48 protein-coding genes (1 of these 48 cut by a window edge) are annotated in these 57671 nt (G+C 71.9%); 19 read left to right on the forward strand and 29 right to left on the reverse strand.

Annotation, left to right across the window (positions count from 1 at the left end; all coding sequences use genetic code 11):
• Both ACFYPJ_RS15900 and ACFYPJ_RS15905 read left to right on the forward strand, forming a co-directional pair.
• Positions 1 to 1311, forward strand: partial view of an amino acid permease gene (locus ACFYPJ_RS15900; RefSeq protein WP_389016369.1) — the 3' portion only. 198 nt of this gene lie to the left of the window's left edge; 1311 of the gene's 1509 nt are visible here — the last part of the coding sequence; its start codon lies off the left edge, out of view; its stop codon occupies positions 1309 to 1311.
• Between the two features lie 80 nt (positions 1312 to 1391).
• Complete coding sequence (locus tag ACFYPJ_RS15905) at positions 1392 to 2840, forward strand: ArnT family glycosyltransferase (RefSeq protein WP_389016371.1); 1449 nt, start codon at positions 1392 to 1394, stop codon at positions 2838 to 2840.
• Positions 2841 to 2937: 97 nt separating this feature from the next.
• Here ACFYPJ_RS15905 and ACFYPJ_RS15910 read toward each other — a convergent pair whose 3' ends face one another.
• Complete coding sequence (locus ACFYPJ_RS15910) at positions 2938 to 3309, reverse strand: NTP pyrophosphohydrolase (protein WP_389016373.1); 372 nt, start codon at positions 3307 to 3309, stop codon at positions 2938 to 2940.
• A 73-nt stretch (positions 3310 to 3382) separates the two neighbouring features.
• On the opposite strand from ACFYPJ_RS15910, the gene ACFYPJ_RS15915 reads away from it, so the two are divergent.
• The gene (locus ACFYPJ_RS15915; protein WP_389016376.1) at positions 3383 to 4399 is read left to right on the forward strand and encodes a hypothetical protein; all 1017 of its coding nucleotides are present in this window, start codon (positions 3383 to 3385) and stop codon (positions 4397 to 4399) included.
• Between the two features lie 125 nt (positions 4400 to 4524).
• Here the strand turns inward: ACFYPJ_RS15915 and ACFYPJ_RS15920 are convergent, their stop codons facing one another.
• The 5 genes from ACFYPJ_RS15920 to ACFYPJ_RS15940 form a co-directional block, all read right to left on the reverse strand.
• Positions 4525 to 6654 (reverse strand): 3-hydroxyacyl-CoA dehydrogenase NAD-binding domain-containing protein, encoded by a 2130-nt coding sequence (locus ACFYPJ_RS15920; RefSeq protein ID WP_389016379.1) that lies wholly within the window; start codon positions 6652 to 6654, stop codon positions 4525 to 4527.
• Complete coding sequence (locus tag ACFYPJ_RS15925; RefSeq protein WP_389016382.1) at positions 6651 to 7868, reverse strand: thiolase family protein; 1218 nt, start codon at positions 7866 to 7868, stop codon at positions 6651 to 6653. The genes ACFYPJ_RS15920 and ACFYPJ_RS15925 overlap by 4 nt, the downstream gene beginning before the upstream one ends.
• A gap of 519 nt (positions 7869 to 8387) precedes the next feature.
• Complete coding sequence (locus tag ACFYPJ_RS15930) at positions 8388 to 9698, reverse strand: HRDC domain-containing protein (RefSeq protein WP_389016385.1); 1311 nt, start codon at positions 9696 to 9698, stop codon at positions 8388 to 8390.
• Positions 9699 to 9892: 194 nt separating this feature from the next.
• A complete protein-coding gene (locus tag ACFYPJ_RS15935) occupies positions 9893 to 10552 on the reverse strand; it encodes a LuxR C-terminal-related transcriptional regulator (protein WP_389016388.1) in 660 nt (219 codons plus the stop codon).
• 567 nt (positions 10553 to 11119) lie between these two features.
• Positions 11120 to 11797 (reverse strand): DUF3000 domain-containing protein, encoded by a 678-nt coding sequence (locus tag ACFYPJ_RS15940; protein ID WP_389016391.1) that lies wholly within the window; start codon positions 11795 to 11797, stop codon positions 11120 to 11122.
• A 131-nt stretch (positions 11798 to 11928) separates the two neighbouring features.
• On the opposite strand from ACFYPJ_RS15940, the gene hemE reads away from it, so the two are divergent.
• On the forward strand, positions 11929 to 12996 hold the full coding sequence (hemE, locus tag ACFYPJ_RS15945) for a uroporphyrinogen decarboxylase (protein ID WP_389016394.1): 1068 nt from the start codon (positions 11929 to 11931) through the stop codon (positions 12994 to 12996).
• Between the two features lies 1 nt (position 12997).
• Here the strand turns inward: hemE and ACFYPJ_RS15950 are convergent, their stop codons facing one another.
• From ACFYPJ_RS15950 to ACFYPJ_RS15960, 3 genes are all read right to left on the reverse strand, one after another.
• Positions 12998 to 13831 carry a rhomboid family intramembrane serine protease gene (locus ACFYPJ_RS15950; protein WP_389016397.1) on the reverse strand — a complete coding sequence of 278 codons (834 nt, stop codon included), beginning with the start codon at positions 13829 to 13831 and terminating at the stop codon, positions 12998 to 13000.
• 168 nt (positions 13832 to 13999) lie between these two features.
• Positions 14000 to 15427: an FAD-dependent oxidoreductase gene (locus ACFYPJ_RS15955; protein WP_389016786.1), complete on the reverse strand. Its 1428-nt coding sequence runs from the start codon at positions 15425 to 15427 to the stop codon at positions 14000 to 14002.
• A 145-nt stretch (positions 15428 to 15572) separates the two neighbouring features.
• Positions 15573 to 15905 carry a hypothetical protein gene (locus tag ACFYPJ_RS15960; RefSeq protein ID WP_389016400.1) on the reverse strand — a complete coding sequence of 111 codons (333 nt, stop codon included), beginning with the start codon at positions 15903 to 15905 and terminating at the stop codon, positions 15573 to 15575.
• Between the two features lie 194 nt (positions 15906 to 16099).
• On the opposite strand from ACFYPJ_RS15960, the gene hemG reads away from it, so the two are divergent.
• Both hemG and hemQ read left to right on the forward strand, forming a co-directional pair.
• Positions 16100 to 17593 (forward strand): protoporphyrinogen oxidase, encoded by a 1494-nt coding sequence (gene hemG, locus ACFYPJ_RS15965; RefSeq protein ID WP_389016402.1) that lies wholly within the window; start codon positions 16100 to 16102, stop codon positions 17591 to 17593.
• The gene (gene hemQ, locus ACFYPJ_RS15970) at positions 17590 to 18321 is read left to right on the forward strand and encodes a hydrogen peroxide-dependent heme synthase (RefSeq protein ID WP_389016405.1); all 732 of its coding nucleotides are present in this window, start codon (positions 17590 to 17592) and stop codon (positions 18319 to 18321) included. Before hemG ends, hemQ begins: the two co-directional genes overlap by 4 nt.
• 150 nt (positions 18322 to 18471) lie before the next feature.
• Here hemQ and ACFYPJ_RS15975 read toward each other — a convergent pair whose 3' ends face one another.
• The 10 genes from ACFYPJ_RS15975 to zapE form a co-directional block, all read right to left on the reverse strand.
• Positions 18472 to 20124, reverse strand: coding sequence for an alpha/beta hydrolase (locus tag ACFYPJ_RS15975; protein WP_389016407.1), 1653 nt, complete (start codon positions 20122 to 20124; stop codon positions 18472 to 18474).
• A 135-nt stretch (positions 20125 to 20259) separates the two neighbouring features.
• On the reverse strand, positions 20260 to 21045 hold the full coding sequence (locus tag ACFYPJ_RS15980) for a TIGR04222 domain-containing membrane protein (protein ID WP_389016410.1): 786 nt from the start codon (positions 21043 to 21045) through the stop codon (positions 20260 to 20262).
• Between the two features lie 252 nt (positions 21046 to 21297).
• Complete coding sequence (locus ACFYPJ_RS15985; RefSeq protein ID WP_389016412.1) at positions 21298 to 22629, reverse strand: DUF692 domain-containing protein; 1332 nt, start codon at positions 22627 to 22629, stop codon at positions 21298 to 21300.
• A gap of 395 nt (positions 22630 to 23024) precedes the next feature.
• Positions 23025 to 23759 carry a peptidyl-tRNA hydrolase gene (locus ACFYPJ_RS15990; RefSeq protein ID WP_389016415.1) on the reverse strand — a complete coding sequence of 245 codons (735 nt, stop codon included), beginning with the start codon at positions 23757 to 23759 and terminating at the stop codon, positions 23025 to 23027.
• Between the two features lie 63 nt (positions 23760 to 23822).
• Positions 23823 to 24005, reverse strand: a complete 183-nt coding sequence (locus ACFYPJ_RS15995) for a hypothetical protein (RefSeq protein ID WP_389016418.1) — start codon at positions 24003 to 24005, stop codon at positions 23823 to 23825.
• A gap of 19 nt (positions 24006 to 24024) precedes the next feature.
• Positions 24025 to 24870 (reverse strand): polysaccharide deacetylase family protein, encoded by an 846-nt coding sequence (locus tag ACFYPJ_RS16000; protein ID WP_389016421.1) that lies wholly within the window; start codon positions 24868 to 24870, stop codon positions 24025 to 24027.
• Positions 24871 to 25193: 323 nt separating this feature from the next.
• Positions 25194 to 26246, reverse strand: coding sequence for a slipin family protein (locus tag ACFYPJ_RS16005; protein ID WP_389016424.1), 1053 nt, complete (start codon positions 26244 to 26246; stop codon positions 25194 to 25196).
• 100 nt (positions 26247 to 26346) lie between these two features.
• Positions 26347 to 27807 (reverse strand): SulP family inorganic anion transporter, encoded by a 1461-nt coding sequence (locus ACFYPJ_RS16010; RefSeq protein WP_389016427.1) that lies wholly within the window; start codon positions 27805 to 27807, stop codon positions 26347 to 26349.
• Between the two features lie 8 nt (positions 27808 to 27815).
• Positions 27816 to 28394 carry a carbonic anhydrase gene (locus ACFYPJ_RS16015; protein ID WP_389016430.1) on the reverse strand — a complete coding sequence of 193 codons (579 nt, stop codon included), beginning with the start codon at positions 28392 to 28394 and terminating at the stop codon, positions 27816 to 27818.
• A gap of 761 nt (positions 28395 to 29155) precedes the next feature.
• Positions 29156 to 30256 (reverse strand): cell division protein ZapE, encoded by a 1101-nt coding sequence (gene zapE, locus ACFYPJ_RS16020; protein ID WP_389016432.1) that lies wholly within the window; start codon positions 30254 to 30256, stop codon positions 29156 to 29158.
• 37 nt (positions 30257 to 30293) lie between these two features.
• On the opposite strand from zapE, the gene ACFYPJ_RS16025 reads away from it, so the two are divergent.
• From ACFYPJ_RS16025 to ACFYPJ_RS16055, 7 genes are all read left to right on the forward strand, one after another.
• A complete protein-coding gene (locus ACFYPJ_RS16025; protein WP_389016435.1) occupies positions 30294 to 31145 on the forward strand; it encodes a pyrimidine reductase family protein in 852 nt (283 codons plus the stop codon).
• Positions 31146 to 31300: 155 nt separating this feature from the next.
• Positions 31301 to 31774 carry an indole-3-glycerol phosphate synthase gene (locus tag ACFYPJ_RS16030; RefSeq protein WP_389016438.1) on the forward strand — a complete coding sequence of 158 codons (474 nt, stop codon included), beginning with the start codon at positions 31301 to 31303 and terminating at the stop codon, positions 31772 to 31774.
• A 463-nt stretch (positions 31775 to 32237) separates the two neighbouring features.
• On the forward strand, positions 32238 to 33623 hold the full coding sequence (murC, locus tag ACFYPJ_RS16035; protein ID WP_389016440.1) for a UDP-N-acetylmuramate--L-alanine ligase: 1386 nt from the start codon (positions 32238 to 32240) through the stop codon (positions 33621 to 33623).
• Between the two features lie 20 nt (positions 33624 to 33643).
• Positions 33644 to 34051, forward strand: coding sequence for a peptide-methionine (R)-S-oxide reductase MsrB (msrB, locus tag ACFYPJ_RS16040; protein ID WP_389016443.1), 408 nt, complete (start codon positions 33644 to 33646; stop codon positions 34049 to 34051).
• 474 nt (positions 34052 to 34525) lie between these two features.
• A complete protein-coding gene (locus tag ACFYPJ_RS16045; RefSeq protein ID WP_389016446.1) occupies positions 34526 to 36742 on the forward strand; it encodes an MMPL family transporter in 2217 nt (738 codons plus the stop codon).
• 132 nt (positions 36743 to 36874) lie between these two features.
• Positions 36875 to 38191 carry a sensor histidine kinase gene (locus tag ACFYPJ_RS16050; RefSeq protein ID WP_389016789.1) on the forward strand — a complete coding sequence of 439 codons (1317 nt, stop codon included), beginning with the start codon at positions 36875 to 36877 and terminating at the stop codon, positions 38189 to 38191.
• Complete coding sequence (locus ACFYPJ_RS16055) at positions 38188 to 38844, forward strand: response regulator (protein ID WP_389016449.1); 657 nt, start codon at positions 38188 to 38190, stop codon at positions 38842 to 38844. The genes ACFYPJ_RS16050 and ACFYPJ_RS16055 overlap by 4 nt, the downstream gene beginning before the upstream one ends.
• 159 nt (positions 38845 to 39003) lie before the next feature.
• Here the strand turns inward: ACFYPJ_RS16055 and ACFYPJ_RS16060 are convergent, their stop codons facing one another.
• On the reverse strand, positions 39004 to 40161 hold the full coding sequence (locus tag ACFYPJ_RS16060; protein ID WP_389016452.1) for a Dyp-type peroxidase: 1158 nt from the start codon (positions 40159 to 40161) through the stop codon (positions 39004 to 39006).
• An 87-nt stretch (positions 40162 to 40248) separates the two neighbouring features.
• Between ACFYPJ_RS16060 and ACFYPJ_RS16065 the strand changes: the two genes are divergently transcribed.
• Positions 40249 to 41595, forward strand: coding sequence for a right-handed parallel beta-helix repeat-containing protein (locus ACFYPJ_RS16065; protein WP_389016455.1), 1347 nt, complete (start codon positions 40249 to 40251; stop codon positions 41593 to 41595).
• Between the two features lie 7 nt (positions 41596 to 41602).
• Here the strand turns inward: ACFYPJ_RS16065 and ACFYPJ_RS16070 are convergent, their stop codons facing one another.
• Positions 41603 to 42400, reverse strand: a complete 798-nt coding sequence (locus tag ACFYPJ_RS16070; protein WP_389016458.1) for a hypothetical protein — start codon at positions 42398 to 42400, stop codon at positions 41603 to 41605.
• 136 nt (positions 42401 to 42536) lie between these two features.
• On the opposite strand from ACFYPJ_RS16070, the gene ACFYPJ_RS16075 reads away from it, so the two are divergent.
• Positions 42537 to 45044, forward strand: a complete 2508-nt coding sequence (locus tag ACFYPJ_RS16075) for an SdrD B-like domain-containing protein (RefSeq protein ID WP_389016460.1) — start codon at positions 42537 to 42539, stop codon at positions 45042 to 45044.
• Between the two features lie 117 nt (positions 45045 to 45161).
• Here ACFYPJ_RS16075 and ACFYPJ_RS16080 read toward each other — a convergent pair whose 3' ends face one another.
• From ACFYPJ_RS16080 to ACFYPJ_RS16090, 3 genes are all read right to left on the reverse strand, one after another.
• Entirely contained in the window at positions 45162 to 45800 is a 639-nt protein-coding gene (locus ACFYPJ_RS16080) for a maleylpyruvate isomerase N-terminal domain-containing protein (RefSeq protein ID WP_389016463.1), read from the reverse strand.
• Positions 45801 to 45945: 145 nt separating this feature from the next.
• Positions 45946 to 47352 carry an aldehyde dehydrogenase family protein gene (locus ACFYPJ_RS16085; RefSeq protein WP_389016466.1) on the reverse strand — a complete coding sequence of 469 codons (1407 nt, stop codon included), beginning with the start codon at positions 47350 to 47352 and terminating at the stop codon, positions 45946 to 45948.
• An 8-nt stretch (positions 47353 to 47360) separates the two neighbouring features.
• A complete protein-coding gene (locus tag ACFYPJ_RS16090) occupies positions 47361 to 47933 on the reverse strand; it encodes a hypothetical protein (RefSeq protein WP_389016469.1) in 573 nt (190 codons plus the stop codon).
• 405 nt (positions 47934 to 48338) lie between these two features.
• On the opposite strand from ACFYPJ_RS16090, the gene ACFYPJ_RS16095 reads away from it, so the two are divergent.
• Genes ACFYPJ_RS16095 through ACFYPJ_RS16105 form a run of 3 tightly spaced genes read left to right on the forward strand, consistent with a single transcriptional unit; the run spans position 48339 to position 50853 of the window.
• The gene (locus ACFYPJ_RS16095; protein WP_389016472.1) at positions 48339 to 49469 is read left to right on the forward strand and encodes an ABC transporter ATP-binding protein; all 1131 of its coding nucleotides are present in this window, start codon (positions 48339 to 48341) and stop codon (positions 49467 to 49469) included.
• Positions 49466 to 50188, forward strand: a complete 723-nt coding sequence (locus tag ACFYPJ_RS16100; RefSeq protein WP_389016475.1) for an ABC transporter permease — start codon at positions 49466 to 49468, stop codon at positions 50186 to 50188. The genes ACFYPJ_RS16095 and ACFYPJ_RS16100 overlap by 4 nt, the downstream gene beginning before the upstream one ends.
• On the forward strand, positions 50185 to 50853 hold the full coding sequence (locus ACFYPJ_RS16105; protein ID WP_389016478.1) for an ABC transporter permease: 669 nt from the start codon (positions 50185 to 50187) through the stop codon (positions 50851 to 50853). The genes ACFYPJ_RS16100 and ACFYPJ_RS16105 overlap by 4 nt, the downstream gene beginning before the upstream one ends.
• A 3-nt stretch (positions 50854 to 50856) precedes the next feature.
• Here ACFYPJ_RS16105 and ACFYPJ_RS16110 read toward each other — a convergent pair whose 3' ends face one another.
• The 4 genes from ACFYPJ_RS16110 to ACFYPJ_RS16125 are packed head-to-tail and all read right to left on the reverse strand — an operon-like array spanning position 50857 to position 55166.
• Positions 50857 to 51456: an ATP/GTP-binding protein gene (locus tag ACFYPJ_RS16110; protein WP_389016481.1), complete on the reverse strand. Its 600-nt coding sequence runs from the start codon at positions 51454 to 51456 to the stop codon at positions 50857 to 50859.
• Positions 51443 to 51868 (reverse strand): DUF742 domain-containing protein, encoded by a 426-nt coding sequence (locus ACFYPJ_RS16115; protein WP_389016482.1) that lies wholly within the window; start codon positions 51866 to 51868, stop codon positions 51443 to 51445. Before ACFYPJ_RS16115 ends, ACFYPJ_RS16110 begins: the two co-directional genes overlap by 14 nt.
• A 41-nt stretch (positions 51869 to 51909) precedes the next feature.
• On the reverse strand, positions 51910 to 52386 hold the full coding sequence (locus ACFYPJ_RS16120) for a roadblock/LC7 domain-containing protein (protein ID WP_389016485.1): 477 nt from the start codon (positions 52384 to 52386) through the stop codon (positions 51910 to 51912).
• Positions 52383 to 55166 (reverse strand): ATP-binding protein, encoded by a 2784-nt coding sequence (locus tag ACFYPJ_RS16125; RefSeq protein WP_389016488.1) that lies wholly within the window; start codon positions 55164 to 55166, stop codon positions 52383 to 52385. Before ACFYPJ_RS16125 ends, ACFYPJ_RS16120 begins: the two co-directional genes overlap by 4 nt.
• Before the next feature lie 372 nt (positions 55167 to 55538).
• On the opposite strand from ACFYPJ_RS16125, the gene ACFYPJ_RS16130 reads away from it, so the two are divergent.
• Complete coding sequence (locus ACFYPJ_RS16130) at positions 55539 to 56501, forward strand: ABC transporter substrate-binding protein (protein ID WP_389016491.1); 963 nt, start codon at positions 55539 to 55541, stop codon at positions 56499 to 56501.
• A 276-nt stretch (positions 56502 to 56777) separates the two neighbouring features.
• On the opposite strand, the gene ACFYPJ_RS16135 is transcribed toward ACFYPJ_RS16130, so the two are convergent.
• Positions 56778 to 57233 carry a tellurite resistance TerB family protein gene (locus tag ACFYPJ_RS16135; protein ID WP_389016494.1) on the reverse strand — a complete coding sequence of 152 codons (456 nt, stop codon included), beginning with the start codon at positions 57231 to 57233 and terminating at the stop codon, positions 56778 to 56780.
• Between the last annotated feature and the right edge of the window lie 438 nt (positions 57234 to 57671).

Below are 57671 nucleotides of genomic sequence, written 5' to 3' on the forward strand. Positions count from 1 at the left end.
TTCGCCGCCGCCGGCATCGTCTGCGCCCTCGCCGCGCTCTGCTACGCCGAGTTCGCCTCCACCCTCCCGGTGGCGGGCTCCGCGTACACCTTCTCGTACGCCTCCCTGGGCGAACTGCCCGCCTGGATCATCGGCTGGGACCTGGTGCTTGAGTTCGCGCTCGGCACCGCGGTGGTCGCCGTCGGCTGGTCCGGGTACATCCGCTCGCTGCTGGACAACGCGGGCTGGCACCTGCCGGGTTACCTGGGCGGCCGGGACGGGGCGCACGGGTTCGGCTTCGACATCCTGGCCGCCGTACTGATCCTGGTGCTCACCTGCGTCCTCGTGCTCGGCATGAAGCTCTCCGCCCGGGTCACCTCGATCGTCGTCGCCGTCAAGGTGGCCGTCGTCCTCATCGTGATCATCGCCGGCGCCTTTTTCGTCACCGCCGGCAACTACAAGCCGTTCATCCCGCCCGCGGAGCCCGTCAAGGCGGGCGGCAGCCTGCACGCGCCCTTCGTCCAACTGCTGGTGGGCTGGGCGCCGTCCAACTTCGGCGTGATGGGCATCTTCACCGCCGCCTCCGTCGTCTTCTTCGCGTTCATCGGCTTCGACGTCGTGGCCACCGCCGCCGAGGAGACCAGGAACCCGCAGCGGGACATGCCGCGCGGCATCCTCGGCTCGCTGCTCGTGTGCACGGTGCTGTACGTGGCGGTGTCCGTCGTCGTCACCGGGATGCAGCACTACTCCCAGCTCTCCATCGACGCCCCGCTGGCGGACGCCTTCAAGGCCACCGGACACCCCTGGTTCGCCGGTGTGATCAGCTTCGGCGCCGCCGTCGGCCTGACGACCGTCTGCATGATCCTGCTGCTCGGCCAGTCCCGGGTGTTCTTCGCGATGAGCCGCGACGGGCTGCTGCCACGCTTCTTCTCCCACGTCCACCCGCGTTTTCGCACCCCGCACCGGCCGACCATCCTGCTCGGTGTGGTCATCGCGGTCGTCGCGGGCTTCACCAGCCTCAGCGAACTCGCCGAGCTGGTGAACATCGGCACGCTGTTCGCCTTCGTCGTCGTCGCCATCGGGGTGCTGATCCTCCGCCGTACCCGCCCGGACCTGCCCCGCGCCTTCCGCACCCCGTGGGTCCCGGTCGTCCCCGTGCTGTCCGTCGCCGCCACCCTGTGGCTGATGCTGAACCTGCCCGCCGAGACCTGGCTGCGGTTCGCCGGCTGGATGGTGCTCGGCTTCGTCGTCTACTTCCTGTACGGCCGCACGCACAGCCGGCTGGCCCGCGGCGGCCAGACCCCGCCCCCGTCGAAAGGTCCGCGTGGCTGAGCGGTACGACGAAGTCCGCTCCGGCGTGGCCCCGTATGTCCCCATCGGTGGAAGCTCCGGGTCCGGATAGCGTGCTCACCATGCTCGCCGCGCCGCTCGCCCCACCACGGTCCGTTGTCGTACGGACGGCGTACTGGGCGCGGCTGCTGCCGCTGCTGGCGGTACTGGCCTGCGTCACCCGGCTGCCGTCCTTCGCCCGGCCGCTGTGGAACCCGGACGAGGGCTACCTCGCCGTACAGGCGCGGATGCTGGCCGGCGGCGGCCGGCTGTACGAGACGGTCGTGGACCGCAAGCCGCCGCTCGTGCCCTGGCTGTACGAGGGCGCGTTCGCGGTGTTCGGATCGGGCTCGCTCACCTCGGTGCGGGTGCTGGCGGTCCTCGCGCACCTGTGCACCGCGCTGCTGCTGGCCTCCCTGGCCCGGCGCCGCTGGGGCGACACCGCGGGCCGCACGGCCGGCGTGCTCTACCTGCTGGTGTCCGTCGGACTCAACCCCGAGGACGCACAGGCCGCCACCTTCGAGGTGTTCATACTGCCCTGCACGGCCGCCGCGATGTGGTGCGCCGACCGGCGCCGCTGGGGTGCCGCCGGTGCCGCCGTCGCCTGCGCCTTCCTCGCCAAACAGACCGGCGGAGCGGTGCTGCTGCCGGTCGCCTGGCTGTTGCACCGGCACGGCGCACCGCCGGGCGGGGCACTGCGGCTGGCGGCGGGGACGGTCCTGCCGGTGCTGTGCGCGGCCCTGGTCACGGACCCGGCGGGCTTCGTCTTCTGGACCGTCACCGGATCCGGCGCGTACGCCTCCTTCACCGGCTCCGAACTGCACGTCCTGGTCCGGGCCCTGGCCAACACGGCGATCCTCGCGGCGGCCTCGGCCGGCCTGATCCCGCCGGTGCTCCGGGCGCTGCGCCTGGCCCGCACGGGCGTGCCGGACCTGTGGCTGTGGCTGGGCGCCTCGGCCGTCGCCGTCGCCGTCGGCTTCCACTTCTTCGGCCACTACTATCTGCAACTCACCCCCGCGATCGCCCTGTTGGCAACGGCCGCGACACAGGTCCTGCCCCGGGACCGGCTCACGGCCGCGGTCCGCACCACGGCCTGCTGCTGCGCCCTGTTCCTGGCCTGGGGGCTGCTGGCGCCCCGCACCGACCTGGGGCACGTCCAGCGGCTCGCCGCCGCGGTCGGCGACCGCACGGCGCCCGACGACCGCGTCCTCGTCTGGGGCATGCACCCGGAGACGTACTGGCTCGCCACGCGCACCCCCGCAAGCCGCTACCTCACCGCCGGCCTGCTCACCAACTACAGCGGCGGACGCAGCGGGCCCCAGGTGGGGGAGAAGTACGCGGTACAGGGCGCCTGGCCGGTCTTCCGCGCGGAACTGGCCGCGCACGCCCCGGCCCTGGTGGTCGACGACTCCCGCGGCAAACCGTACGCGCCCGACCGGGTACCGAGCCTGCGGCGGCTGCTGACGGCCGGGTACCAGGAGGTCGGGGAGGTGGACGGGGCGGTGCTGTACGCGCGGGTTGCGGGGGAGTAGCCGTGCCTGGGGGTCGTGGGGGAGTGGCCGTGGGTCCGCTCGCTCCGCCACGCCCCGGGACAGGATTTGCGGACCGGCTCCGGCGGCGCCCGTCCGCTCACCGCAGCGCGGCGCGTGGTCCGGTGACCTCCGCTCCCAACTCCATTACCCTGCAGCGCAGTTCACGGTCGGCCGTGACGACCAGCCGACGCCGGTCCGGATGCCCGGCGACCAGTTCGACGACACGGTCGTCGCCGCTGCCCGGCGCCGACTCCACCCGCACACCGGGCACGGACGTCACCCCACGCGCGCCGCCCTCGACGACGAGCACGATCTCGGCGGGCGCGGCAAGGCCGGGCAGTCCGTCGGCGGCGAGCCGGTCGCGCAGCCGCTCGGCGGCACCCTTCCGGTCCCGCCACCACCCGTCGGGCACCGACCCGACCACGTTGGCGGCGTCGACGACCACGAGCAGCGGAGATTCCACGTCCATGCCGCCAGGGTCGCACGGCGCCGCGCACCGGGGCGCTCCGACCGCCGCACGGCGCGCGGCTTAGAGTGAGGTGGTGAACGGCGATTGGCTCATACGCGGCCGAGACGGCCGGCTCAGTGTGTACCTGCTGTCGGACGACGCCGTCCTGTGCCGGGCGGAGCGCGGACCGGACGGTACCTGGGGCGCCCCGCGCAAGGTGGGCGGCGAGCAGCGGCTGCACCCCGTCCTCGCCGTCGGACAGGGCGCCGACGGCTACGCCCACCTGGTGTCCTGGCGGCCCACCGTCTCCGGCGAGGCCGGTCTTGTGCACTCCGCCCACTTCCGCCCGAGGCTCGCCGCGCTCGACTGGGCCGCGATCGGGCACCCCAACAAGAAGGGCGCGCGCACCGGTACACCGGCCGTCGCGGTCGACGCCCAGGGCCGCGCTCACGTCTTCGTCCGCAACGGCGGCGGCGGTGTGAGCATGGTCGCCCAGAAGGTGAAGGGCGGCTGGGAACCCTGGCGCGACCTCAAGGGACGTGACGTACAGGAGGAACTGGCGGCCGTGACGGGAGAATCGGGGCGGGTGGAGCTCTACGCCGCCGTCCCCGACGGCATCCGGTACTGGCGGCAGGAGAAACCGGGCGCGCAGCCGGCCCTGGAAGAGGAGCTCAAGACACCGGTCCGCCCGGGCACCCTCCACGCCCTCGCCACCTCGCCCGACCGCACGACCCTCTTCTTCACCGACCAGGCCGGCCGGCTGTGCGCCTGGCGTTCCGGCGGCCCGCCGGTCCCCCTGCTGCCCGCCGCGGGGCCCGGCCCGGTGTCCGCCGTGCGCTGTGAACTCGGCGGCCACGACTGCACGCTGCTCGCCCAGCGCTCCGCGAGCGGCCGGGTCGCCTTCGCGGCCTACCCCACCGAGCAGGAGTCGGCGGGCGCCTGGTGGACCGAGTCGGGTCCGGTGCTGCCCGCGGACGCCGGGGTCTCGCTGGCCGTCGACGCGGACGGCGAGGTGGTGGCGGCGACCTCGTCGCCGTCCACCGGCACGCTGCTGCTCACCCGCCGCAAGGACGAACCCGGGCTGGCGCTGGTGGCGTGGCGGGAGGTCTGAGAGTCCCGGCCGGCCGGCGGCGCCCGTCCGCGATCCGCGGCCGAGGGGCCGGGCGGGACCGAGAACCGCCCGGACCTGACCGTGGGCCTCCGCCACCCGGCGAAGGCCCACGGTGAGATGCCTAGTTACGCCGGGACGCTCGCCACGCCCGGAGCCAGGAACCGCTTGCCGTTCACGCGCTCGGAGACGCCCTCACGGTCCAGGTACGGTGTGACGCCGCCCAGGTGGAAGGGCCAGCCGGCACCGGTGATGAGGCAGAGGTCGATGTCCTGGGCCTCGGCGACGACCCCCTCGTCGAGCATGAGCCCGATCTCCTGCGCCACCGCGTCCAGCACCCGCGCCCGCACCTGCTCCTCGGTCAGCACGACGTCGCCCTGTTTCAGGAGCCCGGCGACCTCCGGGTCCAGTTCCGGCTTGCCGCTGTCGTACACGTAGAAGCCGCGCTTGCCCGCCCCGACGACCGCCTTGAGGTTGGCGGAGACCGTGAAGCGGTCCGGGAAGGCCCGGTTCAGGGTCTCCGAGACGTGCAGGCCGATGGCCGGGCCGACCAACTCCAGCAGGACCAGCGGCGACATCGGCAGCCCCAGCGGCTCCACCGCCTTCTCCGCGACCTCGACGGGCGTGCCCTCGTCGATGACGTTCTGCACCTCGCCCATGAAGCGGGTGAGGACGCGGTTCACGACGAACGCCGGGGCGTCCTTGACCAGGACCGCGGTCTTCTTCAGCTTCTTGGCCACGGCGAACGCGGTCGCCAGCGAGGCGTCGTCCGTCTGCTCGCCGCGCACGATCTCAAGGAGCGGCAGCACCGCGACCGGATTGAAGAAGTGGAAGCCCACCACCCGCTCCGGGTTCTTGAGCTTCGACGCCATCTCCGTCACCGACAGGGAGGAGGTGTTGGTGGCGAGGATCGCGTGCGCCGGGGCGACCGCCTCGACCTCCGCGAACACCTGCTGCTTGACACCGATCTCCTCGAACACCGCCTCGATGACGAAGTCGGCGTCCGCGAAGCCCTCGGCCTTGTCCAGGACGCCCGTCACCAGCGCTTTGAGGCGATTGGCCTTGTCCTGGTTGATCCGGCCCTTGCCGAGCAGTTTGTCGATCTCGCCGTGGACGTAGCCCACGCCCTTGTCGACGCGCTCCTGGTCGATGTCGGTGAGGACGACGGGCACTTCGAGCCGGCGCAGGAAGAGAAGCGCGAGCTGCGAGGCCATCAGACCGGCGCCGACCACGCCGACCTTGGTGACCGGACGGGCCAGGTTCTTGTCCGGGGCGCCCGCGGGGCGCTTGCCGCGCTTCTGGACCAGGTTGAACGCATAGATGCCGGCGCGCAGTTCGCCGCCCATGATCAGGTCGGCGAGCGCCGTGTCCTCGGCGTCGTAGCCCTGCTGGAGGTCGCCGTTCTTGGCGGCGGCGATGATGTCGAGGGCGCGGTAGGCGGCCGGTGCCGCGCCGTGCACCTTGCCGTCCGCGAGGAAGCGGCCCTTGGCGACGGCCTGGTCCCACGCCTCGCCGCGGTCGATCACGGGGCGCTCGACCTCGATGCCGCCCTTGAGTACCTGAGCGGTCCAGACGAGCGACTGCTCCAGGAAGTCGGCGCCGTCGAAGGCCGCGTCGGCGATGCCCAGGTCGAAGACCTGCTCCCCCTTGAGCTGCTTGTTCTGGTTCAGGCTGTTCTCGATGATGACCGAGACCGCCTTGTCGGCGCCGATCAGGTTCGGCAGCAGGGTGCAGCCGCCCCAGCCCGGCACCAGGCCGAGGAACACCTCGGGCAACGAGAACGCGGGGACGGCCCGGGACACCGTGCGGTAGGAGCAGTGCAGGCCGACCTCGACACCGCCGCCCATGGCGGCGCCGTTGTAGTAGGCGAAGGTCGGGACGGCGAGACCGGCGAGACGCTTGAACACCTCGTGGCCGCCCTTGCCGATGGCCAGCGCGTCCTCGTGCCTGGTCAGCAGCTCGACGCCCTTGAGGTCGGCGCCGACCGCGAAGACGAACGGCTTGCCGGTGATGCCGACGCCGACGATCTCACCGGCCTCCGCCTCCGCCTCGACCTGGTCGATCGCGGTGTTCAGGTTCGCCAGCGAGGCCGGTCCGAAGGTGGTCGGCCTGGTGTGGTCGAAGCCGTTGTCGAGGGTGACGAGCGCGAACCGGCCCGCGTCGAACGGCAGGTCGAGGTGGCGTACGTGCGCCTGCGTGACGACCTCGTCGGGAAACAACTCGGCCGCGCCCTTCAACAGTTCCGCGGTGGTGCTCACTTGTCCCCCTCGAAGTGCGGGTTCTCCCAGATGACCGTCGCGCCCATGCCGAAGCCGACGCACATGGTGGTCACGCCGTAGCGGACCTCGGGCTGCTCCTCGAACTGGCGGGCCAGCTGCGTCATCAGCCGGACGCCGGAGGAGGCCAGCGGGTGCCCGAAGGCGATGGCGCCGCCGTACTGGTTGACGCGCTCGTCGTCGTCCGCGATGCCGTAGTGGTCGAGGAAGGCGAGGACCTGGACGGCGAACGCCTCGTTGATCTCGAACAGGCCGATGTCGGAGATGGACAGGCCCGCCTTGGCGAGGGCCTTCTCGGTGGCCGGGATCGGGCCGTAGCCCATGACCTCCGGCTCGACGCCCGCGAAGGCGTACGAGACCAGGCGCATCTTGACCGGCAGGCCGTTCGCGCGGGCGAACTCCTCGCCGGCGATGATCGAGGCGGTGGCGCCGTCGTTCAGACCGGCCGCATTGCCCGCAGTGACCCGGCCGTGCACCCGGAACGGCGTCTTCAGGCTCGCCAGGTTCTCCAGCGTGGTGCCCGGGCGCATCGGCTCGTCGGCGGTGACCAGGCCCCAGCCGGTCTCGCCGGCCTCCGGGCTGGTACGGCGCACCGAGATCGGCACCAGGTCCTGCTGGATCTTGCCGTTGGCGTACGCCTTGGCGGCCCGCTCCTGCGAGCGCACCGCGAACTCGTCGGCGCGCAGCTTGGTGAGGTGCGGGTAGCGGTCGTGCAGGTTCTCCGCGGTCATGCCCATGAACAGGGCGGACTCGTCGACCAGCTTCTCGCTCACGAACCGTGGGTTCGGGTCCACGCCCTCGCCCATCGGGTGGCGGCCCATGTGCTCGACGCCACCGGCGATGACGGCGTCGTACGCGCCGAAGGCGATCGAACCGGCGGTGGTCGTGACGGCGGTCAGCGCGCCCGCGCACATCCGGTCGATCGAGTAGCCCGGTACGGACTGGGGGAGACCGGCGAGGATGCCCGCTGTGCGGCCGAGGGTCAGGCCCTGGTCGCCGATCTGCGTGGTCGCGGCGATGGCGACCTCGTCGATCTGCTTCGGGTCCAGACCGGGATTGCGGCGCAGCAGTTCCCGGATCGCCTTGACGACGAGATCGTCGGCACGGGTCTCGTGGTAAATGCCCTTCGGGCCCGCCTTGCCGAACGGGGTACGGACGCCGTCCACGAAAACGACGTCCCTGACGGTACGAGGCACGATGGCTCTCCTCCACGGTGCGGGATGGCACTGCCGCGCTGCGCTGAGCGCGCGCTCAGACTCTATGCTACTTATCGGTAACGTAGCTGCCCACCCCCCGGGGTGGGAGCGGCGAACGTCACATCTTCGGCGGCGCCGCGAATTGGATCGTTCGGTGCGGTGTGCGGCTTATGGAGTGGCTGCGCGGTCTGCGGGTTGCGGCGCATTGAGTGGCTGTGGCTGTGGGTGGGGGTCGCTGACTGCGGCGCGAGGGCGGCCGTCCGTGGTCTGCCGGCCGTCCCAGGATCTTGGCGTGATTTCGACGTCCGTTTTCGGCTTCCGCGGGCCTGCGACGTCGACCGGGAAGACCATCTTCGGGTGCTTTGGGCGCTTCGGCGGGTTGGCGACGCCGAGCTGATGTCGCCCGCCCACCGCTTGCCGTATTCCAGCGCCTGCCGCGGGCAACACCGCGGCCACGTCCCGGGAAGCGGACGCGTTGATCCGCGGACACCAAGACGCGTCGGGCCTGCCCGGCGACGGCTACGAGGGTTCCTGGTCCGCCTTGGCCTTCGCCGTCGCCGACAGCGCGGCGACGAGCGCGGGGGCGACCTGTTCGATCTGCCACGGTCTCGCTCCGTACCCGGCGAGGGCGGCGGTCACCGCGTCGGTGTCGGCCGGCTGCGGCGGTTCCCAGCACAGTCGGCGCACGGTGTCGGGTGCGATCAGGTTCTCCTGGGGCAGGGCCAGCTCGTCGGCCAGTGCCGAGACGGCGGCCCGGGCCGCCGACAGCCGGGCGGCGGCGGTCGGGTCCTTGTCGGCCCAGGCGCGCGGCGGGGGCGGCCCGGTGACCGGCTGGCCGGGCTGCGGCAGCGCGGAATCGGGCAGCGCCTTGGCCCGGTCCACCGCGGCCTGCCACTGCTCCAACTGCCGCCGTCCGGTCCGGTGGCCGAATCCGTTCAGCGCGGCGAGCGCGTGCACGGTGCCCGGAAGGGCGAGCGCCGCCTCGACGATGGCCGTGTCGCTGAGCACCTTGCCCGGCGACACGTCCCGCCGCTGGGCGACCCGGTCCCGGGTCTGCCACAGTTCGCGGACCACGGCGAGCTGGCGCCGCCGACGCACCTTGTGCATGCCGGACGTGCGCCGCCAGGGGTCCTTGCGGGGCTCGGGCGGCGGAGCCGCGGCGATGGCGGCGAACTCCTGCAGCGCCCAGTCCAGTTTGCCCTGCCGGTCCAGCTCCTTCTCCAGCGCGTCGCGCAGGTCGACGAGGAGTTCCACGTCCAGGGCGGCGTACCGCAGCCAGGGGTCGGGCAGTGGCCGGGTCGACCAGTCGACGGCCGAGTGGCCCTTCTCCAGGACGAAGCCGAGGACGCCCTCGACCATCGCGCCGAGGCCGACCCGCGGGAACCCGGCGATCCGGCCCGCCAGTTCCGTGTCGAACAGCCGGCTGGGCACCATGCCTATGTCGCGCAGGCACGGCAGGTCCTGGGTGGCCGCGTGCAGCACCCACTCGACCCCGGACAGCGCCTCGCCGAGGCCGGACAGGTCGGGGCAGGCGACCGGGTCGATCAGTGCGGTCCCCGCGCCCTCGCGGCGCAGTTGCACCAGGTACGCGCGCTGGCCGTAGCGGTAGCCGGAGGCGCGTTCGGCGTCGACGGCGACGGGGCCGGTGCCCGCGGCGAAGGCCGCGACCGTCTCGGCCAGCGCGACCTCGTCGGCGATCACGGGCGGAATGCCCTCACGTGGTTCGAGCAAAGGGACCGGCGTCCCCACAGAAGATCCGCCGTCGTCCGGAGGGGTACCCCCGGTGGTGCGCAGTGGCATGTCTGCTGCGGTCTCTTGGGCGTCGGTCACCTGTCAAGGGTATCCGTGGATGGACAGCACCCGTCGACGGAACGTTCCGTCGACGGGCGCCGAGGGGGCGTAATCCAGTCAGGTCGGTGAAACGTCGGGGACACGGCCGGCGGGGAAGGCGGCCGGGAACCGCCCGGCCGGTCCGGTTCACGTCAGTGAACGGCCGGAGTGAAAAACCGGGCGCCGCCGTGGGCTCAGTGGATGATTCCGGTACGCAGGGCCACGGCGACCATGCCGGCCCGGTCACCGGTGCCCAGCTTGCGGGCGATGCGGGCGAGGTGGCTCTTGACGGTCAGCGCGGACAGGCCCATGGACACGCCGATCGCCTTGTTCGACTGGCCCTCGGCGACCAGGCGCAGCACCTCGACCTCGCGGCCGGACAGTTCGCGGTAGCCACCCGGGTGACTCGGGGCACCCGGGGGGCGGCGGTGCATACGGGAGGCGGCGCCGAGGGGAGCGGCGCCCGGCCGGGTGGGGAGCCCGATGTTGGTCCGGGTGCCGGTGACGACGTAGCCCTTGACCCCGCCGGCCAGGGCGTTGCGCACGGCGCCGATGTCGTCGGCGGCGGACAGCGCCAGACCGTTGGGCCAGCCCGCGGCCCGGGTCTCGGACAGCAGGGTCAGGCCGGAACCGTCGGGCAGGTGGACGTCGGCCACGCAGATGTCGCGGGGGTTGCCGATGCGGGGACGAGCCTCCGCGACGGACGAGGCCTCGATGACATCGCGCACGCCGAGCGCCCACAGGTGACGGGTGACGGTGGAGCGGACACGCGGGTCGGCCACGACCACCATGGCGGTTGGCTTGTTCGGGCGGTAGGCGACCAGGCTTGCGGGTTGCTCAAGGAGAACGGACACCAGGCCTCCTGGGGTGCGGGACTGAACCGGCTCGTGGGGGGTGAAGCCGGGACGAACCGTGCTTTCAAGGTCACAGTCGTCTTCGGCATCAAACCCGTTCGCCTTTAGAGAATGATCACGATCTGGTGAGAACAATCCGTGCAATTCGGACACGCGATCGATCACCCGAAGATCGAGTCGGTTCGACCGGATTCGCTTCCGCGACTGAAAGTGGCCGTATCGACAAAGAGATGGTCAACGAGATGATGATCGACCGGTGGGCGGGACGACGGGGTGGATCGGGGGTGCCGAGTGCCCTGGAGACCGGGGCGTGCGCGCAGTGCGCCGGTGCGATGCCGGGTGCCGCCACGCCGGCCGGGGCCGGGGGCCGGGTGCGGGGTGTGAGGTGTGCGGACGATACGAGACCGCGCGTGGCTGTGAGGTGTTCCGAGGCGTGCGGTACGCGGGGCGTTGGTGTGCGGGTGCGGGTGGTTCGTTGTCGACCGGACCGTCGGCCGGACCGTCGGCCGGACCGTCGGCCGGACCGTCGGCCGGGCTCGCCGCGGCCCGTTCGTCGCGCAGTGGCCGTCAGCGGGACTGCGGGTCCCTGCGCTGGGGCAGGGTCACCACCGACGGGTCGCCCGGTGCGGCCGGCGGCAGGCCCGCGACCTGGGCCAGCAGATCGCACCAGGAGGACAGATGGGCCGCCGTGTCCGGCACGCCGCCCATGCCCTCCCGGGGTGTCCAGGAGGCCCGGATCTCGATCTGTGAGGCAGGGGGCCGCGCGGACAGCCCGCCGAAATAGTGCGAACCCGCGCGGGTGACGGTGCCGCTCGGCTCGCCGTACGACAGCCCGCGCGCCTGGAGCGCACCGGTCAGCCAGGACCAGCACACCTCCGGCAGCAGCGGATCGGCCGCCATCTCCGGTTCCAGTTCCGCGCGTACCAGCGTCACCAGCCGGAAGGTGCCCTGCCAGGCGTCGTGCCCGGCGGGATCGTGCAGCAGGATCAGGCGGCCGTCGGCCAGATCCTGGTCGCCGTCGACGACCGCGGCCTCCAGGGCATGCGCGAAGGGAGCGAGCCGCTGCGGGGCCGGCGTCGGATCCACTTCGATCTGCGGCCGCAGCCGCGCCGTGCGCAGTGCCTCGACCGCGGCCCGGAAAGCGGGCGGTGCCGAACTGTCCGAGTGCCGGTCCGCCTCCCTGGCACTCTTCGCATCGTCCATCCCACCAGCGCCGTCCGACAGTCGTCCCTGAGCCGCAGCCATGCGGGGAAGAGTAAGGGGAACGGGCGCTTCGTGCAGGGAGAGACACCACCTAAAGGGAACCTAAAGATCCCGGCCGCCTGCGGCCGAGGGCATGGCCATGCCGGGTCCGGGGCCGTGGGAGACTTGCCGTCGTGAGTGCCAACGCAAGCCCCACGGGCCAGCCGCCGACCGCCACGTACGACAGCGCCTTCCTCAGGGCGTGCAGGCGCGAACCCGTGCCGCACACCCCCGTGTGGTTCATGCGTCAGGCGGGCCGCTCGCTGCCCGAGTACCGCAAGGTGCGCGAGGGCATTCCGATGCTGGAGTCCTGCACACGCCCCGAACTCGTCGCCGAGATCACGCTCCAGCCGGTGCGCAGGCACGACGTGGACGCGGCGATCTACTTCAGCGACATCGTCGTACCGCTGAAGGCCATCGGCGTCGACCTCGACATCAAGCCCGGTGTCGGGCCGGTCGTCGAGCGTCCGATCCGTTCCCGGGCCGACCTCGCCCAGCTGCGCGACCTCACCCCGGACGACGTCTCCTACGTCACCGAGGCCATCGGACTGCTCACCCGCGAACTCGGTCCGACCCCCCTCATCGGCTTCGCCGGCGCCCCGTTCACCCTGGCGAGCTATCTCGTCGAGGGCGGCCCGTCCCGGACGTACCAGAACGCGAAGGCGATGATGTACGGCGACCCCGAGCTGTGGGCCGACCTGCTCGACCGCCTCGCCGACATCACGACGGCCTTCCTGAAGGTGCAGATCGAGGCCGGTGCCTCGGCGGTCCAGCTGTTCGACTCCTGGGCCGGCGCGCTCGCCCCGGTCGACTACCGGCGCTCCGTGCTGCCCGCCTCCGCCAAGGTCCTCCGCGCGGTCGCCGGGTACGGCGTGCCGCGCATCCACTTCGGGGTCGGCACCGGCGAGCTGCTCCCGCTCATGGGCGAGGCCGGCGCCGATGTCGTCGGTGTCGACTGGCGGATCCCGCTCGACGAGGCGGCCCGCCGCGTCGGCCCCGGCAAGGCGCTCCAGGGCAACCTCGACCCGGTGGTCCTCTTCGCCCCGCAGGAGGCGGTCGAGGCCAAGACCCGCGAGGTGCTCGACGCAGCCGCCGGTCTGGAGGGCCATGTCTTCAACCTCGGCCACGGCGTGGTGCCCGACACCGACCCGGACGCCCTGACCCGGCTCACGGAGTACGTGCACACGCATACCGCCCGCTGACTCACCACGTCTGCCAGGTCTGCCGGGGCCGGGCCTGTCTGCCGAACAGCAGCCGGGGCGGCTCGGGCGGGGGCACGGTGCCCGGCCGCAGCGGCAGGGCGAGCAGCATGCCCACGACGAAGCCGACGACGTGCGCCGCGTACGCCACCGAGCCGGCGTCGGAGACGCCCTGCCCGGACGAGTACACGGCCTGGAGCACGAACCAGAAGCCCAGCACCAGCCAGGCCGGCAGCCGCAACGGCAGGAAGACCAGGAACGGGACGAGGACCCAGACCCTGGCTTTCGGGTACAGCACCAGATAGGCGCCGAGGACTCCGGCGATCGCCCCGGACGCGCCGATCAGCGGCTCGCCGGAGGACGCGTTGAACAGTGCGAAGCCGTACCCGGCCGCGTAGCCGCAGACCACGTAGAAGAGGAAGTAGCGGATGTGGCCCATCCGGTCCTCGACGTTGTTGCCGAAGATCAGCAGGAACAGCATGTTGCCCAGCAGGTGCAGCCAGCTGCCGTGCAGGAACATCGCGGTGAGGACCGACAGCGGCGGGTACTTGTCGTACGACGGCGGGCCCACCACGCAGCCCGGCCCCTGCGGGCCGACGCCCACGGCGCCGGTCGGGACGAGCTGCGGCAGCTGATGGTGGATCAGCTCCCTGGGTACCGCCGCGTAATGGTCGAGGAACGCCTGTAGATGGCACAGCTGTGCCAGATCGCTGCCGCCGGCCACGGAACCCGCCATGCCGGGCGTACGCAGGAAGACCAGCACGCACGCGGCGATCAGCGCGTACGTCACCCAAGGGGTGCGGCGCACCGGATTCACGTCGTGGACGGGGATCACCACACAGGAGTAGTGCCCGCGCCACGGGCAAGGGAATCCGTGCCGGGCGGCCGGCGGCGGGTGCTGTGCCCTCCGACGCCCCTGTCCGCCGCCCCGTCCGCCGCCCCCGATCGGCGCGCAGGGGCGTTGCCCGCGCCTGTTCAGCGTGCGGGGGGCGTCGTCCGCGTTCGGTCAGCGGGCCGTGGCGTCGTCCGCGCCGGTTCTCGTCGCCTGCGCCACCTTCGCCGCGGCCTTGCGCGCCGCCACCAGGACCGGGTCCCAGACCGGGGAGAACGGCGGCGCGTAGCCCAGATCGAGGGCCGTCATCTCCTCGACGGTCATCCGCGCGGTCAGCGCCACCGCGGCGATGTCGACCCGCTTGGCCGCGCCCTCCCCGCCGACGATCTGCACGCCGAGCAGGCGGCCGGTGCCGCGTTCGGCGAGCATCTTCACCGTCATGGGGGCGGCGCCGGGGTAGTAGCCGGCGCGGCTGGTCGACTCGATGGTCACCGTCTCGAACTGCAGGCCCACTCGGCGCGCGTCTTTCTCGCGCAGTCCGGTGCGGGCGATCTCCAGGTCGCAGACCTTGCTCACCGCCGTGCCGACCACGCCCGGGAAGGTGGCGTAACCCCCGCCGACGTTGCTGCCGATGATCTGTCCGTGCTTGTTGGCGTGGGTGCCGAGGGCGATGTGCCGTTCCTGGCCGGAGACCAGATCCAGCACCTCGACGCAGTCGCCGCCCGCCCAGATGTTCCGGTGGCCCCGGACGCGCATCGCGAGGTCGGTGAGCAGCCCGCCGTGGCGGCCCAGGGGGAGCCCGGCGGCGCGCGCGAGCGTCGTCTGCGGGCGTACGCCGATCCCGAGGACGACCACGTCGGCCGGGAACTCCGCGTCCTCCGTCGCCACCGCCCGCACCCGGCCGTCGTCCCCGGTGAGCAGCTTGGTGACGGGCGCGTCGTCGACCATGGTGATGCCCAGGCCCGTCATGGCCCGGTGCACCAGCCGGCCCATGTCGGGGTCGAGCGTGGACATGGGCTCCGCGCCCCGGTTGACGACGGTCACCTCATAGCCGCGTTTGATCAGCGCCTCCGCCATCTCCACGCCGATGTAGCCCGCGCCCACCACGACCGCGCGGCGTCCCCGGGTGTGCGCCAGGGTGTCCAGCAGAGCCTGGCCGTCATCGAGGGTCTGGACGCCGTGCACCCCGGGGGCGTCGACGCCCGGCAGGTCCGGGCGGAGCGGCGTCGCACCGGTCGCGATCACCAGTTTGTCGTACGAGGTCCACGACTCGGCGCCGGAATCGACGTCACGCGCGCGTACCCGCTGCCGGTCCACGTCGATCTCCGTGACCTCGGTGCACATGCGCAGGTCGATGTGGCGCGCGCGGTGCTCCTCGGGCATGCGGGCGATCAACTGGTCCCGCTCGGGCACGTCACCGCCCACCCAGTACGGGATGCCGCACGCGGAGAACGACGAGAAATGACCGCGTTCGAACGCCACGATCTCCAGTTCGTCCGGCCCCCGCAGGCGGCGTGCCTGCGACGCCGCGGACATCCCCGCGGCGTCGCCGCCGATCACGACCAGCCGTTCCGTCCCGCCTCGCGCACCGCTGCTGCTCATGCTCATGCGAACACGCTACGGGGCACGGGGTATTTCGGGCCCGCGGGCACAGGGCCGGTACGGGCCGCTCAGCCCTTGTCGCCCGCTCTGCCTCCCGGCTGCGCCCGTTCTGCCCCGCGTCATGGGCTCGACCCTCGTCGTCGGCTCAGTCCTTGTCGTCGGCTCGGCCCTCGTCGCCGGGCGTCCGGCCGGCCGTGTCCCCGGACACCGGGGGCGCGGTCGGCAGCGGGGCCAGGGCGGTCGTGACCGGCGCCTGGGCGGCGCGGCAGCCGCGGGCGGACCGCCCGCAGCCACCCGAGGACGAGCAGCGCCGCAACGGCCGCGAACGGCAGCGCCGCGCCCAGGGCCAGGGCGATCCAGCGCTGTCGGCGCTGCTGCTCGCGGTGTCGGAGGCGCCGCATCCGGTCAGCGCGAGGGCGGCCGGCAGCAGGACCCCGAGCAGGACGGACAGCGGGCGTACGGGGTGTGGTGTGCGCATGGGCGATTCCCCCCAGGGGTGGTGACGACGGATGTTCCTTCGACGCCGCACCCGGCCGGAACGTTTGGCCGCAACGGTTCCGGTGCGGTCACGGTCAGGACGCGCGCGGGACGCGTGGCACCGGCCTACGGCCGGCTCGGCGGCGAGGCCCGGCCCCGGGCCGGACCGTCGGTGGTGTCTGAGAGGCTGGAGCCATGAGCGGATCGGGTACGGGCACGGGGCATGTCGTCGTCATCGGAGCGGGGATCGCGGGGCTGGCGGCGGCCCACCGGCTGCTGGACCGCGGGGCGCGGGTGACGGTGCTGGAGGCGGCGGACCGGGTCGGCGGCAAGCTGCTGCCCGGCGAGATCGCGGGCGTACGCGTCGACCTCGGCGCCGAGTCGATCCTGGCCCGCCGGCCGGAGGCGGTGGCGCTCGCGCGCGAGGTCGGCCTGTCCGGCCTGCTGCGCGCCCCGGCCACCACGACCGCCTCGATCTGGACCCGCGGTGCGCTGCGCCCCATGCCCAAGGGACACGTGATGGGCGTTCCCGGCACGGCGTCCGCGCTGGCCGGTGTGCTGTCCGAGGAAGGCGTCGCCCGCGTCGGGCGCGAGGCCGGACTGCCGCGCACCGAGGTCGGCGACGACGTGGCGGTCGGCGCGTACGTGGCCGCCCGGCTCGGCCGCGAGGTCGTCGACCGCATGGTCGAACCCCTGCTGGGCGGGGTGTACGCGGGCGACGCGTACCGCATCTCGATGCGCTCGGCCGTCCCCCAGCTGTTCCAGGCCGCGCAGACCCACGACTCGCTCACCGAGGCGGTCCGCGGCATCCAGGCGAAAGCCGCCGCGCACCAGCAGACCGGCCCGGTCTTCCAGGGCGTCGAGGGCGGCGTGGGCCGGCTGCCGCTCGCCGTCGCCGAGGACGTGCGGGCCCGCGGCGGCGCGGTGCTGACCTCGACACCGGTGACGGAGCTGCGCCGGGAGGCGGCGGGCGGCTGGCGCGTCGTCGCCGGTGACCGGGTGCTGCGCGCCGACGCCGTGGTGGTCGCCGTGCCCGCGCCCGCCGCCGCCCGCCTGCTGGCCGCCGAGTCCCCCGGCGCCGCCGCCGAACTGAAGGCCATCGAGTACGCCTCCATGGCCCTGGTCACCCTCGCCTACCGCCGGGACTCCGTCGCCCTCCCCGAGGGCAGCGGCTTCCTCGTGCCCCCGGTCGACGGGCACACCATCAAGGCGTCCACCTTCGCCTCCCAGAAGTGGGGCTGGATCGCCGAGCAGGACCCGGACGTCGTGGTGGTGCGCACCTCCGTCGGGCGGTACGGCGAGACGGAGATCCTGGGCCGCGCGGACGCCGACCTGGTCGCCCTCTCCCGGCAGGACCTGCGGCAGGCCGGCGGCCTGACCGCCGAACCCCTGGAGACCCGGGTGACCCGCTGGACCGACGGCCTGCCCCAGTACCCGGTCGGCCACCACGCGCGCGTGGCCCGCATCCGTGAGCACGTCGCCAAGCTCCCGGGCCTGGCCGTGTGCGGTGCCCAGTACGACGGGGTGGGCATCCCTGCCTGCGTCGCGAGCGCAGCCGCGGCCGTGGACCGGCTGGCCGGCGACCTGCGTACCCTCGCGGACGCCGGGGCGGAGCCGATCGGACCCGGGTCGGAGCCAGCCGGACCCGGTGCGGCCGTGGCGGGGCGGAGCGGGAGAATGGACGCATGAGTGACGACGCCTCCACCACCGAGTCCGGCAGGATCCCGAACAAGGGCAAGCTGGCCAAGGACCTCAACGAGGTCATCCGCTACACACTGTGGTCCGTCTTCCGCCTGAAGGACGTGCTGCCCGCCGACCGCACGGGCTACGCGGACGAGGTCCAGGAGCTGTTCGACCAGCTCGCCGCCAAGGACGTGACGATCCGCGGCACCTACGATGTCTCCGGGCTGCGCGCCGACGCCGACCTCATGATCTGGTGGCACGCCGAGACCAGCGAGCAGCTCCAGGAGGCGTACAACCTCTTCCGTCGCACCAGGCTGGGCCGCGCGCTCGACCCGGTGTGGTCGAACATGGCGCTGCACCGCCCGGCGGAGTTCAACCGCTCGCACATCCCGGCGTTCCTCGCCGACGAGACGCCCCGCAACTACGTCAGCGTCTACCCGTTCGTGCGCTCCTACGACTGGTATCTGCTGCCCGACGAGGACCGCCGCCGGATGCTCGCCGACCACGGCAAGATGGCCCGCGGCTACCCGGACGTGCGCGCCAACACGGTCGCCTCGTTCTCTCTCGGCGACTACGAGTGGATCCTGGCCTTCGAGGCCGACGAACTGCACCGCATCGTCGACCTCATGCGCCATCTGCGCGGCTCCGAGGCCCGGCGGTACGTGCGTGAGGAGATCCCCTTCTTCACCGGGCGCCGCAAGGAGATCGGCGAACTGGTCGAGGGACTGGCGTAGCCCGCGCGGACGCACCGCACCGTCAGGGACACCGCGGTGCGTCCAGCAGGGCCCGGACGCACCGTCAGGGTCGCCCGCCCCGCCTTGCGTTCGGCGTCCACGCCGGGCCTCAGACGTGCTGGGCCCTGCCTTCGGTGTCCGCGCCGGCCCTCAGGGGCGTTCGGCCTTGCCCTTCAGCGCGTCACGCAGCGACTGCTGCTGTCCGGTGCGGTCGGCGGGGCTCCGCGGCTCCGGCTCGGGGCGCGGCGCGCACGCCGCGCGCCGCCCCGGCACCCGGCCCTGAAGCAGGTACGCCTCCAGATGGGCGTTCACGCACGGGTTCGGCCCGCCGGCGATCCCGTGCGTGCCCGCGTCCTGCTCGGTCACCAGGACCGAGCCCGCCAGCCGCCGGTTCATCTCCAGCGCCCCGCCGTAGGGCGTGGCCGCGTCCCGCTCGCCCGCCAGGATCAGCGTCGGCGGCAGCTCGCCCGGCCCGGTCCGCACGTCGACGGGCCGCTGCCGGGGCGCCGTCCAGTACGCGCACGGCAGGTTGGTCCACACGTTGTCCCAGGTCTCGAAGGGCGCCACGCGCGCGAGCCGGGTGTTGTCGCGGTCCCACACCGCCCAGTCGGTCGGCCAGGGCGCGTCGTTGCACTCGACAGCCGTGTAGACGGCGCTCGCGTTCTCCGCTTCGGCAGCCGCAGCGTCGGCCGGCGCGGCAATCCCGACCAGCGGCTTCGGGTCGCCCTTGAGGTACGCCGACAGCGCCGCGGCCCGGCTCGGCCAGTAGTCGTCGTAGTAGCCGGCCGTCAGGAACGCGCTCTGCAACTGGCCCGGCCCGACCTTGCCCTCCGCGGGCTCGGCGGACAGCCCGGCCCGAGCCTTCTCGTAGCTGATCCGCACCTGTTCGGCCGTGGTGCCGAGCCCGTACACGTCGTCGTGCCGGGCGATCCACTCACGGAAGTCGGTCCAGCGGCTCTCGAAGGCGGCCGACTGCTCCAGGTTCGAGTGGTACCAGATCTGCGCCGGGTCCGGGTTCACCGCCGAGTCCAGCACCATCCGCCGTACGTGCGCGGGGAACAGTGTCGCGTACAGGGCGCCGAAGTAGGTGCCGTACGAGGCGCCCATGAACGTCAGTTTCTGCTCGCCCAGCGCGGCCCGCAGCACGTCCAGGTCACGGGCGTTGTTCAGCGAGTTGTAGTGCCGCAGGGCGCTGCCGGACCGTTCGGCGCAGCCGCGCGCGTACGCCTTCGCCTGGGCGATGCGTTCCTGCTTGTACGACTTCGAAGGGTGCGTCGGTGACGCCGTCGGCCCCTTGCGGAAGCGCTCGGGTGCCTGGCAGGACAGCGGCGCCGAGTGGCCCACCCCGCGCGGGGCGTAGCCGATGAGGTCGTACGCGGCGGCGATCCGGCGCCACTCGGGCAGCACCCCGATCACCGGGAAGTACAGTCCGGAGGCGCCCGGTCCGCCGGGGTTGTAGACGAGGGCGCCCTGCTTGCGCACCTTCAGCTTGCTGTTGCGCGGGTCCTTCTGGGTGGCCCGCACCCGGCTGACGGTCAGTTCGATCTTTTTGCCGTCGGGGTGCGCGTAGTCGAGCGGAACGGTGACCGTGCCGCACCGCAGGTTCGCCGGGGCGTCCTGCTCGGCGGTGCATTTCCCGAAGTCGATGCCCGCGGCCCGGGCCCGGGCCGCGGCCACCGAGGCACCGCGTGCCTCGGCCGCTGCCGGAGCGCCGGCGGCACCCGGAGCGCTGCCCGCGGGGGCGGCGGCGAGGGTGGTCAGGAGCAAGGATCCGGCGGCCGAGTAGAGGGCGGCAGCTTTCATCGGGTATCCCTTCGGAGCGCGGCAGCACCGTCGCTGCGGCGACAAAAGGGAAGTTTCGTTCGTGGTACGGCGAAGGCAAGCACCGCCCGGCGGTGTCGTCGCCAATGCCCCCCGTGCGCCCCCGGAGGGCTCGCTTCACTCCCGCCGCGGCCGGTCGCGGTGGGCGAAGGCGGCCCGCAGCTCGGGCTCGCCGATCGCACGGATACCGCGTACGGCGACGGAGGCCAGGTAGGTGTGCTCGTCGCCCGCTCCGCCGTACGGCCGGGCCAGCGTGCCCAGCATCCGCTGCCCGGCGGGGGAGGCCCACCGGGAATAGGGGGGCGCCTCGAACCGGGCGAGGGCCAGACAGCTCAGTGTCACGGTGAGCGGCAGGGCGAACCACAGGGCGATCAGGTGACGAGAGGTCCCGGCCGGTACGGGCGGCAGCAGCGCGACCGTACCCAGCGCCGGCACGGCCACGGCGGCGGCCCGCACCCGGCGGATCCCGGCGGCCACCGTCGTACGGGCCCCGTCGGGCACCGCGAGCCCCGCGCGGACGAGTCCGTCGGCCAGGCTTCGCACGGCGTCGGTGCCCGCGGCGGCGGCACGCACCGGCGCGATGCGGGACTGTCCGTCCGGGCCGATGGCGCCTATCACCGACCGCTCCATGTCGTCCCGGCCCCGCGGGTCGACGACGGTCGCCCAGCCGGTGTGCGCGAGCAGCAGCCGTCGCTGCCGTGCCATGGCGACCAAAGTGAGTTCGGCGACCCGGGCGGGACCGCCGGACAGGAACGCGGCCTCGTACAGCGTCAGGCCGCGCTCGCGGCCCACGGTCACGGTGTGCGCGCCGGAGCCGGCGGCACGTACGGCGGCCAGGCTCAGCCGGGTACACGCCGTGCCGGCCGTGGCCCAGGCCAACAGCAGGAGAAGCACCCAGAACATGACGTGTTTCTATGCCAGGGGTCTGCGGAACACCATGGCCCCGTCGTCAACGGCACGCAGCGTTGCATGTCCGCGACGGTCCATTCCGCGCAGGTCAGGGAAGGCCAGGGAGGGGCAGGGCAGGCCAGCTCAGGCCATGCCGGGCCAGTTCAGGTCCGGGGTTGTCGGGCGGCGGGACGGAGACGGCGGGCGGGAGCGTGGCGGAGGCCGCGGCGGACGGCGTGACCGGGATCGCCGAAGCGACGGCCACCGTCAGCCGCTGCGTCGCGTCAGCACCCTCCGCGCCGCCCGCCCGACCCGGGCGACCCGCGCGACAGGCCGCCTCGACGGCGGCACCGGGCCCGACCGTTCCCGCCACCACCCGCGCAACTCCCGCCGCACCGCCGCGTCCGCGGGCCGCCGTTCGCGCAGCAGGTGCGCCACGAAGTCCAGCGCGTCCCGCCGGTACCCGCCGGTCATCGGCTGTCCGTGCGCATAGCCGAGGAACTCCGGGCGGTAGCGAGCCCCCAGGATCCGCGGCAATTCGGGCGCCACCTTGGCCACCACGTCCGCCCGCTTCGCGGCGAGCGCCCGTGCCTGCACCCCCATCCGCTCCCGGTCGAACCCCTCGGGCAGCGGAGTCCCCGCGACCAGCGCGGACAGCACCGCCGCCTGGGCGAGCGCGACCCGCTCCCGGGGCGGCTCGCCCGCCGCCTCCGCGCCTGCCCGCGCCGCCTCCGCGCCCGCCCCCGTCGGCGGCCCGGTGCAGGCCAGGTCGGCGTGGCCCTCGTCCACCGCCGCCCTGATGGCGGTCAACTCCCCTTCCAGTTCCGCTGGTTCGGGGAAGTTCTCGTCCCGCTCCAGCAGTACCCCGGGCGGCCGGACGCGGGAGGCGAGGTCGGTGAGGATGTCGAGAACCTCACGCGGGACCGGGTGCGCGTGGCTGTCGTGCCACACCCCGTCGCGCGCGAAGCCGCCCGCGACGTGCACGTACGCGATGGCCTCCAGCGGCAGTTCGGCGAGTGCCTTCGCCGGGTCCTCGCCGCGGTTGACGTGGTTGGTGTGCAGGTTCGCCACGTCGATGAGCAGCCGTACGCCGGTCCGGTCGGCCAGTTCGTACAGGAACTGCCCCTCGGTCAGCTCCTCGCCCGGCCAGGAGATCAGCGCCGCTATGTTCTCCACGGCGAGCGGCACGGGCAGCGCCTGCTGCGCGCGGCGCACGTTGGCGCACAGCACGTCCAGGGCGTCCCGGGTGCGCGGCACGGGCAGCAGGTGGCCCGCCTCCAGGCGCGGGGAGGCGGTCAGCGGTCCGCCCGCCCGGACGAACGCGATGTGCTCGGTGACCAGCGGCGCGTCCAGCCCCGTGGCGCGCTCGGCGAGTGCGGTGAGCCGGTCCTCGTCGGGCCGGTCCGCGTCGCCGAGACCGAGCGAGACACCGTGCGGGACCACGGTCACCCCGCGCTCGCGCAACCGCCGCAGCGAGGCGGGCAGATGCCCGGGGCACACGTTCTCCGCCACGACCTCGACCCAGTCGATGCCCGGCATGCGTTCGACGGCGTCCGCGATCTCCGGCCGCCAGCCGATCCCCGTACCCAGTTGCCGCATCGCCGGTCCCCCTCCGTGCCGCCCCGCTGCCGCGGTGGCGTGACGGAGGTATGGCCTGGCCGGCCAGGCACGAATCCCCCTCCCGGCTTCTTCAGAGCAACATTTGAGGTTGCGGCGGGACGGGTGCCGGCACCGGAGCCGTCGGGCCGGGCCGGACGCGCTCGAACCGGCAAGGGAACGTCGAACGGCGGACGGTGACGCCGGGCCCCGGGCCGCTGGAGGGGGCAGCGGTATGACGATCCGGGTTTGCACCGTGAACCGGCACGGCGCGGTCACCCAGGTGCGCGGCACGGTGACCGTCGTGCCGGGCGACGCCCCCCTGCCGTTCGGTTCGGATTTTCCTCCGTGCGACTGTCCCGGCTGCCGGGGGACCCGGGAGCCGGCCAGGTGAGCGTTCACCGTCTGCGCAGCCGTGGCGCGAAGCGGGTGCCGCCCTCCGCCGCGACGGTCAGCCCGGGGGCGATCTCCGTGAACCCCGCGTCCCGTACCAACGGCAGTTCGCTGACCGTCAGTTCGCGCCAGTCGGCCGGGTCCGCGGTGCGCACGGACAGCGGGAAGCCCGCGTCCCGCCAGTCGGCCCGCTCCGCGTCGGACAGCTCCCACCATGCGAGCTGGGCACCGTGCCCGGCCTGGGCCATCGACTTGCCGGCCGACATGTCGACACCCGGATTCAGCCACAGCACCGGGTACGCCGGGTCCGGGCCGGCCGGCGGCTCCGGCTCGTCGAGTTCGGTGCCGGACACCTGGAGCCGGGCCAGGTCCTTGGGCCAGCCGTCCAGCGGAACGGGCGGGAAGACCCGTACCTCGGCGGACTTCCCGGTGACGGTGATGCCCGGCAGCGCCTCGGCCCGCCGCCACTCGGCGCCCCGGGCCCGCCGCACCACCTTCCGGATCCGCGCGTCCTGCCAGTCCCGTACCGCCTGCGCCCACGCGCCGTCGGCCTGTGCCCGCTCGTCCGCGAGCAGCACGAGCACCGCCCGGGCAGCCGTCTCCAGGGCGTCGGTGCGCGCGGGCGGTGCTCCTCGCTCGATCCGGACGACGAGCGGCAGCACGAACTGCGGGGCCTCGTCGCGCGGGGTGCGCTCGGTACGGAAGGGGTGGGCACCGGGGGAGTCAGGAACTTCGCTCACGACAGCCCACCCTACGGCGCCGTGCGGCGGTGCTGCCGCGGGCCGGTGCCCGCCGCCCGCCGGTCAGCCCGAGCAGGCGGTCCGCTGTGCCTCCTGCCACTCGCAGACGGGGCACAGCGTGATGCCCGGGTGCGACCGCGGGTACTCGGTCGGCTCGCGGCACAGCACGCATTCCGCGTACGGCGGACCGGCGGTGGGGGCGGGCCGGCCGGGGCCGGCGGTCGGGCGGGGTTCCTCGTCGCTCATGCCCTCCAGCGTAGGCCGGTCAGCGGCGCGGCCCGGTCGCCGAGATCAGCGCGGAGACCTTCACGAACTGGAAGCCCCGCTTACGCAGTTCCGGCACGATCGTCCGTACGACCTGCTCGGTGGTCGGCGCGGCGCTGCGGGTGCAGTGCATGACCACCACCGACCCCGGCTGCACCCCGTCCAGCACCTGCTTGGCGACCGCGTCGGCGTCCGTCGCGAACGCGTCCCCGCTCACCACGTCCCACTGCACCGCGGTGACCCCGAGCCCGCTCAGGGCGCGCAGCGCCTGCTGGTCGTAGCAGCCTCCGGGGAAGCGGAAGTACGGCATCGGGTGCGGCACGCCCGCCTTGCTCAGGGCGGTGTACGCCTGCTCGACGTCCGCTCGCATCCGGTCGGCGGAGACGGTGGGCAGGCCGTAGCAGTCGGCGGTGAAGGCGTAGTGGCTGTAGGAGTGGTTGGCGACCTCGAACAGCGGGTCGCTGCCGACGGACCGGGCCTCGGCCGGGTACTGCTCGGCCCATCGGCCGGTCATGAACACGGTCGCCGGGACCTTCAGCGTCCGCAGCGTGGCGATGAGCTGCGGGTTGTCGAAGTGTTCGCCCGCCGCGGCGCGCGGCCCCTGGTCGGCGGTCATGTCGGCGTCGAAGGTGAGGGCGACGGTCTTGCCCTGGGTGCGCGGGCCGTTCATGAAGACCGGGGTGAGTCCGCCGGGACCCGGGGTGAGCGTGGGCGGACGCGAGGCTGAGGAGGGGGCGGACGGCGTGGTGGCCGGGCCGGCGGTGTGCGGGGTCTCGGCGGTGCCGCACGCGGCGAGGACTGCGCTCAGGGCGCAGAGGGCGGCGACTCGGCGTACAGGAGTGAACACGGTAAGAAGATATGACTTAAGAAGGTATGTATCAGGTTGCTTGGCGCGTGAAGTGCCTATATGTCACCCGCCCGGCCTTGCGTGCGTGATCGCCCGCCCGCCCGCAGGGTTCTGGCGCGCGAGAGGCCGGGCTGCCCTGGCTCGCGCGTCCGTCCGGTCCGCAAGGGGCCGTCCGGTCCGGCGGGCCCCGTCCGGCCCGCCGGGTCCGACAGGACCGTTCCGGCGGCCAGGAACCGTCCGGCCCTCGGGCCCGTCAAGCCCGTTCAGCCCACCGCCTCGTCAGGCCCACCCGCCCCGTCCGGCTCAGAGGCCGTATCCGCCGGTCAGGAGGCCGGTGGGGTGGGTGTGGACACCGGGGGCGTTCCCGAGGCCGGCTGGGGCAGCGGGGGAGTCGGGGGCCGGTCGCCGCCGGTCGGCGGGGGTGGCGCCGCCTGCGGAGGTGCGGTCGCCGGGGTGCCGGCCGAGCGGGTGCGGCCGGCCGCGGCGCCGTCCCCCGTGCGAGCCGCCCCCGTGGTCGGTCCGGTCTGCGTCGGTCCATCGTGTGCCGGTCGGGCGGGCGCGGGCTTGGCGGGCGGGGGCTCGGCGTCGTGCGGGGCGGCTTCGCCGATCGCGGGCTGCTGCTGGGCCTTCTCAAGGAAGCGCAGCAGTTCCACGGGGAAGGGCAGCACCAGCGTGGAGTTCTTCTCGGCCGCCACCGCCACGATGGTCTGCAACAGCCGCAACTGCAGCGCCGCGGGCGTGTCCGCCATCTGCTGGGCCGCTTCCGCGAGCTTCTTCGACGCCTGGAATTCGGCATCGGCGTTGATGATACGGGCCCGGCGCTCACGGTCCGCCTCGGCCTGCCGCGCCATGGAACGCTTCATCGTGTCGGGCAGGGACACGTCCTTGATCTCGACCCGGTCGATCTGCACGCCCCAGCCCACGGCCGGGCTGTCGATCATCAGCTCAAGGCCCTGGTTGAGTTTTTCGCGATTGGACAGCAAGTCGTCGAGGTCGCTCTTGCCGATGATCGAACGGAGCGAGGTCTGTGCCATCTGGGAGACGGCGAACCGGTAGTCCTCGACGTTGATCACTGCCGCCGTCGCGTCCATGACCTTGAAGTACACGACCGCGTCGACCCGCACGGTCACGTTGTCCCGGGTGATGCCCTCCTGCGCGGGGATCGGCATCGTCACGATCTGCATGTTGACCTTGCGCAGCCGGTCGACCCCCGGGATCACCATGGTGAAGCCCGGCGTACGGGCCGGGTCCAGGACCCGCCCGAGCCGGAAGACCACGCCGCGTTCGTACTGCTTGACCACTCGGGCCGCCGCGGCCAGGTAGACCACGCCGACGGCACCGAGTCCCACGAGGGCTCCCACCAGTTCCTGGAGCATGACGACCTCCCTCGGTCAGAGGTCTGTTCGTCCACTCCTGCAACGATATGCCCGGTGTCTGGTCCGGGGCCACGCCCCTGCCCCGGACCAGACGGGCGCGTTACCGCGCCGCCGTGAGCCGTACCGGCTCGGTCCCGGAGGCGCTGTGCCGCTCGGCCCAGGTCTCCAGCGCCGTACGGCAGGCATGGTCCAGGTGGTGCAGGCCGGACAGGTCGAGCCGGACCGGCCGGTCCTTGGGCAGCGCCTCCAGGCTGTCGAGGATCTTCGGCAGCCGCAGGAAGGTCGCGTTGCCCGACAGATACGCCTCGACCGGGCCCGCCCCCTTGTCGACGAACTCCAGCTTGACGTGCGAGGCCACCCATGCCGTCTTGACGATCGCCAGCGCCAGGCCGATCAGTACGCCCTCGAACATGCTGACCGCGACGATCGCCACGGCCGTGACGGCCAGGATCAGTGCCTCGCCCCGGGACTCACGCCACAGCGCCGCCAGCGCCCGCACCGGGATGAGCTTGGCGCCCGAGTACACCAGGATGCCCGCGAGCGCCGGGATCGGGATGTAGTTCAGCACACCCGGCAGCAGGGCCGCGAACAGCAGCAGCCAGCCGCCGTGCAGGACCCGCGACGCCTTCGTACGGGCACCCGCCTGCACGTTCGCCGCGCTGCGCACGATCACCGCGGTCATCGGCAGTGCGCCGAGCAGCCCGCAGATCGTGTTGCCCGCGCCCTGGGCGACCAGTTCCTTGTCGTACTGGGTGCGCGGCCCGTCGTGCAGCCGGTCCACGGCCGCCGCGCTGAACAGCGACTCGGCGGACGCGATCAGGGTGAACGCGACGACCGTGCCCAGCACGCCGAGGCCGGCGAGTTCGCCGAAGGCGCTCAGCGGCGGTGGCTGGACGGAGTCCAGCAGCCCCTTCACCTCGACGGTGGCCACCGGCAGGTCGAGGAGCAGTGCCGCCAGCGCGGCGAGACCGACCGCGGCGAGCGGGCCGGGCACCGCGCGCATCTTCGCGGGGACGAGCTTCCACAGGACGAGGACCGCGACGGTGCCCGAGCCCACGGCGAGAGAGGCCAGCGAGCCCGAGTCGCCGAAGGCGTCCAAAAGCGCCCCCGGGAGCCCGGCTATCTTGCCGGGACCCGAGGCCGGGGCCTGAGCTGCCAGCACCGGATACAACTGCCCGGCGATGAGCACCAGACCGATACCGGCCAGCATGCCTTCCACGACCGAGACCGAGATGGCCCGGAACCAGCGCCCGAGCCGCAGGGCGCCCATCGCCATCTGGAGCACCCCGGTGACGAGCACGATGACGCCGAGCACGGGCAGCCCGAACTGGTGCACCGCCTCGAAGACCAGCACGGTCAGGCCGGCGGCCGGACCGGAGACCTGGAGGCTGCTGCCGCGCATCAGCCCGGTGACAAGACCTCCGACGATGCCGGTGACCAGGCCCAGTTCGGCCGGTACGCCGGAGGCGACGGCCACGCCCACGCACAGCGGGAGCGCGACCAGGAAGACGACGAGGGAAGCGGTGAAGTCCTGCTTGAGATGGGGGAATTTCTTGGTCACGGCGCCGCTCACAGTGCCTCGAAGGTGTCGGTCCGGGCGACGTGCGCCCGGACCGCGCCGGTGTGCACCTCGTAGTACCAGGCGTGCAGGGCGAGCCGCCCCTGGGCCAGCTTCTCGGCCACGCACGGGTACGAGCGCAGCCGCAGCACCTGGGTCAGGACGTGGCTCTGCACGCCCTCGGCGACCGTGGGGTCGGCGACCGCTCCGGCCGGGCGCGGGGTCGCGTGCGCCAGCCAGTCGCGCACCGCGGGTACGGCGGTCAGGTCGTCGCCGCGTACGAGCGCGCCGACGGCACCGCAGTGGGAGTGGCCGCAGACGACGACGTCGCGGACGCCGAGCACCTCGATGGCGTACTCGATGGTGGCCGCCTCGGCGGTGGGGGTCGATGAGACATACGGCGGGACGATGTTTCCGGCGGTGCGCAGTTCGAACAGCTCACCGGGGCGGGCGCCCGTGATCAGGGCCGGGACGACCCGGGAGTCGGAGCAGGTGATGAACAGGACCTGCGGTGACTGGCCTTCGGCGAGTTCGGCGAACTCCTCAGGGCGCTGTCCGAAGGCACGGGCGTTGTCGATGAGGGGTTGCATGGTGTCTTGGTTCCTCCTGGCGCGTCATGACGACGCGTCGGACTTGCACGACGGTTGTGGGGGTGGGTGGGACTGCCGGTCTCTCAGCAGAGGAAGACCTGAAGTGCCGCCGGAGTATGGGCTCTCAAGGCTCTTGGGAGGTGCTGCCGCGGCGCTTCGGACGCGCTCTGCGGGCGCGCGATCGTCGTGTGACGGGCGGGAACGGGGCGTTCCTGCGCCCATCCCGGGGTGGTGGTTCGCCGGTGGTCACGGGCGTGTGGCGGAGTGCCTGGTTCCGCGGTGTGCCCGGTGATGCGGTACGTCACCGGGCTGAGGGGCGCCTGCTGCCCGGAAAACTCAAGTCCCCGATCAGCCTTGGCCTTTACGTGACTGAATGTGTGCGCGGATGCGAACGCATCTGCGCACACGAAGAACTGCAGGGCGAGCAGTGCTGCGGTGAGGAGCCTCAGGGCACCCCTGGCCGCCTTACCTCGGAACATGCGCCCCCTCTCGACAGTTCACGTCTCTAGTACATACCAAGGCTTGGTCAATGGATGGTCAAGAAACACATTAACCCTGCAAAGTTGCTTGCAGGGTTAACTCTGCGTTTCGTGTCCAGGAGAGCGTGAAAAATGCGGGTCGCTGGCGTGAACCCGGTACTTGACCCACGGGCCTTGATCGTCTAAAGGGCCGCGCCGCGAATGTCCACATAGCCGACTGCCCCGAGGCGCCCGGTCTCAGGGGTGAGGTCGAGGTGCCGGAGCTGCCCCGAGGCCCGTGTGTCAGGCCGCCACGAGGGGTTTCGCGTCCCGGGTCAGCGCGGTGAGCCGGGATATCGCGCGGAAGTACTTCTTGCGGTACCCGCCGTTCAGCATCTCGTCGCTGAACAGCGCGTCGAAGGGCAGCCCCGAGGCGAGGACCGGCACTTCACGGTCGTAGAGCCGGTCCGCGAGGACCACGAGACGCAGCGCCGTGGCCTGGTCGGGCACCGCTCGCACACCGGTGAGGCACACCGCCCGCAGGCCGTCGGTCAGCGCGCCGTAGCGGCTCGGGTGCACCTTCGCGAGATGGTCGAGCAGCCGCGGGAAGTCGTCGAGCGAGGCACCCTCGGTGGCGTACGCCGTCTGGGTCACCTGCTCGTCGGTGAACGGCGCCGGCGCCTCGGGCAGACCGCGGTGGCGGTAGTCCTCGCCGTCGATCCGTTGCGTGCGGAAGCGGGCGGACAGGCCCTGGATCTCCCGCAGGAAGTCGGCGGCCGCGAACCGGCCCTCGCCCAGCTTGCCCGGCAGCGTGTTCGAGGTGGCGGCGAGCGCGACGCCCGCGTCGACCAGCCTGCCCAGCAGCGTCGACACCAGGACCGTGTCACCGGGATCGTCCAGCTCGAACTCGTCGATGCACAGCAGCCGGTGGCCGCTGAGGGTGCGCACGGTCTCCTGGAAGCCGAGGGCGCCGACCAGATTGGTCAGCTCGACGAAGGTGCCGAACGCCTTGAGCGCGGGCTCGGCCGGTGCGGCATGCCAGAGGGAGGCGAGCAGGTGGGTCTTGCCGACGCCGTACCCGCCGTCGAGGTAGACGCCACGCGGTCCGGCCGGGACCTTGGCCGCCCTGGACCTCCCGAAGCCGAGGAACCCCCGCCTGCCGCCGCCCGAGGGTGCCCGGCCGAGACCGGCGGCGAAGCCCTCAAGGACCCGTACGGCCTCGGCCTGGCCGGGCTGGTTCGGGTCCGGCAGATAGGTGGCGAAGCGGACCGAGTCGAAGCGGGGCGGCGGCACCATCTCGGCGACCAGCCGGTCCGCGGGGACGCGCGGCTCGCGGGCACACAGGGACAGCGGGGTCGCTCCGGCGGCGGAGCCGGGTCGGGAGGCGGCGGTGAAGGACGACACGGTTACTCATGTTAATCGCCGTGCCACACTGCACCGCATGCGACGCCTGTTCCCTGTGACCGAAGAAACAGCAGCCCAGGCCATGGCCGCGGACGCCGGCCGAGAGGGGGAGGAGGGGACCGGCGGCCCCGCTTCCGGCGGCGCGGGCGATCTTGCGGAGCGGGAGTGGAGCCTGGCCGAACTGGCCGCCGCCTATGCCTACCCCGAGCCTGCCCGGCGCGGGCACACGGCCTGGCTGCGGGCCAACATGGTGTCCACACTGGACGGCGCCGCCCAGTACGAAGGACGCTCCCAGCCCATCTCCGGACCGGCCGACATGCGGATCTTCGGTACGCTCCGGGCGCTGGCGGACGTCGTCGTCGTCGGTGCGGAAACGGTACGCCAGGAGGGGTACCGGCCGGCACGCGCGCGTGCCGAGTTCGCGGCGGCCCGGGAAGCGGCGGGGCAGGGCCCGGCCCCGGCGATCGCAGTCGTCAGCGCACGACTGGAGCTGGACTTCACGCTCCCGCTGTTCACCGCGCCCCTGGTCCCCACCCTGGTCCTGACCGGTGCCGCGGCGGCCCCGGACCGGATCGCCGCCGCCGAGCGCGCGGGCGCCCGGGTGATGATCGCGGGCGACGGCGCCGAGGTCGATCCGGCCCGCGCGGTACGGGCCCTCGCCGGCCTCGGTCACACCCGGCTGCTCACCGAGGGCGGCCCCCGGCTGCTCGGCCGGTTCATCGCCGCCGGGGCCCTGGACGAGCTGTGCCTGACGCTCGCGCCGATGCTCACGGCGGGTGATGCACAGCGCATCGCCGGGGGTCCCCCGGTGGCTGTGCCCCGACGCTTCGAACTGGTGTCCCTGCTGGAAGAGACCGGATATCTGTTCGCCCGCTACCAGCGGTCCTGAAAACAGCGGAATGTGCCGTTCCGTTTAGCCCCCGCCGGGCACACTACATCCGGCAGGACCCGTGCGAACACGGGGCAGGATGGTTTCCGCAGGGCCTGGCACGGCCCACGGAGGAGAGAGGGCCAGAAGGGTCCTCGAAGGAGAATGGGGCGCTGGTGTTCACAAGCGTATTGATGATCGAGAAGGCCCTGACGTCCGCCGACGTGGAGTTCGTCACCACCTTGCACGGTGATGAAGCGGTCTCCTTCCACGTGCTGCTCCAGCCGCGCGGCGACCAGGCCGACCGGCTGCTGCGGGCCATCGACGACATCGCCCTCGGCGAACTCGACGACGCCGCCCGCGAACGGGAGACCCCGGAGGGCGACGCGGCGAAGGAGCCCGCCGAGCAGGCGCTGGAGGTGTCCCTCGCCGCGCTGCGGTCGGTCGGCGGCCGGGCCGAGGGCCGGCTGGTCGAGGACCATCCGCTGGACGCCCTGAAGTCCCTCGTCGACGAGGTGGGGGCCGACGAGGTGATCGTCCTCACCGATCCGCACTACGTGGAGGAGTTCTTCCATCGCGACTGGGCCTCGCGGGCCCGGCACAAGGTGGGAGTGCCGGTGCTGAAGCTGTTCTCGCACAGCAAGGCGTAGCGCTGCCGCTCGGGCATGCGGAAGCCGACTGGCTCGTGCTGCTTCGTTCCTGTTCACCCCGGCTCGCCCCGGTTTCGCTCCCGGCTCGGCATGCCCGGGGGCGAAGCCGGTCCGCTCCGCCTGCCGGCATCCGGGTGTGGGCTCGGGTTCGGCTACGGCTAAGTAGGGCTTCGGTGTCCGGCTCCGGGTCCGGGCCTCCGGGGCCGGCCACGAGCAGGGCTTCTGGGCGCGGTGGCGTGGGGCGTGAGCGCGCCTGGGCGCGAGGGCGCAAGGTGGTTGTAGGGCACCGACCACGTCTGCCGCGTACCACGGCCGTGTACCACCATCCGGCGGATCCGCGGACCGATGCGCCCCGCGCCCCTGGAGGGCCTGGAGGGCACGGTCCGCGCCAAGCAATAGGCTGGGAGCGCGTTCCCGGTGGGGCGCGCTCCGTCGACGTATCGCACCTGGGGAGAACACGCGCATGGCAGCCGGCCTTCGTACCGCCATGGACCGACCGCACTTCATCGGCATCGGCGGCGCCGGAATGTCGGGGATCGCGAAGATCCTCGCGCAGCGTGGGGCCAAGGTCGCGGGGAGCGACGCCAAGGAGTCGGCGACCGCCGAGGCCCTGCGGGCGCTCGGGGCGACCGTGCACATCGGGCACGCGGCCGAACATCTCGCGGACGACGCCGACTGCGTCGTCGTGTCCTCGGCGATCCGCCCGGACAACCCGGAGCTGGTCCGCGCCGCCGAACTGGGCATCCCGGTGGTCCACCGCTCCGACGCCCTCGCCGCCCTGATGGACGGCCGGCGGGCGATCGCCGTCGCCGGCACCCACGGCAAGACGACCACCACGTCGATGCTGGCGGTGGCGCTGACACAGCTCGGCCTGAACCCCTCGTACGCCATCGGCGGCGACCTGGACGCCCCCGGCTCCAACGCGCTGCACGGCACCGGCGACATCTTCGTGGCCGAGGCGGACGAATCGGACCGCAGCTTCCACAAGTACACGCCCGAGGTCGCGATCGTCCTCAACGTCGAACTCGACCACCACGCGAACTACGCCTCGATCGACGAGATCCACGAGTCCTTCGAGACCTTCGCCGGCCGGATCGTGCCCGGCGGCACCCTGGTGATCGCCGCGGACCACGAGGGCGCCCGGGAACTGACCCGGCGGCTGGCCGGTTCGGTACGGACGGTGACGTACGGTGAGCGCACGGACGCCGACGTGCGGATCCTGTCCGTCGTCCCGCAGGGACTGACCAGCGAGGTCACCGTGGAGCTGGACGGCACGCCGCTGACCTTCACGGTCTCCGTGCCCGGCCGGCACTACGCGCACAACGCGGTGGCCGCGCTCGCGGCGGGCGTCGCCCTGGGCGTCCCGGCGCGCGAGCTGGCGGCGGCGCTGGCCGCCTACACCGGGGTGAAACGCCGCCTGCAGCCGCTGGGCGAGGCGGCCGGTGTGCGGCTCATCGACTCGTACGCGCACCACCCGACCGAGATGACGGCCGACCTGGAGGCGATGCGGGCGGCTGCCGGGGACGGCCGGATCCTGGTCCTCTTCCAGCCGCACCTGTTCTCCCGCACACAGGAGCTGGGTACGGAGATGGGCCGCGCCCTGGCCCTCGCGGACGCCTCGGCCGTCCTCGACATCTACCCGGCCCGTGAGGACCCGATCCCCGGCGTGACCAGCGAGCTGATCATCGAGGCGGCACGCACGTCCGGCGCGGACGTCACCGCCGTCCACGACCAGGCCGGGGCCGTCTCCGCGATCGCGGGAATGGCGAGGCCCGGTGATCTCGTTCTGACCATGGGCGCGGGTGACGTGACCGACCTGGGCCCACGGATTCTGGAGCACCTGTCGTAGTAGTGAAGGGGCTGACGCTCATGTCGTACGACATCGATAAGCCGGACGAGCAGTGGCGCGCGGAGCTGACCCCGGCGGAGTACGCCGTGCTGCGCCAGGCCGGCACCGAGCCGGCGTTCACGGGTGAGTACACGGACACCAAGACCACCGGTGTCTACTCCTGCCGCGCCTGCGGCGCCGAACTTTTCACCTCGAACACCAAGTTCGAGTCCCACTGCGGCTGGCCGAGCTTCTACGACCCGCGGGACTCGGACGCGGTGGAACTCCTGGAGGACCGCTCGCACGGGATGGTGCGGACGGAGGCGCGGTGCGCTCGGTGCGGGTCGCATCTTGGGCACGTGTTCGAGGGGGAGGGATATCCCACGCCCACGGACCAGCGGTACTGCATCAACTCGATCTCGTTGCGGTTGGTGCCGGACGAGGGCTGAGCGCAGTCGGCTGACGGCGCCTGACTGATGCCCGCACATGGATTCTGTGCGGGCATCACGTGTTTCGCTCCCGCTCGTGTCAGACGGTCTGGAAGAACGGCGCCGGCGTCGGTGCCACCGCCGCGGACCGCAGACAGAGGGCCGCGCTGCGGAAGTCGAACGGGGCACTGCTCTCCGGCAGGTCGAGATCCAATGACGGGAACGCTGCTTGAGGGGACGTGAGCGGGGGACGCGGCCGCAGGCTGATTCCGTTCGCAGCCAGGAGAGTGGAAACGCCGAGGCGCATCTGCGGCCTGGGCCTTGCGGATCAGGCGTACTCCTCGCGGATGAGGGGCGGATGGCACCGTGGTACCGCTGCCCGGGCCTCATTCACCTCCCCGGACTCACGGTTGGGTGCTCAGGCGTTCGTAGCGTGATGCATGGGCCGGAACACGGCCCGCCATCGTCTGCAGCCTGCCCTTCCGGGAGTACTCCGTGGCAACGTTTCTCTACCGGCTGGGCCGGTTCTCGTTCCGGCGACGACGGCTCGTCCTCGCACTGTGGATCGCCGTACTGGCGGTCGTCGGCCTGGGTGCGGCCACCGTGTCGAACAGTACGACGGACAGCTTCAGCATCCCCGGCACCCAGTCCCAGCAGGCGACGGACCTGCTGAAGAAGGAGTTCCCGCAGGCGTCGGCCGACGCGGCCACGGCTGAAGTGGTCTTCAAGACGGCGAACGGACAGAAGCTGACGTCCGGTGCCCACAAGTCCGAGATCGAGTCCCTCGTCGCCGACCTCGGCGCGGCGCACCAGGTGGCCCAGGTCGCCGACCCGTACACCAGCGGCGCCGTCAGCAAGGACGGCACGATCGCCTATGCGCAGGTGACGTACGACGTCCCGCAGGCCGACGTCACCGAACGGGCCCGCGACGACCTGGCGGACATCGCCGCCAAAGGCGGGCACGCGGGCCTCGAAGTCAGCATGCGCGGATCAGCCGTCGCCGAGGAGAACCACCAGAGCGCGTCCGAGCTGATCGGCATCCTGATCGCCGCCGTCGTCATGGTCATCACCTTCGGCTCGCTGATCGCGGCCGGACTGCCGCTGCTGACCGCGCTGTTCGGGGTCGGGATGGCGGTCTGCGGGATCACCGTCGCGACCTCCTTCATCGACCTCAGCTCCAACACGAGCACCCTGGCGCTGATGCTGGGCCTGGCCGTGGCCATCGACTACGCCCTGTTCATCGTCTCCCGTTACCGCAGCGAGCTGAAGGCGGGCCGGGCACCGGAGGAGGCCGCCGGGCGGGCGCTCGGCACCGCCGGTTCGGCGGTGGTGTTCGCGGGGATGACCGTGGTCATCGCTCTGGTCGGACTCAGCGTCATCGGCATCAAGGTCCTGACCGACATCGGGCTCGGCGCCGCGTTCGCGGTGGTCGTCGCCGTCGTCATCGCACTGACCCTGCTGCCCGCGATGCTCGGCTTCGCGGGGCCGCGGATCTCGGCCGGAAAGTACCGGACCCGAAGGATGCGGGCCGTCGAGCGCGGCGAACGCGAGCCGATGGGCGTGCGCTGGGCGACGTTCGTCCTGCGCAACCCGGTCAAGGTCCTCGGCGCCTCGGTGGCCGGTCTGCTCCTGCTCGCCGCTCCCGCCCTGTCGCTCCGACTCGGCATGCCCGACGACTCGACGGCCGCCCCTGGCAGCACCCAGCGCATCGCCTACGACACCGTCAGCGAGGGGTTCGGCGCCGGCTTCAACGGTCCGCTGACGGTCGTGCTCGACGCCCGCCACAGCGACGACCCCAAGGCCGCCGCGAAGGACGCGTCCAGGCTGCTCGAAGACCTGCCCGACATCGCCTCCGTGAGCCCGGCCGCCTTCAACCAGACCGGCGACGTGGCCCTGCTCCGCGCCGTCCCGGGCTCCTCCCCGAGCAGTCAGAAGACGGTCGACCTCGTCTCCGGGATCCGCGACCGGAGTGCGGCCCTCCATGACGACACCGGCGCCGAACTGATGGTCACCGGCACCACCGCCCTCAACATCGACATCTCCGGCAAACTGAGCGCGGCCCTGGTCCCGTACCTGTGCGTGGTCGTCGGCCTGGCGCTGATCCTGCTGATGCTGGTGTTCCGTTCGCTCCTGGTCCCGCTCAAGGCCGCCGTCGGCTTCCTGCTGAGCATCCTCGCGACCCTCGGTGTCGTCGTCGCCGTCTTCCAGAAAGGCTGGTTCGCGGACGTCTTCGGCGTCGACCAGACCGCCCCGATCGTCAGCATCCTGCCGATCTTCATGGTCGGCGTGGTGTTCGGACTCGCGATGGACTACGAGGTCTTCCTGGTGACCCGGATGCGGGAGGAGTACGTCCATGGGGCCGGGCCGCGGGAGGCGGTCGTCGCCGGCTTCCGGCACGGGGCCCGGGTGGTCACGGCCGCCGCGGTCATCATGATCTCCGTGTTCGCCGGGTTCGTCTTCAGCGACGCGGCGATCATCAAGTCGATGGGCCTGGGCCTCGCCGCCGCGATTCTCCTCGACGCCTTCGTGGTGCGGATGACCGTCGTACCGGCGGTGATGGCCCTGCTCGGCGACCGCGCCTGGTCGTTGCCCGGCAGGCTGGACCGGCTGCTGCCCCGCGTGGACGTGGAGGGCGAGGAACTGCGGCACCTGCTCGACGACCACCCCGAGCCCACCGTCCCGCGCACACCCGTGCCCACCGGAAAGAGCTGAACGGCCGGCCGTACGATCCGCAGCGGGGCGTACCGCCGCCCCTGGCTGTTCCACCGGCGCCGCCCGCAGACCCCTCCTCCTCCCGGGGCCGCGGGCGGCACCTGCATCGAGAAGGTGTACGACGTGACCGCAATGACCGCAGCCCGCCCCTCGGCGTCGTCCGTCACGCCCGAGACGCTGCTGGGCGGGGCAGAGCGACGCTCGGACGTCGCGGTCCTGCGCTGGCTCATGCGCATGAGACAGGCGGACCTGGACCATCCGTGGATCCGACGCTGGACCGCGCCGTTGATGTGCGGGCTGTTCGGGATCCCGGCCCTGCAGGACGCGGCCGACGGCGCCAAGCCCGGCCTGCCGGGAATGCTGGTGCTGACGGTCGCCTTCTGCCTCCCGCTGCTGTGGCGGCAGCAGCGGCCCCTCCTGACCTTCGCCATCACCTCCGTGGTCTCGGTGGTCGCCCTGGCCCTGGACACCTCCACGGGGGCCGAAACCGCGCGGGTGGCGGCGCTGCTCAATGCGGGCCGCGCGGTCCGGCCCGTTCAACTGGCGGTCTGCGTGACGGTGGCCATCACGCAGACGTCGCTCATCAGCATCGCCCAGAGCGACGGCCGGACGACCGGACTGCAGACTCCGGTGGTGGCGACCGTCCAGGCGCTCCTGGTGGCGGCGGTCGCCGCGGCGGGCGTGGTCGGCCGAGTGGTGAACGCCTACATCGTCGCCCTGCAAGAACGTGCCGTCCGCCTGGAGATCGAGCGCGACCAGCGCGCCCGCCTCGCCGCCGCCGCCGAACGCTCCCGCGTCGCCCGCGAGATGCACGACATCCTCGGCCACACCCTCGCCGTCATCGTCGGCCTCGCGAACGGCGCCGCCGGACTGACCGAGGCGAAACCCGAACGGGGTGCCCAGACGCTGCGCATCATCGCCGACAGCGGCCGTGGCGCCCTGGCCGAACTGCGCCGTCTCCTCTCCGTCATCGGCGACGACGAGAAGACCGCCGCCGAGGACACCCCGCTCGCCCCTCAGCCGGGCTTCAACGACCTGAACGCGCTGCTGGAACGGGTCCGCGCCGCCGGCCCCGCCGTCACCCTGCACACCGAGGGCCGCCCGGCCGGCCTGCCGCCCGGTCTCCAACTCGCCGTCTACCGCGTCGTCCAGGAGGCGATGACGAACACCCTCAAGTACGCGGCGCCCGATACGACCGTCCAGGTCACGATCGCCGTCGACGGCACGGCCGTGGACCTCACGGTCGAGGACACCGGGCCGTCCCTCTCCCCACAGGTCGACACCGCACAGGTCGACACCGACGGCCGCGGCCTGGTCGGCATGCGCGAACGGGCCGCGCTGTACGGCGGAAGCGTCACCGCCGGCTCCAACGACCGCGGCGGCTGGACCGTGCACGCCCGACTTCTGATCGCCAACACCTCGGCACCCACGGAGAACAGACCCGTATGACCACCGTCCTCATCGTCGACGACCAGGCCCTGCAACGGCTCGGCTTCAGCATGCTCATGGAGCAGCACGCCGACCTGAGCGTGGTCGGCGAGGCCACCCACGGCGCCGAGGCGGTCCGGATGACCGCTGAACTCCGCCCCGATGTCGTGCTGATGGACGTCCGTATGCCCGGCATGGACGGCATCGAGGCGACCCGCCGCATCGTCCACTCCGGCGGACGCTCCCGGGTCCTCGTGCTGACCACCTTCGACCTGGACGAGTACGCGTACGACGCGCTGCGCGCCGGTGCCAGCGGCTTCCTCCTGAAGGACGCTCTGCCCGATGAACTAGTCGCCGGCATCCGGGCGGTGGCCGCCGGGGACGCCGTCATCGCGCCCGGCCTGACCCGCAAGCTCATCGACGCGTTCACCGAACGCATGCCGGGCCGGACCCCCGGACAGGAACACCGCCTCACCGCTCTCACGGAACGCGAACGTGAGGTCCTCATCGCGATGGCCACCGGCTGGAGCAACACCGAGATCGCCGAACGGCTGTGTCTCGCCGAGTCCACGGTCAAGTCCCATGTGAGCCGGGTGCTGGCGAAGATCGGCGCCCGGGACCGGGTACAGGCGGTGATCTTCGCCTACGACACGGGACTGGTGAAACCCGCCTGATCCCCGAACGGGGCAGCAGGAGGCGCTCGATCCCGCCGCCTGTTCGACCTCCCGCCCACCCGCGCAGGCGCCCGCGACCTGGGCGGCACCCGGTGTGCCGAGTGTGCCGAGTGTGCCGAGCAGCCGCCCGATCACGCCGGAGCCACGGCCACCCGGCGATCAGCCGAACAACTGGGAACCGAGCGGGCGCTTCCGGTCGAAGCCGGGGAGGATCAGGAAGGTCCCGCTGGCGGTCGTCGTGGTGTACGGCAGCAGTGCGTCGGAGGTGTCCATGCGGGTGAGGGTGGCGGTGAAGGTCCGCAAGTCGTTCTGGAAGCTGATGAAGAGCAGGCCGGGAGCGGGCTCGTCGGTGCTGTAGGAACGGCGGAGCATGAGGCCGGCGCCCACCATGGCGGAGTGCGCCCGGCGCACATGGGCGTCCACAGGGACGAGATAGCGCCCGTCGGGCGTCTTGGCGCCGAGTTCCGGGCCCGAGGAGACGGAACCGCCGGAGAGCGGTGCGCCGCTGGCCCTGCGCCGCCCGAAGACCGCCTCCTGCTCGGCGACGGACAGGGCGGCGAACCGTGGCAGGTCGAGTTCCATGCGCCGCAGTACGGCAATGGTGCCGCCGGCGACCGCGGGGGGCCCCGCCAGCCACAGGTCGCGTTGCTGTTCGGCGCTCGTGTGCGGGCCGACGATGCCGTCGATGAAACCGAGCAGGTTGCGCGGCGCGGTGAGGCCCTTGCCGATGGGCACGTTCGTACCGCGGTGCCCGGACTGCCGCCAGCGTTCGCGGATGCGGTCACGGGTCTGGTCCAGGAGCGCGGCGGCGGCGACCGGTACGAGCAGCGCGTCGCTGGCGCAGATCTGGAGCAGCAGGTCACCGCCGCGTGCCTGCGGGGTGATCCGCTCGCGGGAGAACCGCGGGAGGTCGGTGGCGCCGGGCAGCGAGGCACCGGCCGCGCGCACCAGCCGCGGGCCCACGCCCACGGTCACGGTCAGGTCGCCCGGCGGCAGGCCCAGCAGCCGCGGGTCGTTCCCCGCGGTGAGGGTGCGGATGGCCTGGCCGAGTTCGGCCAGGAGCGGACCGGGCGCCACGGCGGCATCGAGGTCGGCCACCACGGCCAGCAGGTTGCGCTGGGCCGTATGGGGGAGCGTGACGCCCGCCTGGTGCCGGCCCGTCGCCGGAACCTGCGTCGGCGTGTCCGCCGCGGAAGGCGCGGGCCGGCCCGGCCGGGCGGAGTCCGAGGTGCACCCGGCGGTGAGACCGGCGGCCACCACGACGCCGGTGACATCGAGTAACGCGCGGCGTGACAGGGGGTGATCGGCTCGGTGCATGGTGTGCAGAGTGCCACACCCGAATCGCGGCCGACGCCCAACCCCCCTATTCCGGCGGGGAATTCGTCGTCATGCCAGACTGGGATCATGTCTCGATCCTCTCTGCGCGTGATGGCGGCGGTACTGGGCGTACTGACGCTCGTGGTCGGCTGCGGCGGTGGCGGCGGCGATGACGGATCGGACGAGGGCCGGCGGCCCGCCGGTGCGCATGTGACGATCCGGGTGCCTGCCGACGCCCCCACGATCTCGGCCGCGGTGTCCCTGGCCCGGGCCGGTGACCTGGTACTGGTCGCGCCGGGTGTGTACCACGAGTCGGTGAAGATCGACACGGCCGGTGTCACTCTGCGCGGCGCCTCCCGGGACAAGGTCGTCATCGACGGGCGGTTGCAGCAGCCGAACGGCGTCGTCGTCGCGGCGCCCTGGGTGGCCGTGCAGAACCTGACGGTGCGGAACAACACGCAGAACGGGGTGCTGGTCACCGGTTCGGCGGCGGCGGTCGCCGGTCTGCCGGGGCACAGCGGCGGCTACGACACCGGCGACGAGCCCGTCACCCTGCTGAAGTCGTTCCAGGTCTCGTACGTGACCGCGACCCGCAACGGCCTGTACGGCATCTACGCGTTCTCCGCGCAGAACGGCGTCATCGAGCACTCCTACACATCGGGCGGGGCCGACTCGGGGATCTACGTCGGACAGTGCAAGCCGTGCCGCGTCGTGGTGCGGGACAACGTCTCCGAACTCAACGCGGTCGGCTACGAAGGCACCAACGCCAGTGGCGACATGTACGTGGTCGGCAACCGTTTCGTCGGCAACCGCGTCGGACTGACCACCAACTCCGACCACCAGGAGAAACTGCTCCCGCAGCGCGATGCCGTCATCGCCGGCAACCTGATCGCGGACAACCAGCAGAAGCAGACCCCCGAACAGGCCGACGGAGGCTGGGGCATCGGCGTCGGCGTCGACGGCGGCAGCGACAACCGGTTCCTCCGCAACCGGATCACCGGCAACACCAACGCCGGGCTCGTGATCACCGCGACCGCCGACATCCCGGCGAACGGCAACCGGATCACGGACAACACCTTCACCGCCAACGGCGTCGACATCGGCTGGACGTTCCCCACCGCCACCCGCGGGCGGGGCAACTGCGTGCAGGGCAACGCGCTTCGGACGACCGTGCCCGCACGGCTCGCGGCGACCGCGGCCTGCCCGGTCCCCGGCACCTCGGCCACGCCGTCCGGCACCTGGTCGAACCCGGCGGCGCCCGCGGGCATCCCGTTCACCGACGTGGCCGAACCCGCCGCGCAGCCGCAGTTCCCGCATGCCACCACCACTGGCGCCACCGCGGTGCCGGCCGTTCCGGAGCTGCCGGACACCGCGGACATCCCGCTGCCCCCGCCGTCACTGCTCGCCGCCGGTGCCCGGGTGCGCACCTCGTGAGCGGCGGCTACCGCGCCGGTGTGACCTCGGGGACCGGAGTGACGGGGACGTACTTCTGGGTGTCGAAATCGATGACCACCGGCTGCGCCTCGGATGCCACGTTGGCCCGCACCCGGTACATGGTGCCGTCCGAGCCGATCCAGTAGCGCACGGTCCCCGTCGTACCTGCCTTGGTACGCGCCTCCGGCCCGTTCATGACATCCGTCCGACGGCCGTGCACCTGCTCGCGTCCGACCCATGCGGCGCCGTTCTGCGGGAGCAGTTCGGCGTTGTCCGGCCGGTCGCTGCCCAGGCCGAGCGTGATGCCGAGCGCACTGTCCAGGGCGATGCCGGACGTCTGCATCGGACGGTTGTACCAACCGGACGCGGGTGGCGATGTCGGTGCGGTCGCCGGGGGGTTCGTCATGGGGTGGACGCGGACGGCGGTGGCCGTCCACTCGATCAGCCCGTCGCTGGACGTGTCGCGACCGGTCCCGCGCACCACCCCGTAACCGGTCTTGGCGCGGTAGTCGACGGAGCCGGTGACGACCAGCCCGCCGGCGGCGCTCGGCACGGTGATCGTCACCGCGCGGCCGCCCGCCTGGTAGTTGCGGAACCGCGTGATCGCCAGCCGGTTCACCTCGTCCGAGGTCAAGGCACGCCGGTCGGTGGGGCCGTCACCGGTGCCGACGAGGGCGAACGCGGCCGTCGCGACGGCCGCGACGCCTATGATCCCGACTGCAATCCACCGTAACCGTGGCCACCGGCGGTGGCGCTGGTCTGCCGCGCGACGCGGGAGACCTCGCTTGAAGTTGATGTTCTGCACGCGCCGCGATGCTAACAGGTCTCCAACGAAGCCCCCCGAAACTCCCTGTTTCGCACCCATGACGCTCTGTCAACTTGTAGGCTGATCAGTGAGTTTGCAGAATTGGCGATAGTGCAGGACGAGATGAAGGAAGGCCATGCCATTACGAAGACTGGTGTGGGTGGGGCTGTCCGGTCTGTTACTGGTGGGCGGCGCCACAGGCACGATCGTGACAGGCGCCGGGCAAGCCGGCGCATCGACCTCTGACGGCACACTGACCGTCGAGGTGCTGCGGGACTTCTTCGGCACCGGCGTGATCAACACGACCATGGACGTGCCGCAGCGGGGGATGAAGGTCGACGTCGCCGACCTTGCGGGCCATCACGTCACCGGCGTGACGGACGCCACCGGCAAGGTCATCGTGCCGCCGTCGAGCGAGTTGACCGGCGGCCGGTACCGCGTCGACGTCACCGTCCCGGCCCCCTACAACAACTATCTGCGGGCGGCGCCCGCCTCGACCGCGCAGAACCACTTCGACAGCTTCACCACGTTCGTCGACGTCTCGGGCGGCAAGGACGCCTCGGTGGTCACCGGGGTCTGGGACGCGGCGGACTACACGCTGCCGGACTCCCGCTATTTCGTGCCGGTCCAGAGCGGCGCCGGCGGGACGGAGGACCGCGCACTGGTGGCGTTCGGGACGGACGCCCGCGGCAACTGTCCCACCGACCGGGCCTGCCCGGACGTGCTCAACACCCAAGCTCAGGTGGGCACGACGTTCGGGCTGGCCTACGACAAGTACCGCAAGCAGTTGTTCCAGTCGGAGTTCGCCCGGCGGTACACCGAGTACGGGCCGGACGGCGGCGACGCGATCTACACCGTGCCGACCGACGGCGGGGGTGCGCCGAAGCTGTTCGCGAAGGTGCCGGGCGCCTCGGTGACGCCGCACGACACCGCCAACCTGATCAAGGACGGCGGGTTCGTCGACGTACCGGGCAAGGAGAGCATCGGCGGCCTGACCCTGTCGGAGGACGGTTCGACGCTCTACGCGGTGAACCTGCGCAACCGCACCCTGGTCAGTTTCGACGCGACCGGCCCCGAGGCGTCAGCGCCCGAGGCGACCGTGCCGATTCCCGACCCGGGCTGTGCGGCGTCGTCCGACTGGCGGCCGTTCGGCCTGTCCACCCACAACAACACTCTGTACGTCGGGGGTGTGTGCAGCGCGGAGAGCACACAGAAGCGCGCGGACCTGAAGGCCGTCGTCGCCACCTACGACGGCAAGAAGTTCACCACGGTGCTGAGCCAGCCGCTGACCGCCGAGCGCGGCGAAGTGTGGAACGCCAAGGCCAATTACGACCAGAACAACCACTGGAACCCGTGGAACAGCAGCCTGGAGACCTGGGACGACCGGGACCTGGGCGGCGTGATGATCGATCCGCAGCCGGAGCTGGCCAGCATGGCGTTCGCCCGAGACGGCTCGATGGTCCTCGGCTTCCGCGACCGGTTCATGGACACCGTGAGCTGGGGCGGGCTGGACCCGAGGCCGGGCAAGGACAACCCGCAGAACGCCATGTCCGGTGGCGACATCAGCATGGCCTGCGCCAAGCCTGACGGCGGGTACGAGTGGGAAGGCACCGGAAGCTGCCCGAACCACTCCACGGACCCCACCAAGAACGGTGCGCAGTCCGGCAACGTCGTCGAGTACTTCCCGGGTGACTTCTTCCCGAACGGCGGCTCCGCGACCCAGCCCGGGCCGCACCAGGAGTCCTCGCTGGGATCGGTCGCCTACATTCCGCAGCAGCAATGGGTCGTCAGCACGCAGATGGACCCGACGGGCCAGGTCATCACCAACGGGACGGGCTACTACGACATCGCCACCGGTGCCGGCCCCGGCAACGACCCGGCCGCCAACGCGTACCAGTTCGTCGGCCCGAACCAGAACGGGTTCGGCAAGGCCGGCGGCCTCGGCGACATCGCGTACGCCGCGGCGAACGCACCGATCCAGATCGGCAACGTGGTCTGGTACGACGGCGACCACAACGGCATCCAGGACCCCGGTCAGGTGCTGCTGCCGGACGCCACGATCAACCTGCTGGACGCCGACGGCAAGAAGGTCGCCACGACCAAGACCGATGCCGCCGGTGAGTACTACTTCGGTGGTGTCGGCGCCGAGTACGAGCTGACGCCGGGCGCGAAGTACACGGTGCAGTTCGACATGTGCACCGCGGACACCAGCAACGTGCCGGGCCAGCCGCCGGCCACCAAACTGCGGTTCACACTGCCGCGGGCCGGTGACAACCGGGCACATGACTCCAACGTGACCCCGCCGACCACCGGCCGACTGTGCAACGGATACGCCCCGGTCACAGCACCGAAGAAACCAGGAGGGGTCGACCACACGATCGACGCCGGCGTGTACATCCCGAAGAAGGCATCGCCGACACCCACGCCGTCGGCATCCACGCCGTCGGCATCCACGCCGCCGGCCTCGGTGCCGCCGACGCACGGGACGCCCAACACTCCGGCGCCGGCAGGCTCCGGACCGGGTTCGCTCGCCAACACCGGTATGTCCGGCATGAGGGACATGCTCTTGCTGGTCGTGGTGCTGCTCGGTGCGGGTGCGGCCATCGCCTTCGCAGGCCGTAAGCGCCTCGCCAGGCACCGCTGACACCCAGAAATCTCCGTACGATCCGACGGGCCGGTGCGATGCACCGGCCCGTCGGCATGTCCGGTCAGCCTGGGCCGCGGGCCCCCGGTCCGCGACCCGTCAGATCCGCAAGGTGGGTCAGATCGCGTTGATCGCCGCGGGTGCGCGCTCGACCCGGGTCAACGCCCTCAGCAATGCGGTTTGGCCGTGCCGTCGGGCGGCGAGCCGTGCCAACAGTACGAGCACCGGGTCGAAGGCGGCATCCGGGAGTGGCAGGACGGTCCGGCCCACGCTGACGGCGAGATCGTCCAGGTGGACGGCGATCTCCAGCATCCGGGTGACCAGGAAGTCGTCGAGGTGCAGGGCCCAGCCCGTCTGCGGCATGAACACAACCTGGTCGCCGGAACATGTCGCGAGGGCGGCCCGCTGCTCCGTGTACGAGGCGCGGGCGAGCCCCGTCAGCCGCGACGCCCCCTGGGACGCGAGGTCTTCGCCCCGGGCCCGAATGCCCGCGTTGACCTCGCCGTCGAGTGGCGCGTCGATCCAGGCGGCTCGGCCGTAATGGTCGAGCAGGGGGATCGGCGGTGCATCGGGCCGCGCAGGCTCCTGGAGGGCGGAGTCGACACTGAAGATCTGAGAGGCGAGGTGACCGGCCAGGCCGCCGACCGTCAGCTCGGGCAATGCGCTGGGCCGTACCCACGACGCGGCCACTTCCGGGGTCTCCAGCAGTAATACGGCTTGTTCTGCGGCGCCCAGGTAGGCGTCGGTGACGCTCATCAAGTCCTCCATGATCGAAGATTCCCGGCAGTATGGCCCTTGGGACGCGGCTGCGTGTCGCCCCTTGTCGGACGTGGCCCGATTGACGTGGTGGCCCCCTGTTCTCCGGACGACGGCCCCGCGCGCGGAGCTGACGGTGAGGTGGTCAGGAATGTGCGGGGCGGGTGAGGACCTGGAGGTCGGTGAAGCCGTAGAGGCCCCAAGGACCGTTCTCGACGCCCAGGCCGCTCCATTTGTGGCCGCCGAAGGGCAGGTCGGGCCGGACGCCGAGGCCGTGGACGTTGACCGAGACCTGACCCGCGTCCAGTTCGGCCGCGACCTGGGTGGCGCGGTCCATATCGGGTGACCAGACGGATGCGGTCAGTCCGTACGGGCCGGCGTTGGCCCGTTCCACGGCGTCGTCCAGGTCCCGGTAGGCGAGCACGGGCAGCGCGGGGCCGAACTGTTCCTCGTCCACGATGCGTGTTCCGTCGGTGAGGCGGGTGAGGATGGTGGGCCGGTAGAAGTAACCGGGCCGGTCGAGGGGTGCGCCGCCGGCGGCGGCGACCGCGCCCTGGCGCAGCGCGTCGTTCACCAGGTCGGTCACCCGGTCGAACTGGGGGCGGTTGTTGAGCGGGCCGAGCTGGGCGCCTTCGGTGGTTCCCCCGTCCACCCGGACCGACCTGGCTCGTGCGGCGAGCGCCTCGACCAGGTCGTCGTGGAGGTGCTCGGGTACGTAGACGCGTTTGACGGCCAGACAGACCTGGCCGTTGTTGCGGAACGCGGCCCAGAACAGGCGGTCGGCGATCTGCTCCGGGTCGGCGTCGTCGAGGACGATGGCCGGGTCGTTGCCGCCGAGTTCCAGGGTGACGCGCTTGAGATCGTCGGCGGCAGCGGCGGCGACGCGTCTGCCGGTGGCGGTCGATCCGGTGAAGCTGATCTTCCGGGGCACCGGATGGGAGGTCATCAGGGCACCGAGCGGGTCGCGTCCGCTGATCACGTTCAGCACGCCGGGCGGCAGCACCTCCTGAAGGAGTTCCCCGATGGCGAGTGTGGTCAGCGGTGTGTAGGGGGAGGGCTTGACGACCACGGTGTTGCCCGCCCGCAGTGCGGGCGCGATCTTCCACATGGCCAGGGTGACGGGGAAGTTCCACGGCGTGATGGCGGCCACGACGCCGAGCGGGCGCCGGATGATCTCCGCGTAGCCGCGGCCGTCGTTCTGGACGATTTCGCGAGGCAGTTCGAGGTCGGCGTAGTAGCGCAGCCAGACGACGGCGCCGGCGATTTCGGAGCGGGCGTCCTTGAGGGGTTTGCCCTGCTCGGCGGTGAGGAGGGGGGCCAGTCGGCCGATGGCTGCTTCCAGTGCGTCGGCGGCCCTGCGCAGCGTCCCGCGGCGGGTGTGATCGTCGCGTCGCCAGGTCCGGAACGCCTCGGCGGCGGCGTTCATGGCCTGGTCGAGCTGGTCGGGTGTGCAGTCGGGGGCCTGGGCGAAGGGTTCGCCGGTGGCGGGGTCGGTCACGTCGAACGTGTCCGCGGCGGGGACCGTTTTGCCGCCGATGGTCATCTGGTGCATGGCTTTCCTCACGGATGGTGCGGCAGGAGGACGGGTTTGACGGTGGTGCCGTCGGCGGCGGCGCGTTCGGCCGAGGCGATGTCGTCGAGCGGGTAGGTGCGGATCAGCCGCTCGAACGGGAAGCGGCCCTGCCGCCACAGTTCGATCAACCGGGGAATGAACTGCTGCGGCACCGCGTCGCCCTCGATCACGAACCGGAGGCTGCGGCCCGCCAGGGCCGACGGCCGCACGGTGAGTTCGTCGCCGCCCGAGCCGACCAGTGCGCAGCTTCCGCCCGGCCGCAGGACGGTCACGGCTGTGGCCATCACGGAGCCCGCCGCGGTGGTCTCGAAGGAGTGGTCGACCGGTCCGATCGCGGCGGCCAGGTCGGCAGAGGCGAGGTGGCCCGAGCCTGCCGGCCGGGTCGGCAGGGGTGAAAAGGCGCCGGGGCGGCGCGGTCCGGCAAGGTGAACGGTGCCTCGGCCGCCGTCAGGTGCGTGCGGCGGCGTCCTCCCGAGCCAGGCCGGGTCGGCGCGGGGGCGATCGGCGCGGGTGCGGGCGACCGTGAAGAACGCTTCGGGGGAGGTTTTCCTGGGTGTCACGTGTCCTGGCTCCTTTCGGGAACACTGGACCGGTTCCGGCACGCTGAAACATGGCCTCCGGCCGTACTCGTCACGTCCTCCGGGCAAGGCCGGGTTCCGGCTTCCTGTCGTGCTCGTCACGCCTCCGGTCACGGTCCGGTCACGGCTTTGCGTCGTCGTTCGGGCCCCGATCACGATCCGGTCACGGCTTCCGGTCGCGGTTCGGGCCTCCGATCGCTGCCCGGTCGCGCCTTCCGGCCGCGGTCCAGGGCTCTGACCACGGGCCGGTGCCGACCTCGTGGCGGCCCTTCGCCCGCCCAAGTGCTGAAACAGTCGCGGTCTAAACTCTCCACGCAACGGGCTGCGCACCGACGACCGTGGCCGGAAATGGCCAGTTTCTGCCAAACCCGAAGGGTATTCGGCGCTTTGATACGGATAGATTCAGTTACCAAGCGATACCCCGATGGCACCGTGGCGGTCGACCGGCTGTCGCTGGAGATACCGGACCGCTCGATCACCGTGTTCGTCGGGCCCTCCGGCTGTGGCAAGACGACCACCCTGCGGATGATCAACCGGATGGTGGACCCCTCCGAAGGGCGCATCCTTCTCGACGGCGTCGACATCCAGGAGCAGCCGGTCAACACGCTGCGCCGGTCGATGGGGTACGTCATCCAGAACGCGGGTCTCTTCCAGCACCGCACCATCGTCGACAACATCGCGACGGTGCCCCGGCTGCTCGGCTGGAGCAAGCAGAAGGCCCGGGCGCGGGCCGAGGAGCTGATGGCCCGCGTGGGGCTCGACGCCTCGCTCGCCAAGCGGTACCCCTACCAGCTGTCCGGCGGCCAGCAGCAGCGCGTCGGCGTCGCCCGCGCCCTCGCCGCCGACCCGCCGGTGCTGCTGATGGACGAGCCGTTCTCGGCCGTCGACCCCGTGGTGCGCAAGGGACTCCAGGACGAGCTGCTGCGCATCCAGGAGGAGCTGGGCAAGACGATCGTCTTCGTCACCCACGACATCGACGAGGCCATCAAGCTGGGCACGATGGTCGCCGTGATGCGCACCGGCGGCCGACTGGCCCAGTTCGCCCCGCCCGCCGAGCTGCTGAGCGCGCCCGCGGACGCCTTCGTCGAGGACTTCCTCGGCGCCGACCGGGGCATCCGCCGCCTCTCCTTCTTCCCGTCCGGCGACCTGGAACTGTGTACCTCCCCGGTCGTCGCGATCGACGCCGACGCCACGCTGATCGCCGCCCGCGCCGCCGACGACGTGCCGTACCTGCTGGTCACCGGCGTCGACGGCAAGCCGCTCGGCTGGAGCGCACCCGGCGACCTCACCCCGGGGCAGATCGACCCGGAGCGGCTGCTGGCGTACGGGCGGCCCTTCGTGCCCGGCACCGACTCGCTGCGCGCCGCCCTCGACGGCGCCGTGCTGTCGCCGACCGGCTGGGCCGTGGGCGTGGACGCCGACGGCCGCGTCGTCGGCGTCGTGTCGCAGCAGGTCGTCAGCGAGGCGATCCGCGCCGCGCACGCGAGCGGACGCAGTGAGGCGAAGGTCGGCGGATGAGCAGCTTCTTCGACATCCCCAGTGACCTCCAGCACAGCTACTTCGGTCTGGTCGGGCTGCATCTGCGCGAGGCGCTGCTGCCGGTCGTGGCCGGACTGCTCATCGCGCTGCCGGTCGCCCAGCTGTGCGTGCGCTACCGGCGGCTCTACCCGCCCGTACTGGGCGTGACCACCGTGCTGTACGCGATCCCGTCGCTCGCCTTCTTCGTCGTCCTCATCGACTACACCGGCCAGAGCGAGCTCACCGTGATGATCCCGCTGGCCGTCTACAGCCTGGTGGTGTTCGTCCCGGCGATCGTGGACGGGGTCCGCTCGGTGCCGCAGGAGACCCTCGACGCGGCGACCGCGATGGGCCTCGGGCCGGTGCGCCGGTACTTCCAGGTCCAGCTGCCGATCGCGGTGCCCGCGATCATGGCCGGGCTGCGGGTGGCCACGGTGTCCAGCATCTCCCTGGTCAGCGTCGGCATGCTGATCGGCAACCAGGGCGGGCTCGGCAACCTGCTCAACGACGGCATGATCTACCACGAACCCCGCCTGGTGTGGATGTCCGTCGTCGGTACGGCCGTGCTCGCGATCCTCGCGGACGCCGTACTGATCGGCGTGCGACTGCTGCTGACAGCCTGGATGCCGCGCGGTACCCGCAAGGCCCGCGCCGCCACGGCCACCCCCCAGACCCGGCCCGATGCGACCGCGGTCGCCCTGGAGGACGCAGTCCGGTGAACGTACTCCACTTCATCAATGCCTTCTTCAGCGACGGCGCCCACTGGCACGGCTACGACGGCATCCCCACCCGGGTGTTCCAGCACATCCAGTACTCGCTGCTGGCCCTCGCCGTCGCCGCCGCCATCGGCCTGCCGCTCGGCCTGCTCACCGGGCACACCGGACGCGGCGGCAACGTCCTCGCGTCCATCGCCACCGCCGCCCGCGCGCTGCCCAGCTTCGGTCTGCTGGTGCTGATGTTCGTGCTGCTCGGCTTCGGCCTGCTCCCGGTGATGATCCCGCTGGTCGTGCTCGCCATCCCGCCGATCCTGGTGACGACGTACGAGGCGGTGCGCTCCGTCGACCCGTCCCCGGTGGACGCCGCCCGGGGCATGGGCATGCCGGAGTCGCGGATCCTGTTCCAGGTCGAGGTGCCCGTCGCGCTCCCGCTGATCCTCAGCGGCCTGCGCTCGGCGGCCATCCAGATCGTGTCCACCGCCACCATCGCCGCCTACGTCAGCTTCGGCGGTGTCGGCCGCTACATCATCGACGGCCTCTACCAGTACAACTACGAGAAGGTCGTGGGCGGCGCCACGCTGGTGGCCGTCATGGCGCTGGCGACGCTCGCGGTGTTCTGGGCCGTGGCCCGGATCGCGGTGTCGCCCGGCGTACGCAGGCGCGGCTGAGGCTCAGCCTCCGGTACGGGCCAGCGCCAGCTCCAGTACGACGAGCAGCGCGTCCCGCACCGAGCCGCGTTCCCGGGCGTCGAAGACCACCAGCGGAACGCCGTCGGTGACGTCCAGCGCCCAGCGGACCTCGTCCAGGGTGTGCTCTACCCGGCCGTCGAAGGCGTTGACCGCCACGGCGAACGGGATGCCCTTGTGCTCGAAGTAGTCGACGGCCGCGTAGCAGTCGTCCAGGCGCCGGGTGTCGACGATGACCAGCCCGCCGACGGCGCCCTGGACGATGTCGTCCCACATGAACCCGAACCGGTCCTGCCCGGGCGTGCCGAACAGGTACAGCTTGAGCGTCGGGTCGATGGTGATGCAGCCGAAGTCCATCGCCACCGTGGTCGTCGTCTTGCGCGGGGTGTGCGTGAGGTCGTCGACGCCCGCCGCCACCTCAGTGATCGCGGCCTCGGTGGTCAGCGGCTCGATCTCGGAGATGGCGCCGACGGTCGTCGTCTTGCCCACGCCGAAACCCCCCGCGATGACCATCTTCACCGGCAGGGGTGGTCGTACGGCGGGGTGCGCGGCAGAGCCGTGGACCAGTGGTTCAGTCGGTGTCACGGAGTACCCCTCGGGAGTCGGGGATGGCCCGCAGGCCATCGATAACCCTGCGCAGGACGGATGGGTCATGAGTGCTTTCGAAGTCGGGCACGTACACCGCCAGCAGACCGGCGTCGCGCAGATCGTCGGCCAGCACACGGACCACGTTGAGGTGGAGGTGCAGCCGGGCCGCCAGCTCCGCCAGCGACTGCGGCAGCCGGCAGGCGGCGACGATGTCGTGCTGTTCGAAGGAGAGCCGGTCGAGTGCGTCCAGACCCGCGGCGGTGGCCACCACCTGGGTCTCGACGGGCATCGTCCGGCCGGAGGCGGTGTCCGCCACCCGGCCGGCGGTGACCAGGAACGGCCGTACGGCGGGCGCCGGGCCGACCGGCTCGGAGCCCGGGTACCCCGAGGACGAGGCGCCGTCCGCCATGGGTTCCTTTGCCCTCTCTCTCGGTCTCGGCAGGCGGCCGGTCAGCCCGCCGACGCGGCGCCGACGCTGTTCTTCAGTTCGAGCACCAGCTGCGGGCTGAGCGCGGCCCCGGCCCGGTTGGCGAACAGCGTCATCTCGTAGGCGACGTTGCCCAGCTTGGCCTCCTTGTCGGTGACCACACCGAGGACGGCGCCGCTGCCGATCGCGGAGACGATCACGTGACCGCCCTCCAGATCGATGATGACCTTGTTGAGATCGCCGAGGCCGTAGTTGCCGGAGGCGCCGGCGGCCAGGCTGGTGATGCCGGAGACGATCGCGGCCAGCCGCTCGGAGTGTGCGCGCTCGCGCAGCTCCGACACGGCGATGAGCAGGCCGTCGGAGGAGACGGCGATCGCGTCGACCACCCCCGCGGTCTCGGTGGCGAAACGGTTCAGCAGCCAGGTGAAGTCGGCTGCGGCGGCCTGCAGGTCGGTCGGCGTGGTGCTGCCCGTCGGGGCGTCACCGGTCGGCGTGCTCACTGCTCGGCTCCTTCCGGATGGTGGTTCTGGTCGTGCGTTCGTGCCGCGTGCCCGGCGTCCGCGCCGGGATGTTCGGGACTGCCGGTGTCGCTGTCGAGCCGGGCGCGCGCCACCGCCGCCTCGAACTCCTCAAGGGCCTCCCGCTCGGCCGCCGCGTCCCGGGGACGCACCGCCTGCGGTACGGCCTGCCCGGCACCCTCGGTGGCGCGCAGGGTGGCCCCGCGGACCCGCCGGCGCAGCGGGCGGGAGGGAGCGGAACCGTCCCCCGGGCGGGGGGCCGGCCGCGGCGTTTCGGTGCGCGCGCGGGGGATCAGCGGGCGCTGCTCGGGGGTCGCGGCCCGCTCCTGGGCCGTGGCGGAGATGCCAGGGGTCACGGCCGCATTCTCCACGCCCGCCCCGGCGGCGCGGTCGGCGCCCTGCGGTACGTCGCGCCGGGGCAGCCGGCGGGGGAGCGGACCGCGCCCTTCGCCGGAGCCGGGGGAGACGTGCGCGCCGTCCCGGCCCGGATGCGCGGGCGTCGGCTCGGAAGGGGTGCCGCCTTCGGCGCGTGGACGCGACGATCCGGTGACGGGCGGACGCTGCGACCCGGTGGCGGGTGGCAGGGACGATCCGGTGGCGACCGTGGCCGGGCGCGGGCCGGTGATCGCGGGTGCGTCCGGTACGGCGTCGGTCCCCCGGTCACCAGGGCCGCCGGGCTCGGCGTGCCGGGCGGCCGGGGCGGCTCGGCCGGGAGCCGTCGGGCGGGCCGTGTCGCCGCCCGCTGCTGTGTTGCCGCCTGCTGCGTCGGGGCCCGCCGCCGCGGCATCGGCCGACAGCGGGCTCATGCTGAGCAGCAGCGTGCTCGGCAGCGACACCTCGGCCGTCACACCGCCGCCCGGCGTACGGGTCAGCTCGACTCCGATCTCCCAGCGCCGGGCCAGCGTGCCGACGACGAACAGGCCCAGCACCTTGGTCGGCACGAGGTCGAGGCGTTCGCGGCGGACCAGCCGCGCGTTCTCCTCGGCGAGCCGCTCGGCGCTCATGCCCAGGCCGTGGTCGGCGACGACGACGTACGCGCCCTCCGGGCCGCGGCGCACGGTCACCTCGACGGGGCTGCCCTCCGGCGAGAAGGACACAGCGTTCTCCAGGAGCTCGGCCACCATGAGGGTGAGGTCGCCGATGATGTCCGGCTCGACCATGGCGTCCGAGGCGGCGTACAGCCGTACCCGCTGATACCCCTCGATCTGGCCGAGCGCGGCCCGCACCACATTGGTCAGCGGCGTGGGACCCGAGTCCAGCACCGTCTCCCGGATGCCGGCCAGCAGCATCAGGCTGTCGGCGTTGCGACGCAGGCGCACCGCGATGTGGTCGATGGAATAGAGGCGTTCCAGCACGGCCGGGTCGGTCTCGCCGCGCTCCACCGCGTCGATCAGTGCCAACTGGCGGGCGGTCAGATTGCTGACGCGGCGGCCCACGTTGCCGAACATCTCGGCGGTGTTGCGGCGGCTGAGCACCTGCCGCTCCAGCAGCGCCGCGGCGGTCGTCTGTACGTGGTTGAAGGCCCCGGCCAGATCACCGATCTCGTCGCGGGCGGTGACCGGCATGTCCCGCAGCCGCGGCGGACCGTCGTCCTCGGTGTCGTCGTCGGCCACCCGGGCGAGTTCCCGGCCGGCGACCTCGGCGACCTCCTGCGCCGCCTCGGTCAGTGCCTGCACCGGACGGATCACCGAGCGGCGGACCAGCACGGAGAGGGCGAACCAGACAGCGAAGCCGATCGCCGCGCAGCCCAGCAGCAGAACGGCACGCCACTGGGCGGTGCCGGAGGTGTCGTCGGCGCGCCCGGCGATCTGGCCGATCAGCGAGGTGACGATCTTCAGCCGGGCGGCGGCCTGGTCCGGGTAGTGGGGATAGCCGGCCAGCGCGTCGTGGAACGCCCGCCTCAGCTCCTGCCGGCTGCCCGACTGCAAGCTGCCGACGTCGATCTGCAACTCGGCGAACGACTTGGCGATGGCACTCTGCGCGGAGGTGTGCTCCATCCCGGCCAGCGCCGCTGACTGCGCCTCGGTGGCGAACCGGCCGAACCGGTCGGCCTGCTGCTGGTACTGCTCGTAGGAGCCGACCGCGTTGGTGAACTCGATCAGCGCGTTGGTGTCTCCGGTGGTGGCCGAGAACACACTGGTCTCGAAGGCGGCGTGGGCGGCGTCCGCGCGCAGCAGGGAGTCCAGCAGGTTGCCGGTGAAGGTGGTGGAGAGAGAGGTGCTGCGGTCCAGACCGAGGCCGTCGATGAGGCCCTCGGCCGCGTTGGTGTAGGCCGGGTCGATGTTGTCGGCCGGCAGATAGGCCGTCTCGACCGAGTCGCGCAGGCTGGACAGGCCCTGTACCTCCCGCAGGGCCTGTGCCTCGCCCGCCGGCAGCCGGTCGCCGAAGGCGTCGAGCACCTTCCGCACCTGGCCGTCGACGGCCTTCTGGGCGGCGAGGTAGGCGGCGGCGGAAGGTCTGCTGTCCCCGGACTCGTACCGTACCGACAGCAGGATCGCCTGCTGGTGCTCGGCCTCCACCCGGTCCACCAGCCGGGCGACCTGCGCGCTGTCGCGCACCAGCCGCGCCGCCGAGTGTGCCGTGTTCGACTGCTCGACCAGGCCGTTGATCAGGTACGACAGGAGCGCGGCGACCACGGCGAGGGGTACACCGACGAGCAGATTGAGTTTGCGCCGGAAGGACCAGCGGACGGCGAAGCCTCTGATCCCGTTCCGCGTCGGCGGGGCGTGCCGGGCGGGCGCGTCCACCTCGTACGTGGACACCGGTCCTCCTTCATGGGGGGTGTCGTCCGCGGGGCGTCCTCACCCCGCTGAACAGGGCTTCATCGCCCTGGTACGGGGTGTTCCCGACCCGGAAATGGTGCGCAACGACGCCTGAACGAAAACCCGTGCACCGCTGTGCCCTCTGTCAACTGCGGTGAGACTACAGCCTCCTTGAAGGGGTGATCAGCTTGCCTTTTATCAAGAATCCATTACAAACGGACCGCTCTCCGAACGCAGCTGAACGTGGATCGAATCCAATCGGTGATCCGGTGGCACTTGACTGAGTGAAGACCGTCTGGATTGGATCGTGAGGAGTTGTCCCATGAAGTGGTTCACCAACCAAACCCCCAACATGAGTCCGGAACAGGAATTGTGACTTCCAACACCCACACCAGCAGGATCACCCGGAAACACCGAGGTGCGGCAGCCGTCGTGCTCGCCGCTGCAACGGCCCTGCTGGCGGGCTGTTCCTCCTCCGATGGCACGTCGGGCGACCCGCTCAAGGGCGGCGACAAGGCGAGCGGCGACTCGGTAGTCGTCGGCTCCAACAACTTCGCCGAGAGCATCTTGATAGCCGACATCTATGGCGAGGCTCTGAAGGCCAAAGGAATCAAGGTCACCTACAAACCGAACATCGGCAGCCGTGAAACTACATACGGGCTGCTCAAGAACGGTTCGATCTCGGTCCTGCCCGAGTACAACGGCGCCCTGCTCGCCTACCTCGACTCGAAGGCCACCCCCAAGAGCACCGACGAGACCACGTCGGCCATCGAGGCCAAACTCGACCCCAAGCTGACGCTCCTGAAGCCGTCCGAGGCTCAGGACAAGGACTCGATCACCGTCAACGCGGCCACCGCGAAGAAGTACAACCTGACCGGCAAATCCTCCATCGCGGACCTCAAGGACGTCGCGAAGGACCTGGTCATCGGCGGTTCGCCGGAATTCCAGACCCGGCACCAGGGCCTTGAGGGGCTGAAGTCGGTGTACGGCATCGAGTTCAAGTCCTTCAAGGCGCTCGACGCGGGCGGCCCGCTCACCCAGGCGGCGCTGACGAAGGACACCGTGCAGGCCGCCGACATCTTCACCACGGACCCGACCATCACCAAGGAGAAGTTCGTCGTCCTCCAGGACACGGAGAATCTCTTCGGGTTCGCCAACGTCCAGCCGCTGGTCTACAAGAGCGCCCTCTCCAAGGACGGCGTCGACGCGCTCGACGCGGTCTCCGCCAAGCTCGACACAGCGACCCTGCTGGACCTCGACACCCAGGTGCAGTCGGGCAACAAGGACCCGCTGGACGTCGCCAAGACCTGGCTGAAGTCCGTCAGCCTCGGCTGACACCCGCCCACGGAGGCGGGCCCGGACGGCGTGACGGGCGTGTCCCCGAACCCCCGGGTCGTCTCCGCGGCCCTGGGGCCGCGCCGCCGGGCACCGTCCTGCCCCCGTGCCCGGGGTGCGGGCTCCGATCTCGGAGGGTCTGATTCGCGACCCCCGGGATGGGCCGCCCGACCCCGGGAAGACCCGCCTCACACTGAACGGCCCCGGCCCCGGCCCCGCCGCCGGCTCCGGTGCCGGCTTCGCCCCGGCGTCTGTCGCAGGGCCGGGTACGGGTCGTCAGAGGTCGAACTCGTGCGGCGGGAGGTCCAGCGTGAAGCACGCCTCCCGGACCACGGCCTGCTCGGTCTTGTCGAAGTCGCCGTCGGCGCCGCCGATGACGATGCCGATCTGGATCACGGCCCGGGCCTCGGCGGGCTTCTTCTTCGCCTTGGCGATCTCCTGGAGCACGCTGACCTTGCCGAAGTCGAAGTCGGCGGTCAGCTTGTTCAGGTTCTCCTCGAAGCGGCGCCGCAGGTCGTCCGCCGGGAAGTTCTGCAGCACCTCGTTGGTGGCGATCAGCTGGGCGACCCGCTGCCGCTCGCTCGGGTCGATCGTCCCGTCGGCGGCGGCGACGAGCGCGCACATCGCCATGCTCGCATCCCGGAACGCGCCGCTTTTCAAGTCGTTCTTCTTCGCCACCAACTGAGTCTGCATCGTCGACGCGGACTCCTTGAAGCGGTCCCACAGAGCCATGCGAACTCCTCGTATGCGCAGTCGATCACGTCTACAGCACCGTAGAAACTCCTGGGAGCCCGGTTGAGTTCCGCGTCCCGCGCCGAGCGGCCGGGCCGGCCCGGCCACGGACCCGGTCAGGTGTACCCGTCGGCGCCGACTTCCATACCGGTCGACCGGTTGGAATCGGGGTAGGGGTTTTCGGACCCGGCGCACGGCGGCGGGGGCGACGGCCGCCCGTGGCCCGGCGGTTGCCCGGGCCGCTGCGGACGGGATGACCGTGAGCGGGTGGCGGTCACGGCTCAGGAGCGCCGTCGAGACGCGGGCGCACCGATCACTCGTCCGATTCCCGGAGCTGCCGACTTCCCATTGAGAACCGACCGTCCGCCTTCTATCGTGGCGATCTCCGGTGTGGCACACCACTGTCCGCCGGAGCCTCCGGAAGCCGGACGGGACCCG

Origin of the sequence: Streptomyces sp. NPDC006012 (genome assembly GCF_042871185.1) — a bacterium.
Classification (GTDB): domain Bacteria; phylum Actinomycetota; class Actinomycetes; order Streptomycetales; family Streptomycetaceae; genus Streptomyces.

Bases quoted from the DNA above. Each gene is read 5' to 3' on its own strand.
- ACFYPJ_RS15905 (WP_389016371.1), top strand. From the start codon at position 1,392: ATGCTCGCCGCGCCGCTCGCCCCACCACGGTCCGTTGTCGTACGGACG.
- ACFYPJ_RS15910 (WP_389016373.1), bottom strand. From the start codon at position 3,309: ATGGACGTGGAATCTCCGCTGCTCGTGGTCGTCGACGCCGCCAACGTG.
- ACFYPJ_RS15940 (WP_389016391.1), bottom strand. From the start codon at position 11,797: ATGGCTGCGGCTCAGGGACGACTGTCGGACGGCGCTGGTGGGATGGAC.
- ACFYPJ_RS15955 (WP_389016786.1), bottom strand. From the start codon at position 15,427: ATGAGCAGCAGCGGTGCGCGAGGCGGGACGGAACGGCTGGTCGTGATC.
- ACFYPJ_RS15960 (WP_389016400.1), bottom strand. From the start codon at position 15,905: ATGCGCACACCACACCCCGTACGCCCGCTGTCCGTCCTGCTCGGGGTC.
- hemG (WP_389016402.1), top strand. From the start codon at position 16,100: ATGAGCGGATCGGGTACGGGCACGGGGCATGTCGTCGTCATCGGAGCG.
- hemQ (WP_389016405.1), top strand. From the start codon at position 17,590: ATGAGTGACGACGCCTCCACCACCGAGTCCGGCAGGATCCCGAACAAG.
- ACFYPJ_RS15975 (WP_389016407.1), bottom strand. From the start codon at position 20,124: ATGAAAGCTGCCGCCCTCTACTCGGCCGCCGGATCCTTGCTCCTGACC.
- ACFYPJ_RS15980 (WP_389016410.1), bottom strand. From the start codon at position 21,045: ATGTTCTGGGTGCTTCTCCTGCTGTTGGCCTGGGCCACGGCCGGCACG.
- ACFYPJ_RS15985 (WP_389016412.1), bottom strand. From the start codon at position 22,629: ATGCGGCAACTGGGTACGGGGATCGGCTGGCGGCCGGAGATCGCGGAC.
- ACFYPJ_RS15995 (WP_389016418.1), bottom strand. From the start codon at position 24,005: ATGAGCGACGAGGAACCCCGCCCGACCGCCGGCCCCGGCCGGCCCGCC.
- ACFYPJ_RS16005 (WP_389016424.1), bottom strand. From the start codon at position 26,246: ATGCTCCAGGAACTGGTGGGAGCCCTCGTGGGACTCGGTGCCGTCGGC.
- ACFYPJ_RS16015 (WP_389016430.1), bottom strand. From the start codon at position 28,394: ATGCAACCCCTCATCGACAACGCCCGTGCCTTCGGACAGCGCCCTGAG.
- ACFYPJ_RS16025 (WP_389016435.1), top strand. From the start codon at position 30,294: ATGCGACGCCTGTTCCCTGTGACCGAAGAAACAGCAGCCCAGGCCATG.
- murC (WP_389016440.1), top strand. From the start codon at position 32,238: ATGGCAGCCGGCCTTCGTACCGCCATGGACCGACCGCACTTCATCGGC.
- msrB (WP_389016443.1), top strand. From the start codon at position 33,644: ATGTCGTACGACATCGATAAGCCGGACGAGCAGTGGCGCGCGGAGCTG.
- ACFYPJ_RS16050 (WP_389016789.1), top strand. From the start codon at position 36,875: ATGACCGCAGCCCGCCCCTCGGCGTCGTCCGTCACGCCCGAGACGCTG.
- ACFYPJ_RS16055 (WP_389016449.1), top strand. From the start codon at position 38,188: ATGACCACCGTCCTCATCGTCGACGACCAGGCCCTGCAACGGCTCGGC.
- ACFYPJ_RS16060 (WP_389016452.1), bottom strand. From the start codon at position 40,161: ATGCACCGAGCCGATCACCCCCTGTCACGCCGCGCGTTACTCGATGTC.
- ACFYPJ_RS16065 (WP_389016455.1), top strand. From the start codon at position 40,249: ATGTCTCGATCCTCTCTGCGCGTGATGGCGGCGGTACTGGGCGTACTG.
- ACFYPJ_RS16075 (WP_389016460.1), top strand. From the start codon at position 42,537: ATGCCATTACGAAGACTGGTGTGGGTGGGGCTGTCCGGTCTGTTACTG.
- ACFYPJ_RS16080 (WP_389016463.1), bottom strand. From the start codon at position 45,800: ATGAGCGTCACCGACGCCTACCTGGGCGCCGCAGAACAAGCCGTATTA.
- ACFYPJ_RS16085 (WP_389016466.1), bottom strand. From the start codon at position 47,352: ATGCACCAGATGACCATCGGCGGCAAAACGGTCCCCGCCGCGGACACG.
- ACFYPJ_RS16100 (WP_389016475.1), top strand. From the start codon at position 49,466: ATGAGCAGCTTCTTCGACATCCCCAGTGACCTCCAGCACAGCTACTTC.
- ACFYPJ_RS16115 (WP_389016482.1), bottom strand. From the start codon at position 51,868: ATGGCGGACGGCGCCTCGTCCTCGGGGTACCCGGGCTCCGAGCCGGTC.
- ACFYPJ_RS16135 (WP_389016494.1), bottom strand. From the start codon at position 57,233: ATGGCTCTGTGGGACCGCTTCAAGGAGTCCGCGTCGACGATGCAGACT.